The following is a 56,228-nucleotide window of genomic DNA, read 5'->3' as shown; positions in this document are numbered from 1 at the left end:
ACGATAGTTCGACTCCACCAGGTAGCCGAGTACCATAGCCAGAATGACGGGGGCGACTGGGAAGCGGAGCTTCTTCATGAGATAGCCGACGACGCCGAAGCCGAGCATCAGATAAACGTCGAACATCAGGTTGCGGATGGCGAAGGCGCCGAGAACGGCAAAGGCCATGATGCCGACGGCGATCACCGCATCGGGCAGCCGCATCACCCGGGCCATGAGCGGCAGGAAAAGTGAGCCGGCGGCATACTGCACCAGCGACGCGATGATCGTGCCGAAAAGAATCGCATAGACCAGCGATGGCGCCTCGTTGAAGAGCTGCGGACCGGGATGCAGACCGTGCATGATAAGTGCGCCGACCATGATCGCAGTCGTCGGGGAACCGGGGACACCGAGTGCAAGGAGCGGCACGAGTGCGCCGCCGACCGTGGCATTGTTGGCGGCTTCAGGTGCCGCGATGCCGTTCGCGGAGCCATTGCCGAACTCTTCGGGATGACGGTCCCGGGCTCGGGCATAATCACGGGCGACCCAACAGGCGATGTTGCCGCCGACGCCTGGAAGAATTCCGAGCAGCGTGCCGATGACCGAACCGGAGAGCATGGAGCGCCAGGTTTCCTTCCACAGCGCCGCCGACATGAAGACGTGGCCGACCTTGTCCTTGATGGACGGCGCCGATACCACGCGGCTCTCGACCATCGCGAGCGCTTCCGATACGGCGAAGAGGCCGATGAGCGCCGCCAGAAAGGGTACGCCTTCATAGAGCTGGAAAAGTCCGAAGGTGAAGCGCGGCGTGCCGGCGATCGGATCTATGCCGACCGTCGCGAGCGCAAGACCGAAGGCGGCACAGGCAAGTCCCTTCACCAGCGAACCGCCGGACAGTGCCGCGACCGAGCTCAGCCCGAATACGCCGACGGCGAAATATCCGGCCGGGCCGAACTTCAACGCCAGCGAGGCGAGCGGCATGGCCAGCAGCAGCAGCGCGAGCCCGCCGAGAACCCCGCCGACGGTGGAGGCCGTCAGTGAGATCGAGATCGCCTCGTTCGCCTTGCCCTGTCGAGCCATGGAATAGCCGTCGATCGCGGTTGCCGCAGCGGCGGCCGTGCCCGGCGTCGACAGGAGGATCGCGCTGATCGAGCCGCCATATTCGGCGGAGGTATAGAGCGAGATCATCAGCAGCATGCTGAGTTCGGGGCCGAGATTGTAGGTGAACGGGATGAGGAGGCTCAATCCGATCGACGGACCAAGCCCGGGCAGGGCGCCGATGACGATCCCGAGCAGGGCCCCGGTGACGAGTACGGCAACTCCGGAAAGGCTGAAGATGACGCCGAGCGACTGTAAGATACCGTCCATCTCAACTGTCCTTCGCCAGGCGCCGTGCGAGCACCGGCACGAAACCGCGATAGCCGTCATTCACGGAGAGCCCCTGATCCTTCATCGCCGCATGGGCGGCAGCGATCGTCTCGCAGGCAGCCCGCGACATGGGGGCATTCAAGCCGAAGGATTCGATCGTTTCGGCCGCTTCGGTCATCTCTGTCACGCGACGGGCGCCGTGCTCGAAGGTTCGGGAAAGGTAATAGTCGGCGACGTTACGCCAGTCGAGACCGGGAAAGGTCTCTTGGACCGAATCGAGAATGCGCTCGGTAACGCCGGCCCGTTCCGCCGAGGACAGAGCTTCGATCAGCAGGGCCTCGACGCCTTTGATCATCACCGAACGGATCATCTTCAGCGACGAAGCTTGGCCCGGGGTCTCACCGACCGCTTCGAGGTTCATGCCGAGCGCGTTTAGGCGCTCCGCCACCTCGACGGCGCGCCTGCCCGCGACGAGGATCGGAACCTTCTCCGCATAGGGTGGCACACGCGCCATGACGGCGCCTTCCACGAAGCTGCCCTTCCCGGTCGCGATGGCGCCGGCTGCGAGTGCCTTGGTGTCGGGCCCGACGGAGTTGAGGTCGATGAAGACTGCCTCGTCGGAAAGATGCGGCGCTGCCGAGGCGGCGACGGCCTTCGTCGCGGCACCCACGACGAGCGACAGCACGACATCCGCGCAAGCAATGCCGGCCACGTCGTCGAGCGGTTCGACTCCGAGTTCCGACGCTCGTGCCCGCAGGGCGCCGGAAGCAGCCGGGTCGTTGAAGCGCAAATCGTAAGCGGCGAGCCGCGCGGCGTTCCGGCCGCCAAGCCCGCCGGCGATGGACTGCGCTGCCTCGCCGAAGCCGATGAATGCAATCGTGGTCATTCGTCCTCCCTGCAGAAATGGCTCCTGCGCCATCTCCCGCTCAATCGATATATTTCAGTCCTTTGGCGGCGAGTGCGCCGCGCATGTCGTAGATGTCCAGTCCCAGTTCGCCGGCGGCCAGCCGCTCACGCGTCTTGCGCTCCTTCTCAAGCCGCGCGCGCGAGGCCGCCACTGCTTGTTCAGCCTGCGCTTTCGGCACGACCATGACCCCGTCGTCGTCGGCGATGACGACATCGCCGGGTGCCACGGTGGCGCCTGCGCAGACGATCGGCACGTTGACCGAACCAAGCGTCGCCTTCACCGTTCCCTGTGCCGAGACGAACCGCGACCAGACGGGAAAGCCGATTTCCTCCAATTCGCTGACGTCCCGTACCCCGGCCTCGATGATCAGTCCGCGCACGCCACGCACCATGAGGGAGGTCGCAAGCAATTCGCCGAAATAGCCGGCGTCGCAAAGTGAGGTCGGTGCGACAACGAGAATGTCGCCTTCGCGGCATTGCTCGACCGCCACATGGATCATCCAGTTGTCGGCAGGCGGTATCGAGACCGTTACCGCCGTACCCGCCACGCGCGCCCCGCGCCAGACGGGCCGCATATAGGACTGCATCAGGCCGGTACGGCCCATCGCCTCGTGCACGGTCGCAACGCCGCACTCCGCCAGGGCGTCGGCAAGGCTTCTATCGGTGCGCTCAATATTCCGGTGAACCACGCTCATGCCAGCGCTCCATGGCCGAGGGTACCGGTGACATGCGGGAAGACGGCCTCGTAGGCCTCTCCATAGGTGATCTTGTAGTCGGAATTGCGCGAGGCCTGGACGCCTCGCTGGAGGGCGACACGGGTATAATATTCCCAGAGATGCTCTTGTCCCTCCATGCACTTGATCGCGGCCAGTTTCTTCTCCCAGACGTCGGTGATGTCGAGCAGGAAGTTTGGCTTCCAGTTGCATTGTTCCGGCTGGTGCGGCTCGAAGAGATAAACCGGCGGGGCGCCGAGTACGGGCGTGCCGGGCTTGTGCCCATGCGCCTGGGCTATGACACGCGCATGCTGGGCGAATTCGGTCGCCATCGGATGATCGAAGTTGTACGGGTCCTGCCGCGAGTGCGTCAGCATGAACTCCGGGCGTATTTCGCGGTAGAGCTCCACCAGCCGATCGAAAGCTTCCGGCGTCACCTGCATGGGATAATCGCCAAGATCGTAGAACAGGATATCGTGAACGCCGAGCGCCTTCGCGGCGTTCTCCGCCTCGCGCCGACGGTCCGCCTTCACGGTCTCCAGGGTCATTCCCGACTTCTTCCAGAGCTTCGCCGACTCGCCGCGCTCGCCGAAGGACAGGCAAACGACGGTGACTGCATAACCCTGTCTTGCGTGGGCCGCGATCGCGCCGCCAGCCCTCCAGACGAAGTCGGCCGAATGGGCGCTGACGACGAGTCCGGTCTTTTGATGCATATCCATGCTCCTTCATTCTTCGGAGTGGACACTGGCACCCAACAGGGTCCGGGTGCTAATACGAAAGCCGAGCAGAGCTATAGTTTTTTTCGAATCTGCCTCTGGAGCAGAGATGATCGCAATGGATATCAACCTCCGGCATCTGCGGGTCTTCATGCAGGTCTGCGAGACGGGCAGCCTCAACCGGGCGGCCGCCGAGCTGCACATTTCACAACCCTCCGTCTCGGTTGCGCTGGCGGGTATCGAGCGCCGCTTCGGCGCGAAACTCCTGTCACGCTATGCTGCCGGCAGTCAGCCGACGGCGGCCGGCGAGGTTCTCTTGATGCGGCTTCGCCGCATGGAGAACCAGATCGCCTCGGCGCTGGCCGAACTCTTCGGCGTGAGTTCGCAGCGAGACCCGACGCTGGTCGCCAAATGTCTCGCCCGGATCGGCTTTCGGCAGATCGAGGCGCTGATCGCCCTTTCCGGCAGCGGTTCGATTACCGAGGCCGCGCGCAGCGGCGGCGGCTCGCCGGCAGCGCTGCACCGGGCCTTGCACGACCTGCAGACCAATATCGGCAGGGCCATCCTTATGCGCAGTCCGGCCGGCGTGGCGCCGAATGCGCTAGGCCGCCGCCTTGCGATCCGCTGGCAGGTCGCTCTCACCGAACTGGAGCAGGCTCTGGATGAAATCCGTGAAAACGAGGGGCGCATGGAGGGGCGGATCAAGATTGCAAGTCTTCCGCTTGCGCGCACCCTGTTGCTTGCGCGCGCCGTCAACCCGCTTATGGCGGCTCACCCGAATGCTCGGGTGGAAGTCATGGATGGCTCTTACGAGGCTCTGTCGCAGCAGTTGCGCACCGGCGCGAGCGACATTCTGATCGGAGCGCTGCGTTCGGGCAGCGACCTCGAGGGACTGCGGGCGGAGCCCCTTTTCGAGGACCCCTATGCGGTCGTCGGACGATCCGGGCACCCGCTTCTCAACAGCGACGGCAAGGGCGCATCGCTTGACCAGCTCGCCGCCCAGCAATGGGTCGCCCAGCGGCCCGGCACACCTATCCGGGCCGCATTCGACGCGCTCTTTGCTGGTTGCCGGGATGCGCCAAGGGCGAGCATCGAGACGAGCTCGCTCGTTCTCACGCGTGCCATCATTCTGGAAAGCGACCGGCTGTCGATGCTCTCTCGCCGCCAGATCGCCATCGAGGAAAGAGAAAACCTTCTTGGCTGCGTTCCGGTCGCCGACGAGGTGCGCAGCCGGCTCCGGACGCGAACCATCGGTATCACCGTTCGGGAGAACTGGTTGCCGAGCAGGCTTCAGAAAACTTTTCTGGAATGCCTGCGCGTCGCGGCAGCGGGTCTCGGCCAGGCGTGAGTTCCGGTGTCCAACACGGACGTGCCTTACGCCCGCAGGCGGCTCAGGAACTGGGCGAAGACCATCGAGCCTTCCGGCCAGGGGCCGTGGCCGGACTCCGTGTTGATGTGGCCGGCGTCGCCGGCATCGACGAGCAGCGATCCCCAGGCGTTGGCGATGTCGCCGGCGTGCTCGTAGGAGCCGAAGGAATCGTTGCGGCTGGCCACCATGACCGACGGGAAGGGCAGGGGATCGCGCGGATAGGGGCCGAAGGTCATCAGGTGTTTCGGCCGGATCTTCGGATTGGCGACGTCCGGCGGAGCAACCAGGAATGCGCCGGCAATCTGCCGCGTGCAGTGAGGCAGTGCGTGGATCGCCGTGGCAACGCCGAGCGAATGCGCGACGATGACGACAGGCTTCTCAGCGGCGTTGACCTCCTCGATCATGCGCGCCACCCAATCCTCCCGCACCGGCTTCGACCATTCTGCCTGCTCGACGCGGCGCGCGGTCGACAGTTTGCGCTCCCATCGGGTCTGCCAATGGTTCGGGCCCGAGTTGGTGTAGCCGGGAACGATGAGGATGTGCGTTTCGGAAACCTTCATGATCGTCGCGATTTGAAGTCGAAAAAGGCCGAAGTCAAGGCGGAGGCGACAGAGGCCGCATTTTCTGTATAATCGCACTCACAGCCGCGGTTCGACAGCGGCCCATCTTTTACCGCTGTCGCGGGTCCGTGGCTGCTCTGGTTCGTTGAGGAGTGTGAGCCATGACAACCTTCCATGTTCTGTCGGGGGCAGATCCGACCGTCACGCATCCCGGCATACGAAAGATTGGCATTGCGGATGTGTTCGACGCGTTGCGTCTCGGGCTGGATGACTTCCGGGAAAAGCCGTCGCATTATGTTTTTCTGTGCCTCATATATCCAATCGCCGGCGTCGTGCTGATGACGTGGAGTGCGGGAGCGAACATGCTGCCGCTGCTCTATCCGCTCGCTTCCGGCTTTGCCCTCATCGGGCCTGTTGCTGCCATCGCCCTCTACGAGGTCAGCAGGCGTCGCGAACTCGGCATGGACGCGCGATGGCCGCATGCAATGCGGCTGCATCGCCATCCGGCAATCCCGTCGATCCTCGCGGTTGCCGCTGTCCTCTTCGTGATCTTCGTCGTCTGGCTGCTCGTCGCCCAGGGTCTTTATATAACCATGTTCGGTCCGACGCCTCCGGCTTCTATCTCGGAGTTCTGGACCAGTGTGACGACCACCGAGCAGGGGTGGAACCTGATCCTCGTCGGCAATCTCGTCGGATTCGTCTTTGCCGTCGTCGTGCTGTCGATCAGCGTCGTGACCTTCCCGCTGCTGCTCGATCGCGACGTCGGTGCGCTGACGGCGATGGAAACTTCCGTCAGAGCGACGCTCGCCAACCCGGTGCCGGTGGCCCTGTGGGGTTTGATCATCGCAGCCGGACTGGTGATCGGCTCCATCCCGATCTTCGTCGGTCTTGCCGTCATCATGCCGATCTTCGGCCACGCGACGTGGCATCTCTACCGCAAGCTGGTGGAACCTGTCGGGGCGGCGCGATAGCGTCTCTCGAGCGGGGCGTTGGACGGCAGCAGCCCTCAACGCCCCGTGCCTCGATCCGGTCCTTCACTCAAGGTCAGCGAAAGAACTTGTAATAGGACGAGATCTGGGCCGCCGTGTTCGAGGACAGGTTCAGCTTGATGCCGATCCTGTCGCCGCGAGCCCAGCGCACCATGCCGGAGAGAAAGCCGAGCTCCTCGCTCCGGATCGTCACCTCTTGGCCTGTCCGTGCGCCGATATCGAAGAGCAGCCTGAAGCAGATGCCTTCGTCGGAAAGATCCACCACAATCCCGTTGGTCGAACCCGTCTTGCAGGTGACGGTTCCGGTTATCTTGGTCTCTTCGCGCGAAGAGGCACGCTGAACACTGTCCTTGTAAACCATGGTTTCCTCGAAACCTGATTGAGACAGCTGCAATCTTCACATGGAGCACCTAAAGGAACGCTAAAGACTTCGCCCGCATTTGAGCGAAGGACGTCAAATGCGGGCCATGGAAGGACGCGCGCCAACCAGGGATCGGCGGTTTCTGTTCTACAGCGCCGCGCGTCTTATCAGACGCGCAAAGGTCGCTGTAGCACTTTGATCTGCTGCATGTTTTTGTCCTTTAATCGTATACGATTAAAGGAAACATGCAGTAGCTAGACGGAACCGAAAACCCGCCGGAAGATCGTGTCGACATGCTTGGTATGGTAGCCGAGGTCGAATTTCTCCCGAATGTCCTCTTCGGAAAGAGCCGCACGGACTTCCGTGTCGGCGAGCAGTTCTTCGAGGAAGTCCTTGCCCTGTTCCCAGACCTTCATGGCGTTGCGTTGTACGAGGCGGTAGGCGTCCTCGCGCGACACTCCGGCCTGGGTGAGGGCGAGAAGGACACGCTGCGAATGAACAAGCCCGCGGAACTTGTTCATATTCTTCAGCATGTTGTCCGGGTAGACGAGAAGCTTGTCGATGACGCCGGTCAGGCGGGCGAGCGCGAAATCGAGCGTAACCGTCGCATCCGGACCGATCATCCGCTCGACCGACGAGTGCGAGATATCGCGTTCGTGCCACAGCGCGACGTTTTCCATGGCCGGAACGACGAAGGCGCGGACCATTCGGGAGAGGCCGGTCAGGTTTTCCGTCAGGACCGGATTGCGCTTGTGCGGCATGGCGGAAGAGCCCTTCTGGCCCGGAGAGAAATATTCCTCCGCTTCCAGAACCTCGGTGCGCTGCAAATGCCGGATCTCGGTCGCAAGGCGCTCGATCGAGGAGGCGACGACGCCGAGTGTGGCGAAATACATCGCGTGGCGATCGCGCGGGATCACCTGGGTCGAGACGGGTTCAGGCTTGAGGCCGAGCGCCTTTGCCACGTGTTCCTCGACGCGCGGATCGATATTGGCGAAGGTGCCGACCGCTCCGGAAATGGCACAGGTCGCAATCTCCTCGCGGGCAGCGAGAAGGCGTTGCTTGCAGCGGTCGAACTCCGCATAGGCGAGCGCGAGCTTGACGCCGAAGGTCGTCGGCTCGGCGTGGATGCCGTGCGAACGACCGATGGTCACCGTGTCCTTGTGCTCGAAGGCACGCCGCTTCAGCGCTTCGAGCAGCTTATCGAGATCGGCAAGCAGGAGATCGGTGGCGCGGACGAGCTGAATGTTGAAGCAGGTGTCCAGCACGTCGGAAGAGGTCATGCCCTGATGGATGAAGCGGCTGTCGGGGCCGACGAATTCCGCAAGATGGGTGAGGAAGGCGATGACATCGTGCTTGGTGACGGCTTCGATCTCATCGATGCGGGCGACGTCGAAGGTTGCCGCGCCGCCCTTTTCCCATATGGTCTTTGCAGCTTCCTTGGGGATCACGCCGATTTCGGCCAAGGCGTCGCAGGCATGCGCCTCGATCTCGAACCAGATGCGGAACTTGGTTTCCGGCGACCAGATGGCCACCATTTCCGGCCGGGAGTAACGGGAGATCATGGGCTTCAAGCTTTCGTCGAGAGTGGAGGATGGCTGTGCCTCTATCAAAGATGGCGGTGAAGCTCAACGCCGTTGCCGCGCGTCCGATCGCGCGAGCAGCAGACTCGTTGCTACGAGCGCGACTGCACCGAGGGGTAGGTAAAGGCGAACGCCGAGGACCAGAAACTGGTAGAAGGCGGCAAGCGACGTGAACGCGAACTGGAACAGCCAGGTGCGTGTTCCGGTCATCGCATGCCACTGCGCATAGAAAGTGCGGTAGTCGAGCGCGAACAGGAATGCCGTCGTTCCGATCGTGCCTGCGGCGAGGCACAGGAAAAAGGCCGAAAAGCGTGTCTCGGCCGGTCGGTTCTGCGACAAGCAGCGGGCGGCAAACAGCGAAAGCGGCCATGCGACGATGCCGCCCCATGCGTAAAGCCCGAGAATGCTTTTCAGGTGGAACGTGGCGTCATTTTCGCGGAACCAAAGTGCAAGCCACGCCGAGAGAGCCATCGCGAAGCCCCAGCAGAGCGCGCCGAGGATCGCTTCCCGCAGGCTCGGAACCGAATGCGCGAGACGGTAGCGCTTCGGCCGGTCCGGGTCTGCGATGAGCACCTTTGCCCGGACCGCGGCCTTCCCCTCCATCAACCGGGAATCCGCACCGGTACCGCGATCCAGCGGCCGTCGGTGGTGCCCTCGAAGCCGAGCGACTCGACCAGGATCATCACTGCATGGACCTCGGAGCCGTCGGCCTTGACATGGGTCACGACGCCGCCGATGCGGTAGCCTGTCGGGCAACGGCGGCTCAAGGGAATGCGCTGATCGTCTTCGAGTATGTCCGATGCGGGCTTCCCGGCCTTTTCGGTCATCGTCAGACGGAAGCCTTTGACCTCTTTCAGAAAGCCCTCGCAGATCCCTTCCGGTTCGAAGACCTTCTCTTCGAGCTTCAGCGCATAGGTCTTGCGGAAGGATGCATCGGCGGGAAATGAGGAATAGGTCAGTGTGCGCGGCTCTGCATCGAGCTCGGTCACGGGATTATATGCAGCGAGCACTCCCGGCGTGTCGTGGAGACGATAGGCATCGATGAGCGGCGCAGAGCGCCTGTGGGCTTCACCGCGCGCCCTGTGCAGATCGGCTCCGTCCTCCTCCGCAACGGCGCGCACGGGAGCGCCGGGCAGGAAGGCGTCGGTATTCGTGTCGAGAACGTAGATCGTCGAATAGGGAAAGCCGGAGCCGTCCTGGATACCGTATTCCTCGAAGGCGAAGACATCGCCGTCCGACGAAAAGCCGATCGGTTGGAAGGCGGCGTAGTCGCCGGCCGCAGCACCCGATGCGGCAAGCATCGCCAGAATGATGCCCGCAGTCGCTGCGCGCGCCGTCATCCGCGTGCCTTTTGCGCCTGCGTGCGGAGCACTTCGATGGCGCTGCGATACGCATCGACGGAACCGCCCTTGAAGATGGCGGATCCGGCGACCAGCACATTGGCGCCCGCTTTCGCCGCGACGCCGGCCGTATCGGGCGCGATACCGCCATCCACCTCGATCTCGATCGGGCGGCTGCCGATCATTGCCTTGATCCGCCGGATCTTCTCCTCCGTCGCGCCGACGAACTTCTGGCCGCCGAAGCCGGGATTGACCGTCATCACGAGAATGAGATCGACGGTGTCGAGGACATATTCGATTGCGCTTTCCGGCGTCGCCGGATTGATCGAGACGCCGGCCTTTTTTCCGAGCGACTTCACCGTCTGCAGCGACCGGTGCAGATGCGGGCCTGCTTCGGCATGGACGGTTATGATGTCGCATCCGGCCTTAGCAAAGGCTTCGAGGAAGGGATCGGCCGGCGCGATCATCAGGTGGCAGTCGAAGGTCGCCCGGGTGTGCGGGCGCAGCGACTTGATCACGTCGGGTCCGAAGGTGATGTTCGGTACGAAATGTCCGTCCATGACATCGAGATGGATCCAGTCGGCGCCGGCCTCGGCGACGTCGCGAACCTCCTGGCCGAGTTTGGAGAAGTCGGCCGCCAGGATCGACGGGGCAATGCGAATGGGGTGGGTCATCATCGTGCTCCGGCTCTTTCCCGCGCCATAGCATTCTCGGGCCTCCCGAACAACCGGCGCGAAGATCAGGAGCGTGAGGACCAGGCAGGCATCAGATCGTCTCCGGCATCTCGTGCGTCGTATACGCCGCGCGCGATCGCACGGGCCATGGTGGCGGCTGCCGCGGCGCTGAGATCGATGAAATCCTGAAGCAGTGGCGCCTTTCCGCTCGTGCCCGTCGAAAGCGCAAAGACCAGATCGCCGTCAAGCGGCGTATGAGAGGGCCACAGGGCACGCGAAAAGCCGTCATGGGCCGCTATCGCCAGACGCTTAGCCTCCGCCTTGGTGAGCAGCGCATCGGTGGCGATGACCGCGATGGTCGTGTTCGTCGCCGACGCTTGCCGCTCCCGAAACTTGAAGCGAGGGGCAGCGGCGTCCTGCGGCCAGGGCGTGGGCTGGCCCAGCCCGCCGAACTCATCGTCCATCTCGAAGGGTGCTGCCCAGAAATGACGTGTGTCGCCGACGGTCGCCGAGCCGACGGCATTCACTGCCACGAGCGCGCCGACGGTGATCCCGTTGGACAGCACCGTCGACGCGGAGCCGAGACCGCCCTTGAAGGTCGCAGTAAGCGCGCCCGTGCCTGCGCCGGCGCTGCCGGTCCCGAAATCCGCCGATACCGCACGCGCCGCTTGGTAGCCGAGATCGCGATACGGAGCGTAGCGTCCCCAATCCTTGTCGCCGCCATTTGCCAGATCGAAGAGGATCGCCGCGGGCACGATCGGCACACGGTGCGGGCCGACGGCAAAACCGCGCCCCATCTCGCGCAGCGCGGCCTGGACGCCCGACGCGGCATCGAGGCCGAAGGCCGAGCCACCGGAGAGCACGATCGCGTCGACCGCCCGGACCGTGTTGTGGGGAGCGAGCAGGTCGGTCTCACGCGTGCCGGGAGCGCCGCCCAGAACCTGGACGGCGGCCGTCGCCGGCGGATCGCAGAGCACGGCCGTAACCCCGGATTTCAGCCTGATATCCTCGGCATTGCCGACCAGCAATCCGGGCACGTCCGTGATGAGATTTCTGGCCCCTTTCCGCATCATTCCGTACTGCCCGTAGCGGCTGCATCGACGAAACGCCCGTCCTGCCATCGCATCAGCCTGTAAGGGGTTTCGGCCAGCTCGTGCGCACTATTGAATCCGATCGGGCCGAGCACTGTCGGATAGGTTCCTTTCGTCAGGGCGTCGGCAAGCGAGCTGCCGTCTTTTGCCGCCTGGTCCTTTGCCTGCTCGAGGAGCGACACTGCGGCAAAGGCGGGGAGAACATATCCCTCGGGCTCGATCTTGGCGGCGCGCATGGCCTTTGCCACCGCCGCAGCCTCCGACGATCGTGCGGGATCGGGGATCGTCATGGCAAGGACGCCGTTCTCAAGCGGGACGTCGAGATCGGCAGCGTTCAGCGTGTCGCCGCCAAAAAGGGTTATCGGCACGTTTTCCGCTTTCGCGTCACGCGCGATGACCGCCGTATCGTTGCGGTCGCCTCCGGTGAAGACATGCGTTGCGCCGCTCTTCGCCAGCCGCCGCACGAGGCTCACCTGCTGCTCCTGCGAGGGGCGGTAGGTGTCGGTGAAAACCGGTGTTATGCCGATCTCGGCCAACCCGTTGCGCACGCTCTCGACAAGCTCGCGGCTGTGGATCGTCCCGTCGTCGATCAGAGCGAGCGGCCGGCCTTTCCAGTTCGCGACGATGGCATCGGTGATCGCCGCCGCTTCGGCCTTGCCGCTTGGGGCCAGGCGATAGAACGGCCACTCTTTCTTGAGTGCGTCCTCCATGAGGATGTCGGAACGGACGCTGACGGTGATCGCCGGAATGCCGGCTTCGGCGAGCGCCGGCAGTGCGGCTTCAAGGCTCTCGGTGCACAGAAAACCGATTGCCGCTTCCGCGCCGCTTGCAAGCAGGGCTTTCGTCAGCGCCTCGCCGCCGGCAGGATCGCAGTTTTCGTTGATCGGGATCACCTGGCTTCCGCGGTCACCGGCCTGGAATGCTGCCCCGGCAGAAATCTGCCTTCCGAGAGAGGCGAAAGACCCTTCCTCTGGAGCCACGACCGCGACCTTCACGCCGGCAGCGAAAGCAGGACCGGTCAGCGCAAGCGCAGCGACGAAGAGGCTGGTGACGAGTGATTTAGGCATGTTTTTTCCCGCTATCGACCGCCATGTTTTAAGGATGTGGCCGCGCCCGTCAAAGGAAAAGATCGAGGCATAACGAGGCTTTGTCGCCGCATCGATTGCAAGCGCCGCTGATCCGCAAGATTCTCGCGCCGCCGGGTTTCATATTTTCCGCGAGAGTCTATGTATGTGCGAGATATCGTTCCGGAGCGAGATGTGTTGGAGAAGACCCGGCTGGACCCGATAACCTACCGTGATGCGATGAGCCGCATGTCGTCGCATGTGCAGCTGATCACGGCGGCCGATGGCAAGGAGCGGCGCGGCGTGACGATCACCGCGTCCTGCTCGGTATCCGACGATCCGCCGACCGTGCTCGCTTGCCTCAACGCAGCCAACCGGCGCAACGACATCTTTTCCCGTGGCGGCAGCTTCGCGCTCAACCTGCTTGGCGCCCAGCATCACGCCCTGGCTCACGCCTTTTCGGGCCGCGACCAGCTCGACATGGAACGGCGTTTTGCCCTGGGCCGGTGGACGCAGCGCACGACCGGTGCGCCCATCCTCGTCGAGGCGATCGCTGCCTTCGATTGCCGCCTGATCGAAGTCAAGGAAGTGGCCACGCATCTCATCCTTATCGGCGAAGTCGTGGACGTACAGCTCGGCCCGAAGCAGCCACCGCTCATTTATGTGGACCGCGGATATCACACGCTATAGGTTTTCGTCCACGCGGGAGGAAGCATGGCGAGACAGGTGACAGGAAAGCTGCCCCAGTCCATCGACGAGACGAGGGCGATGCTGGAGGCGCAGGATTATCTCGCCGGAACCGCGCTTGCGACCGTTCTCTTCCTGGCCCTCAGGATGAAGCGCCCGCTATTCCTCGAAGGCGAGGCCGGGGTCGGCAAGACCGAGATCGCCAAGGTACTGGCGCGCGCCCTCGACCGCCCCCTTATCCGGCTTCAGTGCTACGAGGGTCTTGATGTCGCCTCGGCCGTCTACGAATGGAACTATCCGGCTCAAATGCTGGAAATCCGCCTGTCGGAAGCGGCGGGCACCGTCGACCGCCAGAGAGTGGAAAGCGACATCTTCTCCGAGCGGTTCCTCATAAGACGGCCGGTGCTGCAGGCGATATCGACGACTGCCGGGAGGGCGCCGGTGTTCCTGATCGACGAGCTCGACCGCACCGACGAAGCCTTCGAAGCCTTTCTCCTGGAGGTGCTTTCCGATTTCCAGGTCACAATCCCCGAACTCGGGACGATCAAGGCCGACGAGCCGCCGATCGTCATCATCACCACCAACCGGACCCGCGAAATCCACGATGCCTTGAAGAGGCGCTGTCTCTATCACTGGGTCGACTACCCCAAGGCGGCGCAGGAACTGGAGATCATCCGCCGCAAGGTTCCGGGCTGCAACGCGGCGCTTTCACGCGAGATCGTTGCCTATGTTCAGAGGTTGAGGGCGCTCGACCTCTTCAAGAATCCCGGCGTCGCGGAAACGATCGACTGGGCCACGGCGCTCACCGAGCTCGACGCGCTGGCGCTCGATCCCGAAACGGTGGCCGACACGCTCGGTACGCTTCTCAAATATCAGGACGACATTGCCCGGATCGAAGGTGCCGAAGGCCGCCGCCTGCTTGCCGAGGTAAAGGCCGAATTGCTGGCGCAGGACTGAGCAGGATGACCGGCGGAGCCCATTCGGATGAAGGAAGGCTTGCCGACAACATCGTCTTCTTCGCCCGTGCCCTGAGGCGGGCGGGACTGCGGATCGGTCCCGCCGCCATCGCCGATGCCATCGGTGCCGTAAAGCTGATCGGCATCGGCTCCCGTGGCGAATTCTACGCAGCGCTCCAATGCATCTTCGTCAAGCGTCATGAAGACCAGGCCGTATTCGACGAGGCGTTCCGGCTCTTCTGGCGTTCGCCGGATCTGGTGAACAAGATGATCGCGCTCATGTCGCCCATTGCCATGCCCCGCTCCGGGGAGGATCGGCGTCGGCGCGCCGGCGAAGAACGCGTTCGTGATGCGCTTCTTGCCGGCCGGGACGGCGCGCAGCAGCCGAGCGAAGCGCCGGAGGTGGAGGTCGATGCACGCTACACCGTCTCGGGCCGGGAACTCTTCCGCAAGGCGGATTTCGGCCAGATGACGACCGCGGAGATCGCCGAGGCAAGAAAGGCATTGTCCGCAATCCTGCTGCCGCTCGACCGGGTACGAACGCGCCGCTATCGACGGTCCCATCGCCCGGTGCGGATCGATCCGCGCTCCACCATGCGCGATGCCATGCGGTTTGGCGGGGACTTCATCCTGCCGCGCTTTCGCGAGCCGCGGCTCGTCCATCCGCCATTGGTCGTGCTTGCGGACATTTCCGGATCGATGAGCAAGTATACCCGGATATTCCTGCATTTTCTGCACGCGCTGACCGAACAGCGCCATCGCGTCCATACTTTCCTTTTCGGGACGCGGTTGACGAATGTCACGAGGCAGATGCGCAACCGTGACCCCGACGAGGCGCTGGACGACTGCATCGCGGCGGTCAAGGACTGGTCGGGCGGCACGCGTATCGGAGAGACGCTGCACGATTTCAACCGCCGCTGGTCGCGGCGGGTGCTCGGGCAGGGGGCCGTCGTCCTCTTGATGACCGATGGGCTCGAGCGCGACGATACGGCCGAACTGGAGACCGAGATCGATCGTCTGCATCGTTCCTGCCGGCGTCTCGTCTGGCTCAACCCGTTGCTGCGTTTCGACGGTTTCGAGGCGCGCGCCCGAGGAGTGAGGGCCATGCTTCCGCATGTCGACGAGTTCCGCCCGATCCACAATCTCGAATCCGTCGCCGATCTGGTGAAATCGCTGTCCGGCCGCGGAGCTCGCGATGCCGATCCGCGGCGTTTCCTGAACCATGGACGGCTTGCCGTTGACCGTGCGCCGGCGAATGCGTCACAGTGATGTGACTTGATCCGAAGCAGGATCATTGCCTGAGTGCAGTTTTCGGAGTTGCAGCATGCAGAACGAGCCGAACGTCCTCGATCCTTTGGCTGTCGCCCAGACCTGGCATGGGCAAGGGCGTTCCGTGGCCCTTGCGACCGTGATCGAAACCTGGGGCTCGGCGCCACGCCCCGTCGGCAGCCACCTGGTGATCGACGGGGAAGGTAACTTCCAGGGTTCCGTTTCCGGCGGCTGCGTCGAGGGCGCGGTCATCGCGGAGGCTGCCGACGTGATTGCGTCCGGTACCCCGCGGGTTCTCGAATTCGGCGTCGCCGACGAGACTGCGTGGCGCGTCGGGCTTTCCTGCGGTGGCCGGATCCGCGTCTATGTCGAACGAATTGACGGCTGAACGATGGAACTGAGCACACTGCAGATACTCAATGACGCCCGCGCGTCACGCCGCGCCGCCGTCGTCGTCAGCGATCTTTCGGACGGCAGCAGTCAGGCTTTTGTCGAAGGCGATCGCATTCCCCCTGAATGGGCCGCACCCGTCTCCGAAGTGCTGCACTCGGGCCGGCCCCGCCTTCTGAACGTCGAGGAGAGGGCGCTTTTCTTCAACGTTCATCTGCCGCCCCCTCGTATCGTCGCGATCGGAGCGGTTCACATTTCGCAGGCATTGGCGCGTCTGGCGCCGGTCGCAGGTTTCGACATGGCGGTCATCGACCCGCGCACCGCCTTTGCAACGGCCGAGCGTTTCCATGGCGTCGAGCTTATTGCCGACTGGCCGGAAGACGTTCTGCCCGCTCGACCGCTCGATCGCTATACGGCACTCGCCGCCCTCACGCACGATCCGAAGATCGATGACTATCCGATCAGCGCGGCACTGGAGGCGGGATGCTTCTATGTCGGCGCGCTTGGCAGCCGCAAGACCCATGCGGCTCGGACCGAACGCCTGCAGACGCAAGGAGTGCCGGGGGAAGCGATCACACGTATCAAGGCCCCGATCGGCCTCGATATAGGTGCCGCGAGCCCGGCGGAGATTGCGGTTGCCGTGTTGGCAGAGATCATCGGGGCGCTGCGGCGTCGCGACGTGAACCTGCCGGCGGAGGGGGCCACGTGAGGTTCGGGCCCGTACGCCTTGCCGATGCCGAAGGCGCTCTCCTGGGCCATTCGGTAAAGATCGGCACGATGAAGCTGTCAAAAGGGCATCGCCTGAGCGCCGACGATGTCGCGGCGCTTGCCGAAGCGGATGTCACGGAGGTCATTGTCGCGAGGCTCGAGTCGGACGACCTGCCGGAGGACGAAGCCGCGGCGCGCATAGCTGCGGCGATCGCTCCGGATCACCTGCGGTTCTCGCGGGCCACGACCGGCCGGGTCAACGTCTATGCTACCGCTGCCGGCCTTTTCGTTGCCAATCGCGCCGTCGTCGATCGGCTGAACCGTATAGATCCGGCGATCACGCTCGCCTGCCTTGCCGATCATGTTGCCGTCGACGCCGGCGACATGGTGGCGACGATCAAGATCATCCCTCTTGCCGTGCCGCAAGCGCTCGTGGAGCGAGCGCAGGCACTGCTTCGGGCGGATCGGGCCTTCGAGGTCAAGCCGTTCACGCCGCGGCGCGCGGCCCTGGTGGCGACTGAGCTGCCTTCGTTGAAGAGCCAGGTTATGGACAAGACGCGCGCCGTCCTCACCGCAAGGCTCCTGCAATCGGGCAGCCGCCTCGATAGCGAGCAACGCGTGGCTCATACCACCGAAGCGGTCGCCGCCGCGATCTCGGACGCTGCCGATTCGCACGACCTGATCATCGTCTTCGGCGCTTCGGCCGTGGCCGATCCGGACGATGTGATCCCTGCCGCCATCCGGCGCGCGGGCGGCGTCGTAGAACACGTCGGAATGCCGGTCGATCCGGGCAACCTGCTCGTCCTCGGACGATTAGGGGAAATCCCGGTCCTCGGTGCTCCCGGATGTGCACGAAGCCCGAGGGAAAACGGTTTCGACTGGATTCTCGACCGGTTGATCGCAGGAGAGTGGCCGAGCAAAGCCGACATTACCGGGCTCGGCGTCGGCGGGTTGCTCAAAGAAATCCCGACGCGTCCGCAGCCGCGGGAAGGGAGCGCCGGCAAGCGGCCGGGTCCCGTCGGGATCGTGGTGCTCGCAGCCGGCCAGGCGAGCCGGATGGGGCCGGATGGCCGTCACAAGCTGCTCGCGGAGTTCGGAGGCATGCCGCTCGTGCGCCGGTCGGTGGAGACCGCCATCGCGGCGGCTCCGGGCAGAGTGATCGTGGTAACCGGCCACCGGGAAGCGGAGATCCGGGCGGCACTCGCGGGGCTGCAGACCACATTCGTCTCGAACCCCGACTACCGGAGCGGCATGGCCTCTTCGCTGATTGCCGGTCTCTCCGCCCTGGATGCCGGCGCCGGCGGGATGCTCGTCATGCTTGCCGACATGCCGGGCGTTACTTCGGCACACCTGGCAAAGTTGATCGCTGCCTTCGAAACCGAATCCGGCCGTGCTGTGGTGCGTGCCGTCGCCGGCGGTCAGCGCGGCAATCCGGTCATTCTGCCGAAGGAGACTTTCCATGCCGTCCGGCAGCTCGTCGGTGACGTCGGGGCGAGGCACATCGTCGAGCGCTGCGGCTTGCCGGTGATCGACGTCGAACTCGGTGCTGCGGCGCGTCTTGATCTCGACACGCCGGAGGCGATAGTGGCTGCCGGCGGGCTATTGAGGGATTGAGCGATGGACAATGCGGCAATCGAGGAGATTTTCGAAACACTCGGCCCGATCAAGATTCGCCGCATGTTCGGCGGCAAGGGCATCTATTTCGACGGCATCATTCTTGCGTTGGAAGTGAACGGAGAAATTCTTCTGAAGGGGGATGCCGAATCGGCGCCGGCGCTCGAGGAAGCAGGCGCCCGGCAGTGGGCCTATGAAGGCAAGGGCAAGCCGGTGAAAATGCCCTATTGGAGCATCCCTGAGCCGGCCTGGGACGATCCGGATGAAATGGCGCGCTGGGTTGGACTTGCCTACGAGGCCGCGCTCAGGTCGAAAAAGTAGAGATTATCGTCCCGGGTTTCAGGCGAGCGCCCGCACCGCATCTGCCGCAAAGCGGGATAGAGGCTGCGGCAGGGCGGTCAGGTCGAACCAGCGGATGTCGGAGAGCTTGTCCGGCTCGGTGAGACGCGGCTCGCCGGAAAAATTCTCCGTCACATAAATCAGCGAGATCCAATGTTGCCGATCGGCTTCGATCATCTGCTCGCTGACGCATAAAAAGCGGGTCGAATGGATGGAAAGGCCGCTTTCCTCCTCCGCCTCGCGTCGGGCCGCATCCTGCGCGAGTTCCATATGATCGACTTTGCCGCCGACGATGCTCCAGTGGCCGGCTTCCGGCGCCTTCAGGCGTCGGCAAAGGAGGATCTTTCCATCCCGCAGGATTGCCAGACCGCAGCCGAGACCGGGGAAATCGATACCGGGCAGTGCCATGAGCGAAGAATCAGGCCTTGCCGACGATCAGCATGAACGCCGGAATGTCGTCGCCGAAACCAACCGGCGTCGGGCCGTCGTCATGATCGCGGCGGTTGCGCTGGCGACGGTCGCGATTGTCGTCATTGGCTGCATTCTGCGCGCGGCCGGGACGGTCGCTGCGGCCGTTATGACGATCCTTGCTGTCGGCATTGCGTTCGATCTTCACCGCGTCGACCCTTTCCGGGACTGTTTCGAGTTCTTCTGTATTATTGCCTGAGGCCGTGACAGGTTTGCGATCGGCGTGAACCTTGCCGGGACGCTCCCTCTTCCGGTCCTTGCGCCCGTCGCTGCCGCGGTCGCGACGGCTGTCGTGGCTCTCCATCGGCTCGGGCAGTTCCGAAAGGTCGCCGCTGAACCATTCGACCTTCTGGCCGATCAGCTTCTCGATGGCATCGGAAAACTTCGTCTCGCGCTTTGTGACGATCGTGAAGGCGGCGCCGGAACGCCCAGCACGGCCGGTTCGGCCGATGCGGTGGACATAGTCTTCAGCGTGGATCGGCACGTCGAAATTGAAGACATGGCTGACGTCGGGAATGTCGAGTCCTCGCGCCGCGACGTCGGAGGCGACCAGCAGCTTGATGTTGCCGTCCTTGAAGTTGGCAAGCATGGCCATGCGTGAACGCTGATCCATGTCGCCGTGCAGCGCGCCGACCGAAAAGCCATGGCGATCGAGCGAACGGAAGAGCTCGGCGACATCCTTCTTGCGATTGCAGAAGATGATCGCGTTCTTCAGGTCCTCCTGGGACCGAATGAGTTCACGAAGCACGGCGCGCTTCTCGTAATCCTTGCCGTGTGCGGCGACAAAACGCTGCGTAACGGTTATAGCCGTCGAGGACCGGCGTGCCACCTCGAGCCGCTCCGGATTCTGCAGGAAGCGATCCGCAAGCTTCTGGATTTCGGGCGGCATCGTCGCGGAGAAGAACAAGGTCTGCCGCGTGAAGGGAATGAGCTTCGCGATGCGCTCGATGTCGGGAATGAAGCCCATGTCGAGCATGCGGTCGGCCTCGTCGATGACGAGGATCTCGACCCCTGTCATCAGGAGCTTGCCGCGCTCGCAATGGTCGAGCAGGCGGCCGGGCGTGCAGATCAGCACATCGGCGCCGCGCTCGAGCTTGCGGTCCTGCTCGTCGAAGGAAACGCCACCGATCAGAAGCGCGATGTTGAGCTTATGATTCTTGCCGTATTTGTCGAAGTTCTCGGCAACCTGCGCAGCGAGTTCGCGCGTCGGCTCGAGGATCAGCGTACGCGGCATGCGTGCGCGTGCGCGTCCCTTTTCCAGAAGGGTCAGCATCGGCAACACGAAGGATGCGGTCTTGCCGGTTCCGGTCTGGGCGATGCCGAGAATGTCGCGGCGCTGAAGCGCCGGCGGGATGGCACCAACCTGGATCGGTGTCGGTATCGTGTAGCCCGCATCGGTAACTGCGGAGAGAACTTTCTGGCTCAGGCCAAGGTCAGCGAAATTGGTCAAAGGGGAAACTGTTTCCGTTCCGGTTCTGATGAACTCTGATCGATCGTTGGAAAATGCAGCAGCATGTGGCGGCGCTCATACGACCAAAGGCGCCGAAAGTCAAGAAATCCAGCACGTTGAAACACTGGAAGTTGAATCCGCCCGATTCTCATGCTTTTCGCGTCAGGCGCGGGGAGAGGTAGCTGCCCGCAGGCCCATTGTCAATCGAGATAGCCGGCGAGCTCCGTTCCGGCCCTCAGGAAGCGCGCCGGATCGACGGCGTGCCCGTTCAGGCGAACCTCGTAATGAAGATGCGGACCCGTCGACCGTCCGGTGCTTCCCGACTTGGCAATGACCGCGTCTGCCTTCACCACATCGCCGACATTGACCAGGATGGCGGACAGATGTGCATAGCGGGTCGAGACGCCGCTGCCGTGATCGATCTCGATCATGTTTCCATAGCCGCCCGCAGGACCCGCGGCCGTGACGGTGCCACCCGCGGTCGCGCGCACTCGCGTGCCGGTCGGTGCGCGAAAGTCCGTTCCGGCGTGCAGCGCCGGACGGCCGAGAAATGGATCCAGCCGATTTCCGAAGCCGCTGGAGACATCGGCTGCCGGCGCCGGGCTGGCGAGAGGAAGTCTTTTTGCTGCGTCACGGGTCTGCTCAAGCTCCAGGAGAGCGCTGTCGAGACCGACCAGGAACCGATCGAATACGTCTCCGTCCTGCGGTTCGACGAAGGGGCCGCCGATTCCGGCTTCCGCGGCCGTATCCGCGTCGAGCGCTTCCCCGGCTTCCGGGAGCGTGAAGCCGGTATCTTCCACGATCGCCCTGATTGTCGCGGACGTCCTTAGCGCGCTGTCCGTCATCTGCCGGAGATGCGCCATCTGTTCGCGCTCCACGCCCTTGAGCGAAAGCGTGACGTTGGAAAACATACGGTCAGCCCGGTCGGAAGCGCTTTCGCCACCCACATTCCCGGAGGAGACGGGTGCATAGCCGAGTACGGCGGGGCGGGGAGGCCGGTCGTCATCCTTGCCGGCGATGCCCATGATCGTCTCGATGGCCTTGACGCCGCCCCGAGCTTCTTCGCGCCCGTCATAGGCCAGCGGTTCCGTCGCAGGAAAAGTGTCTTGCTGCCCGGTATGATTCAAGTCCGCACCGTCTTCCGGGAGTGCGCCGAACCGGCCGCTTCTCGAGGTCAGTGCCAGCTGCCGCTGCAGAAGTTTCTCGACCTTCTGTTCGACAACCTGCTGATCCAGCAATTGCCGGCTCGTGACACGGTCCACCTGCGCTCGCAGTGCAGTGATCCGGTCCTCGTATTCATGCTGCATCCGCGCCTGCCGTGCGATCGTTCCGCCGATCAGGTCGTCGCGAAGCACCAGATATGTGGTTGCGGCAAGATATCCTGTGCCGAACATGCCGACGAAACAGATGGCCAGGGTCGCCATCCATGGGCGGACCGTCATGTGCCGGACCCTGTCGCCGCTCGCCAGGATCAGGACGTGACTTTGCCTGCGCTTCCCGAAGGCGTTTACCGAACCAACAGACACCACACCACCCCCGCCGATGCGCCCCAGTTTGCGCGTCCGGAGGCGCGCTGCGCTGTAGTTCGCGTTGCTCGACGGCAATTACACTTTGTTAGGGTTAATAAAGCGTGTGTGGGAGGCGTTTTCTCAGATGTTGGTGGAGGCGGTCATCGATCGGTAGAAGGAGGGGGTCAATCCCGCCTCCGCCCGGGCAATGTCGTTGAACGGAGGCTTCAGCGGTCCGCGGAAATTCGCCCGCACGAGCGTTTGAAAGGTTGCGGCGGGATCTTTCTTCTGGCGGGCGCAGAGAAAGCGGAACCATTTCGCTCCGACCGCGACATGCCCCTTCTCGTCCTCGTAGATGACGTCGAGGACGGCAGCGCTCTCATCGTCGCCGGTCTCCCGCATCTTTGCGCGCAATGCCGGAGTCACATCAAGTCCACGGGCCTCGAGAATCAGCGGAACCACGGCCAGGCGGGCGGTCAGGTCGTTGCGCGTGTCGTGCGCCGCCTGCCATAGGCCGTCATGGGCGGGAAGATCGCCATAGTCGGCGCCGAGGTCGTTCAGCCTTTGCCTTACCATGCGAAAATGCTTGGCCTCTTCGAAGGCAACCTGCATCCAACCGTCAAAGAAGGAATTCGGCACCGGCTCGGATGCAAAGCGTGCGACGATGTCGAGGGCCAGATCTACGGCGTTCAGTTCGATGTGGGCGATAGCGTGCAGCAGAGCGACCCGCCCTTTCAGCGAGCCGAGCGAGCGCCGCTTGACCTGCGTCGGTGGCGTCAGAACGGGCTTGGCCGGCCGGCCGGGCCGTTCGGGCACGGTGCGGTCCAAAGGCGAGCGCAAGGACAGCGTTCGCGCCTGCCAGCGCCGCGCCGCCTCCTGCGCGACCTCTGTCTTGACGGCAAGATCGGCGGCACGGATCGCTTCGACGGCCGCCCCGCGCAGGCTATGGAATTGCGGAAGTCGCGTCATGGTCTTGCCGTATCTGCTCAAAGCGTCTTTGCGGCGGCCAGAACCTCGTCGGCGTGGCCGGGGACTTTGACCTTTTCCCAGACGCGGCTGATCACGCCCTGCCGGTCGATCAGGAAGGTGGTCCGCTCGACCCCCATGTATTTACGGCCGTACATGCTCTTCTCGACCCAGACGCCGTAGGCGTTTGCCGCGGCCTTGTCCTCGTCCGCGCCAAGGGCGACCGTGAGGCCGTGTTTTTTTGTGAAACGATCGTGGCTCTTGGCCGAATCGGGCGATATGCCGACGAGCGCAATCCCGGCTTCCTGGAATTCCTTCGCCAGAGCCGAGAAGGAAATAGCCTCCTCGGTGCAGGCTTTCGTATCGTCCTTCGGGTAGAAGAACAGAACTATCGGCTTTCCGCGCAGCGCAGCGAGCGAGATCGAACCGCCGCCATCACGAGGAAGTTCGAACTCCGGGGCGACATCGCCTTGTCCCAATCCTGCCATGATCAAACCTTTCTTACGTCACGTTTTGTGGGCATTCCGCGGTTAATGCATGTCCCCAAAATCGTGCATCGTCTTCGGGATCGAATGCAACGCGCTTGAGGGCATATCGGAGATCGCCGAAGCCCGTCCAGCAGAGTTGTGATAGATTTGACAGGTGCCGGACGGCTTCGTAGCTACTGTATGATCCTTTAACTCGGATTCGAGCGGAGGTGAAATCGTGCAGGCTCAATGCCATAAGCAATCTTGCGCAAAGGGGAAATGGCGAGTCTTCTCGCTCCCGCGAGAGGCGAAGCATGGTGATTTGGTGAGACGAGTATCGATCTAAATGGGGCGAATGAAAGATCCGGCCATCGCTTGCGTCGCGGCGGCCCGATGGGAAACATGCAATGGGGCAATCAGGTCGGACGCTCGTGCCGATGACTGAAATCCGCGGCGAAAAAGTCGACTTTCGCAGGGAAGACATCGTCGCGCTGCATGCGTTGCCCTCGGCTCAAGCGCATGATCCGGTCATTGTGCACACGCCGCGTCCGGGCGGTGCCTGGCGCTTATGCGCACGGCTTTTCCTGTGCTGCTCGCTCCTCGTCTTCATCGCCGTTGCTTCGCTCGTCGCCATCATAGAAAGCGGGATCGTCGACGGACCGTTGAACGCCCGGGCACGTACGGCACTCAATGCGGCGCTGGGTCAGGGATACAGCGCCGATGTCGAAAGCACGGTCATCCGCTGGACAGGCGGCGGCGCTCTTGCGCTCAAGGCGCGCGGCGTCACGCTGAAGGAGAGTGGCTCGGGCCGGCACCTCGCCAGGCTGGGTGCGATCTCGATCGCGCTCGATCCGTTCGCCCTGGCGACCGGCCGCATCGACGTGTCGAGGCTCGAAGCGGAAGGAGGCGAACTCGACACCGGCCTCTTGCCGCGCGGCGAGCCGATCGATCTCACCGCCATCCGCATCGCCGATGTGGGCAACGCGCTTGAAGAGCTGTTCGCGCAGGGCGACCGGATGTCACGGTTGACCGCCGGGCGAGCGACGCAGACCGTCGTGCTCTCGAATTTCAGCCTGAAAGTCAGCGGCGTCCGGGGGCGCGTTGTTCCCGTCGAAATCAAGACGCTGGAGTTCAGCCACGATCCGGACAGTTCGATGCGCGTTGACGGCACGATCGCAGTCGATGGGACAGAATCGCTGCTGACGGCAAAGGCCCTCGGCAACAATGGGCGCATTGCCGCCTTCGAGGCTCGCCTCGACGCGCTCTCGCTCTCGCCGTTCCTCTATCACGGCAAATCGGCCAAGGAGGAGGCCTTCGGCATCGAGGCCGCCGCCGATGTGACGCTCAACGCGGCTCGCGCGACGGACGGCAAGAAGCCGGCACTCACGGCAACCGTCAAGACTTCCAAGGGCGCCTTCCACGCCGGCGGACTCGTCTCGACTCTCAATTCCTCTGACCTCAACCTCTCTTACGATTTCGAGCGGGCCTCTGTCGAAATTTTGTCGTCGATGGTCAGGATCGGCCGTTCGAGCTTCCCCTTTACCGGTGCCCTGATCGACCTCGACAAGGTCGCCGGCGCGGACCGGAAGGGCTTTGCGGTCGACCTCCTGCTCAAGAACGCCAGCTCCGATCCCGAGGACCTGCAGGAGCGCCCGCTTGCCTTCGATGCCAAGGCGAGCGGCCGTTTCGAGTCGGACAGCCACCGGCTGATTTTCGATCAGCTGGCAATATCGAGTCCGCTCGGTTCCATGGCGGGGTCCCTCTCGGTCGCTTTCGGCAAGACATCGCCGCGGATCAGTTTCGCCGCACTCAGCGACAGGATGCATTCCAGGGTGGTCAAGCAGTTGTGGCCGTGGTGGCTTGCGAAGGGTGCTCGCCGTTGGGCCCTTGCCAACCTCTACGGCGGCACGGTCACCGATGCCCGCATAGAGGTCTCCATCCCTGAAGGGCGCATCGCCAGCAGCGGCGGTGAGTTGCGGCTGAACGAGCGGGAACTCAACATCAATTTCGCCATCGACGATACGCGCATCAACATCGCGGGCGAGATCCCGCCGTTGCGCGACACGGCCGGGCATTTCAGCCTCAGCGGCGAACGGATGTCCGTCGCGGTCAAGAAGGGTGCCGCGTTCTTCCCCTCCGGCCACTCCGTCGCCTTGAATGGCGGCGATTTCGTCATTGCCGACGTCTATAGCAAGCCGCTCATGGCGGAGATGAAGATCGAGGTCGCGGGCCAGGCGGATGCGATAGCGGAGCTCGTCCGCTACAAGCCGATCCAGGCGCTTCAGAAGACGCCCTTCACTCCGGAGGATTTCACCGGCCCGATGAAGGCGCTGGTCGGTGCGCGATTTGGGCTCATATCCGACCAGAAGCCGCCACCACCGCTGTGGCAGGTGGAAATGCAGCTCGAGAACGTCACGATAAAGCGGCCGATCGCCGGACGTTCGATCGCCAATCTCGACGGTACGATGCGGATCGACAATGAACGTGCCGTACTTCAGGCGAACGCCTTGATCGACGGCGCGAAGATGCGCATCGCGCTCACCGAGCCGGTGGATGCCTCCGCCAATGTGAAGAGAACGCGGGAAATTTCCGGAACGCTCGACGAGGCGGCGCGGGCGAAAATCGCTCCGACCCTATCCGGTATGGTCAGCGGGCCCGTCGGCATCGACGTATCGCTTGCGGAAGATGGCAGCCAGTCGGTGAAGGCCGATCTCGGTAAAGCCGTCCTCTCGCTGCCCTGGATCGGCTGGAGCAAGGGATCCGGCATCGCCGCAGAGGCGCATTTCACCATTCGGGCTACCGGCGGCATTACGGAAATAAACGACTTTCATCTCACCGGCGAAGGCTTTGGCGGCAATGGCGAATTGCGCGTCGATGAGTCCGGCCTCGCGTCGGCCCGCCTGGGGGGCGTGCGCCTGGCCAGCGGCGACGACTTCGCCGTTACGGTGGATCGCAGCAGGGGCGGCTATTCGATAGACCTCACAGGCACGGCAGCGGATATCCGACCGGCGCTTGCCCGGGTGAAGGGCGGGGCCGCTGCTAAGGATGGCGGCAATGTGAAGATCAATGCGCGGCTCGATCGGGTCACCGGTTTCAACGGCGAGGTTCTCTCGAATGTGAACCTGGCCTATTCGAGCCGCGGCCAGCAGATCGACGATGTCGACCTTTCGGCGGTAACGGCAAGCGGTCAGGCCGTCGTCGCCAGATTGGTGAAGGCCGGAGCGGACAATACGCTGGAACTGACAACGAGCGATGCCGGGGCATTTGCGCGCTTCATCGACATCTACCGCAATATGCGCGGCGGTCTCCTCAATCTGCGTCTGCGTGATCGGGGCGCCAATTCCTGGCGCGGAACCGTGGACATCCGCAAGTTCTCGCTCGTCGGCGAACAAAGGCTGCAATCGATGGTCTCGACGCCGGCGGGGCAGGACGGGCGTAGCCTCAATCAGGCGGTTCGGCGCGATATCGATGTGAGTACGGCTCAGTTCGAGCGTGGTTTCGCGCAACTCCTGCTGGATCAGGGCGCGATCCGCGTCGGCAGCGGGGTCGTCCGCGGCGTCGACGTCGGCGCGACGTTCCAGGGTACCGTCCGCGACTCCAATGGCCGCATGGACATGACGGGAACGTTCATGCCGGCCTATGGACTGAACCGCCTCTTCGGCGAGCTGCCGCTGATCGGCGTCCTGCTCGGAAACGGCCGCGACCGCGGTCTGCTCGGCATCACGTTCAAACTCACCGGTCCGTTCAGCCAGCCGAATCTGACGATCAACCCGCTGTCGATCATAGCGCCGGGCGTTTTCCGCAACATTTTCGAGTTTCAATGAAAAGGCCGGCGCTGCGGCCGGCCTCCGGTTACCGAATGTCTCGCCCGCTCACACTGGCCGAACGAGCAGGTGCTTCTTCTTGCCGAGCGAGAGCTTGATGACGCCGTCGCCGGTCACGTCGCCGCTTCCAATGACGCGGCGTTCGTCGCTGACCTGATCGTCATTGATCCGGACGGCGCCGCCCTGAACATGGCGGCGCGCCTCGCCGTTCGAAGCGGCGAGGCCGGCGCGGACCAGAAACGTCAGCAGGCCAAGCCCCGATTCGAGTTCGGGAGCCGGGACCTCGACCGAGGGCAGGTTCTCGGCAAGCGCACCTTCCTCGAAGGTCTTGCGCGCCGTTTCGGCTGCCTGTTCCGCCGCCGCCCGCCCGTGCAGCATGGCGGTAACCTCGGTTGCCAGAACCTTCTTGACCTCGTTGATCTCGGAACCGCCGAGCTTCGACAGCCGGTTGATTTCAGCCATCGGCAGGGTGGTGTAGAGCTTGAGGAAGCGTGCGACGTCGGCGTCCTCTGTGTTTCGCCAGTACTGCCAGAACTCGTAGGGGCCGAGCATATCCGGATTGAGCCAGACGGCACCGCTCAAGGATTTGCCCATCTTCGCGCCGGAGGCGGTGGTCAGCAGCGGCGAGGTGAGGGCGTAGAGCTGCGGCGTTCCCATCCGGTGGCCGAGATCGATGCCATTGACGATGTTGCCCCACTGGTCCGAACCGCCCATCTGGAGCCGGCATCCGGTGCGCTCGTAAAGCTCGACGAAGTCGTAGGCCTGCAGGATCATGTAGTTGAATTCGAGGAAGGACAGCGACTGTTCGCGCTCGAGCCGCATCTTCACGCTGTCGAACGACAGCATGCGGTTCACCGAGAAGTGGCGGCCGACGTCGCGCAGGAATTCGAGATAGTTGATGCCGAGCAGCCAGTCGGCATTGTTGATCATCAGCGCGTCCTTGGGGCCGTCGCCGTATCTCAGGTAGTTCGAAAAGACCGTCTTGATGCTCGCTATGTTGGCGGCGATCGTTTCGGGCGTCATCAGTTGCCGCGCCTCGTCCTTGAAGGACGGGTCGCCGACCATGCCCGTGCCGCCGCCCATCAGCGAAATGGGTCGGTGTCCGGTCGCCTGCAGCCAGTGCAGCATCATGATCTGAATGAGCCCGCCGGCGTGCAGGCTCGCAGCCGTGGGGTCGAAGCCGATATAGGCAGTCACGGTTTCCGTACGGAACAGCTGGTCGAGGCCGGCATCATCCGATGTCTGATGGATGAAACCGCGTTCGCTGAGAGTATGAAGGAAATCGGACTTGAACTCGGACATAACCTGTCTCTTTCGGCTGGGTAGAACGTGTGCGCCGGGCCTTTATCATTGTTTCTTCGAAAGTGCACGTTTTTGCTTGCCGGGTGTTTTGCTATGAACGCAGATGCGGGTCGGAGGCGGCGCGCGTTCGGCGGAGGATAATGCATGGGCAGAGTATTGACGGCGATCGGACTGATGAGCGGCACGAGCATGGACGGCATAGATATCGCAGTCGTGCGAACCGACGGCGACAGCATCGTCGATCGCGGCCCGTCTGCCGGATATGCCTATGATCCGCGGTTCCGGGAGCGCCTGAAACAGGGCCTCGAAGACGCCCGGTCGATTCTCAAACGAGAAGAGCGGCCGGGTACCCTCGCAGACCTCGAGCGCGACCTGACGCTGCGGCACGCACTCGCGGTTCGGATGTTTCTCCAGGAAAACAATATTTTGCCGGATAATGTTAATGTAATAGGTTTTCACGGACAAACCGTCCTGCATCGCCCTGATCAAGCGTTGACGGTACAGCTTGGCGATGGCGAGCTGCTGGCGCGGGAAACCGGGATCGACGTGGTCTACGACATGCGGGCCAATGACATGACCCATGGAGGCCAGGGCGCACCCCTCATTCCCGCCTATCACGCCGCCCTGGCGCGCGGTCTCTCCAAAGTCGGGGAGATTGCCACTCCCGTCGTCTTCGTCAATATCGGCGGCATTTCCAATCTCACCTACATAGGCGCAGGCGAAGAAATCGTCGCCTATGACAGCGGACCCGGCAATACGCTGATCGATCAATGGGTGGAGGCTCACGCCGGTATTCCCTACGACCAGGGCGGCATGATCGCGAGCGAGGGCGGCGTCCTGCGGGAACTCGCCGACCGTTATCTTTCTCACCCGTTTTTCAGCGCCGAGAAACGCCGCTCGCTCGACCGTAACGATTTCGCGCCGCCGGCGGCAGGCGATGCCAGCCTCGAGGATGGGGCGCGTACCCTCGCTCATGTAACGGCCGCCGGCATCGTCCGGTCCGCGCGCCATCTTCCGGCAAATCCGGCAACCTACATTGTCTGCGGCGGCGGCCGCCTGAATTCCGTCATCATGAGCGACCTTCACGCGCTTGCCGAAGCGGAGGGCGCGCGCGTGCTTGCCGCAGAAGCGCTGGATCTGAACGGCGATTCGATGGAAGCCGAGGCCTGGGCCTATCTCGCCGTGAGATCGCGATACTGCCTGCCTTTGACCTATCCTGGAACGACGGGCGTCAGCTGTCCGGTAAGCGGGGGTAGGCTCGCGGCAAAGCCGGGGCGGATTGCGGCCGTTTCATGAGTTCTTCGTGCGCGTTCGTCGTCACAGACGTTCACGGCTGCCGCGCCTCAATTGCGTCATGCCGCCGCCGGACCTCGGCCAAACGGCCGCCTCCATATCGTCCAGCGATTTCGGCTCGCCGCTGAAGGACAGCAACCCGAACACGTCCTTCGGCTCGGATGGCTCAAATAACGGTGCGTGTTTCAGCAGGACACCGTCCGGGGTCTCTTCCACGATCAGGCGGGTGCCGGCGTCCCATTCCAGCCGCTGGCGGATGACCTTGGGCAGGATGACCTGCCCTTGTCGAAACCGGCGTCTCGAGATGCTCGGCTTTCGGCACCGGATAGTCCTCCGCAAGACAGAAGTAAGTCAGGCCTTGAGCACCTCTGCAGCAACGGGCGGCGCCGTTCAGCGAATGCGCTTCGCTGCCGGCTCAGGTACCAGTTCGCCGTTGAGACGGCGGTCGAGATAGTCTTCGCATTCGGCCATGAGGGTTTCGACCTGGCCATTGAAGAAGTGGTTGGCGCCTGGGACCGTCTTATGGGTGATCAGTATGCCCTTCTGCGCCTTGAGCTTCTCGACGAGCCCATTGACGTCCTTCTCCGGCGCGACCTTGTCGGAATCGCCGTTGATGATCAGGCCGGAGGAGGGGCAGGGCGCCAGGAAGGAGAAGTCGTAGATGTTCGGCTGCGGTGCCACCGCCATGAAGCCCTCGATTTCCGGACGCCGCATCAGCAGCTGCATGCCGATCCAGGCGCCGAACGAGTAGCCGGCGACCCAGCAGCTCTTGGAATCCGGGTGCAGGCTCTGCACCCAGTCGAGCGCGGACGCCGCGTCGGAAAGCTCGCCGGCACCATGGTCGAATTCGCCCTGGCTGCGACCGATGCCCCGGAAGTTGAAGCGCAAGGTGGTAAAGCCGCGCTTCTGAAACATGTAGAAGAGCTGGTATACGATCTGGTTGTTCATCGTGCCGCCGAACTGCGGGTGCGGATGCAGGATGATCGCAATCGGTGCGCTCTTCTGCTTCGAAGGCTGATAGCGGCCCTCGAGGCGACCGGCCGGTCCGTTGAAGATGATTTCGGGCATTGGCTCTCCGGGAGTGCTTTGGTTCAATTCCGTCGTTCTTGGTGCCGATCTGTCTTGACTAAACCAGTCAGCTTTTCTAGAACCTACTTTAGAACCGTTCAAAACTTTGGTGCGGGCGTCCGCATGAGCTTCGTCTCTTAAGGCAAGCCGCGCGGAAAATTCAAGGAAAATGCAACGGGCCGCTCGAAGCGGTCGCAGCAGGCCTAGCGAAGGAATCGATGTCGGGATCGCGCATCTACATGGACTGGAACGCCACGGCGCCGCTTCTGCCGGAAGCGCGCGAGGCGCTCCTGTTCGCGCTCGATCAACTCGGCAATCCCTCTTCGGTCCACGGCGAAGGGCGTGCGGTGCGCGCCCTTGTCGAGAGCGCCCGACGCGATGTTGCCACTCTCTGCGGCGCGCAACCCGCAGCGGTCGTCTTTACCAGCGGCGCGACGGAAGCGGCGAACCTGGTGCTGACGTCTGAGTTCCGCATGGGGCGCACGCCGCTGAAGGCAGGCAAGCTCTATGTTTCGGCCATCGAGCATCCGGCAGTGCGCGAGGGCGGGCGTTTCGCGCGCGAGGATGTTTGCGAGATAGCGGTGACAAACGCCGGGATCGTCGACTGCGCAGCGCTCGAAGATCTGCTTCGGGCCCATGACCGTGAGACCGGTCTGCCGATGGTGGCCGTGATGCTTGCCAATAATGAAACGGGCATCATTCAGCCGGTCGCCGAGGTTGCGGCGCTCGTGCGCGCACATGGCGGCATCCTGGTCGTCGATGCGGTTCAGGCTGCCGGCCGGCTGCCGCTTTCGATCTCATCGCTCGGTGCGGACTTTCTGATCCTGTCGTCGCACAAGATCGGCGGCCCCAAGGGAGCGGGCGCACTCGTCGCCCGCGGCGAGATCATGATGCCTTCTCCGCTGATCCGCGGCGGCGGACAGGAAAAGGGACACCGTTCGGGGACCGAGAATGCGGCGGCGCTTGCGGGCTTTGCGGCTGCGGCCCGAGCCGCGGCCGGGGATATCGACGGGCGCATGGCCGCCATAGCCGCGCTGCGCGACGGCCTCGAGGCGGAAATGCAGTCCTGCGCGCCCGATGTGGTGATCCACGGGCGCGACCAGTCCCGCCTGGCAAATACATGCTTCTTCACGCTCCCGGGGCTGAAAGCCGAGACCGGACAGATCGCTTTCGATCTCGAGGGCGTCGCCTTGTCGGCAGGCTCGGCCTGCTCGTCCGGCAAGGTCGGGCAAAGCCATGTTCTGACCGCCATGGGCTATGATCCGCGCCAGGGTGCGCTGAGGATTTCGATCGGTGAGGCGACCACGCAAGCGGAAATCGAGCGTTGCGCGGCGGTATTCGCGAAAGTGGCGGCGCGGCGACGCTCGGCCGGACAGGCGGCGTGAAGCGGAGAGCATTGAATGAAATTGCGGAAAAGCAATTTTCCGCTTGGCAAATGGGGTGAAAAACGCCTTTTAGCCATTACATAAGCGGTGCGCGAATACTTGCATCGTATTGACAAGCTGCCGGACCTTGGATCCGGCGAGATTGGAGAACGACATGCCTGCCGTGCAGGAAACCATTGATCAGGTCCGCCAGATCGACGTGGACCAGTATAAATACGGCTTCGAGACGACGATCGAGATGGACCTGGCTCCGAAGGGGCTGTCCGAGGATATTATCCGTCTGATCTCGTCCAAGAAGAACGAACCGGAATGGATGCTCGAATGGCGCCTCGAGGCTTATCGCCGCTGGCAGACCATGGAGGAGCCGACCTGGGCGCGCGTCCGCTATCCGAAGATCGACTTCAACGACATCCATTATTACGCGGCGCCGAAGGGCACGACCGGGCCGAAATCGCTCGACGAGGTCGATCCGGAGCTCCTCAAGGTCTATGAGAAGCTCGGCATTCCGCTGAAGGAACAGGAGATTCTCGCCGGCGTCGAGAAGTCGAAGATCGCCGTCGATGCGGTGTTCGATTCGGTCTCCGTCGTCACCACCTTCAAGGAAGAGCTGAAGAAGGCCGGCGTCATCTTCATGTCGATCTCCGAGGCGATGCGGGAACATCCGGACCTCGTGCGGAAGTATCTCGGTACGGTCGTACCGCAGTCGGACAACTTTTATGCGACGCTGAACTCCGCGGTCTTTACCGACGGCTCCTTCGTCTATGTGCCGAAGGGCGTTCGGTGCCCGATGGAGCTTTCGACCTATTTCCGCATCAATGAGAAGAACACGGGCCAGTTCGAGCGTACGCTCATCATCGCCGACGAAGGCGCCTATGTCTCCTATCTCGAAGGCTGCACGGCGCCGCAACGCGACGAGAACCAGCTTCATGCGGCAGTGGTCGAACTGATTGCGCTGGACGATGCCGAGATCAAGTATTCGACGGTGCAGAACTGGTATCCGGGCGACAAGCAGGGCAAGGGCGGCATCTATAATTTCGTGACCAAGCGTGGCGATTGCCGCGGCAAGAACTCGAAGATCTCCTGGACCCAGGTCGAGACCGGATCGGCGATCACCTGGAAGTATCCGTCCTGCATCCTGCGCGGCGACGGTTCGCGCGGCGAGTTCTACTCGATCGCGGTTTCCAATGGTCACCAGCAGATCGACTCGGGCACGAAGATGATCCACCTCGGCAAGAACACGTCGAGCCGCATCATCTCCAAGGGCATTGCGGCCGGTGTTTCGGAAAACACCTATCGCGGTCAGGTCTCGGCGCACCGCAAGGCCGAGAACGCCCGCAACTTCACGCAGTGCGATTCGCTTCTGATCGGCGACCGGTGCGGTGCGCACACGGTGCCCTATATCGAGGCGAAGAATTCGACTGCGCAGTTCGAGCACGAGGCGACGACGTCCAAGATTTCCGAGGACCAGCTTTTCTACTGCCTGCAGCGCGGCATTCCGGAAGAGGCGGCGATCGCTCTGATCGTCAACGGCTTCGTCAAGGAAGTCATCCAGGAACTGCCGATGGAATTCGCCGTCGAGGCGCAGAAGCTGATCGGCATCTCGCTCGAAGGCTCCGTGGGCTAAGGCCCGCCCGAATACCGAACCGGCGCACGGAATTCGTGCGCGATAGACGATTTCGTTTCCCAAGAGGACGAACACACATGCTTGAAATCAAGAACCTGCACGCACGCATCGCCGAGGACGGCACCGAGATCATCCGCGGCCTGAACCTGACGGTGAAGGCTGGCGAAGTCGCGGCCATCATGGGGCCGAACGGCTCCGGCAAGTCGACGCTCTCCTACATCCTGTCCGGGCGCGAAGATTATGAAGTGACCGAGGGCGACATTCTTTACAACGGCGAAAGCATCCTGGAGCTCGACGCATCGGAGCGAGCTGCGAAGGGCATCTTCCTCGCCTTCCAGTATCCGGTCGAGATTCCGGGCGTCGCCACCATGCAGTTCCTGAAGGTGGCGATGAACGAACAGCGCAAGTACCGCGGCGAAGAGGAATTGACGACGCCGGAATTCATGCGCCGCGTCAAGGAAGCTGCCGCCGAGCTGAAGATCGCGCCTGAAATGCTGCGTCGTCCGCTCAATGTCGGCTTCTCGGGCGGCGAGAAGAAGCGCGCGGAAATCCTGCAGATGGCTCTGCTCGAGCCGAAGCTCTGCGTTCTCGACGAAACCGACTCGGGCCTCGACATCGACGCGCTGAAGATCGTTGCCGATGGCGTCAACGCGCTGCGCTCGCCCGATCGCGCGGTCGTCGTCATCACCCACTACCAGCGCCTGCTCAACTACATCGTTCCGGACACTGTCCACGTCCTCTACAAGGGCCAGGTCATCAAGTCCGGCGACAAGACGCTGGCGCACGAACTCGAGGCCAACGGCTACGCGGATATCATCGAGGCGGCAGCCTGACGCCTGTCGAAGGAGTGTTCGAATGAATATGCAACAGGCCATCAAGATGACGGCGGCCGAAACGGCGCTCGTCGATGCCTATACGGCGCAGATCGGTGATCTGCCGGGCGACGGGGCCGTGCTGTCGCTTCGCGACACGCTGGTTCACGAGTTGAAGACGGCAGGTCTGCCGACGCGCCGCGTCGAAGCCTGGCACTATACCGACCTGCGCACGCTGCTGCGAGCGGTGCCGGCGGCCGATCCGACCGCCTTCGCCGATCGCGTAGAGCCGGTCGTTCCGGGCTCGTCTGTTCTGTCCGTGCGCAACGGCCAGGCGGATATCAAGAGCGTTCCCGAGCATTTGACGGCGCGCTCCTATACCGAGAGCCTGCTCGATGGTTCGGCGGTAGCCGGGCTCTCCGTCCTCGGCTCGGACGATGCGATCGGCCGGATCAATGGCGGCCTCGTGCGCGGCGGACTGGAAATCACCGTCGCCGCCGGCGCGCAGATCGAAGCTCCGATCGAAATCCAGGTGGTTCAGAGTCATGGTCAGGCGCATACGCGCTTTCCGGTTTCCTTCGGCGCCGGCGCGAAAGCGACCGTGATCGAGCGCCATCTGTCGACGAATGCCGAGCCGAGCTTCGTTTCCTCGGTAAGCGACGTGACGCTCGCCGACGGCGCCGACGTGATCTGGATCATCCTGCAGCAGCAGGGTCCGGCCGATACGCATCTCGGCCAGATCCGCTTCGATCTCGGCAAGGACGCGAAACTGCACCTCTTCGTCATCAATGCCGGCGGTAAGCTGGTCCGTCAGGAGCTGCATGGCCGTGCGAGCGGCGAGGGCTCCGACCTCACCCTGCGCGGGATCAACCTGCTCGGCGGCGACAGCCACACGGATCTGACGTTCACGCTGAGCCATGACGTGCCGCACACGACATCGAGCGAGATCATCCGCAACGTCGTCTTCGATCGGGCGAAGGGCGTGTTCCAGGGTAAGATCCTGGTCGCGCAGGACGCACAGAAGACCGACGCGAAAATGTCGTGCAACACGCTGCTCCTTTCCGACGACGCCGACTTCTCTGCGAAGCCGGAACTCGAAATCTTTGCAGATGACGTGCAGTGCGGTCACGGTGCAACGGTCATCGATATCGATCACACGCAGCTCTTCTACCTTCTCGCTCGCGGCATTCCGGAAAACAAGGCGCGCGCGATGCTCGTCAATGCTTTCGTCGCCGAGATCGTCGAGGAATTGGAAGACGACGAGGCGCTGGTCGAGGCGCTGGAAGATATAGTCGCGGCCTGGCTCGAAAAGCACGCCTGATTGGATAAAGACATGGAACATCCTGCGCCGCCGGTAGCGGCATACGACGTCGAAGCGGTCAGGAAGGATTTCCCGATCCTTTCACGGACGGTCTATGGCAAGCCGCTTGTCTATCTGGACAACGGCGCGTCGGCGCAGAAGCCGCAACTCGTCATCGACGCCGTTGCCCATGCCTATTCCAACGAATACGCCAACGTCCATCGCGGTCTGCATTTCCTGTCGAATGCCGCGACGGAGGCCTATGAACAGGCGCGCGAAAAGGTTCGCCGTTTCCTGAATGCCCCGTCGGTCGACAACATCATCTTCACCAAGTCCTCGACCGAGGCGATCAACACGGTCGCCTACGGCTATGGAATGCCGAAACTCGGCGAGGGGGACGAGATCGTCATCTCGATCATGGAGCATCACTCCAACATCGTTCCCTGGCACTTTATTCGTGAGCGGCAGGGCGCGAAGCTCGTCTGGGCGCCGGTCGACGACGACGGCGCATTCCACATCGAGGACTTCGTCAAGTGCCTGACGGAGTGGACGAAGCTGATCGCCATCACGCACATGTCGAACGCGCTGGGCACGGTGGTTCCGGTCAAGGAGATCTGCCGCATTGCCCGCGAGCGCGGCATTCCGGTGCTTGTCGACGGCAGCCAGGGTGCGGTGCATATGCCCGTCGACGTCCAGGACATCGATTGCGACTGGTATGTGATGACCGGTCACAAGCTCTACGGTCCTTCCGGCATCGGCGTGCTCTATGGCAAGACCGGAAGGCTGAAGGAAATGCGTCCCTTCATGGGTGGCGGCGAGATGATCGAGGAAGTGACCGAGGACCGCGTCACCTACAACGATCCTCCGCATCGCTTCGAGGCCGGCACGCCGCCGATCGTCCAGGCGATCGGGCTCGGCTATGCGCTCGACTACATGGAGAAGGTCGGCCGCGAGGCGATCAGGGCACACGAGGCAAGCCTGACGGCCTATGCCCGCGAACGCCTGTCCTCGGTCAATTCGCTGAGGGTCTTCGGCGACGCGCCCGGCAAGGGGAGTATCTTTTCCTTCGAGATCGCCGGCATACACGCCCATGACGTATCGATGGTCATCGACCGTGCCGGCATTGCGGTGCGCGCCGGAACGCATTGTGCGCAGCCGCTCTTGAAACGGTTCGGCGTCACCTCCACATGCCGGGCGTCCTTCGGTCTTTACAATACCCGGGCCGAGGTCGATGCGCTGGCGGACGCGCTGGAACACGCACGCAAGTTTTTCGCTTAGGGAGACGGACATGGGTCTCGAGCAAACACAAGAAAAAGTTGACGTCCGCGAAGGCATCGTTCATTCGGCCATTCCGCCGGAGGAACTGGCGCGCCTCAGCGACGACATCATCGCGGCGCTCAAAACCGTCTATGACCCGGAAATACCGGCGGACATCTTCGAACTCGGTCTCATCTACAAGATCGATATCGAAGACGACCGGATGGTGAAGATCGACATGACGCTGACCGCGCCGGGCTGCCCCGTGGCTGGTGAGATGCCGGGTTGGGTCGAAAATGCCGTCGGCACCGTCGAGGGCGTTTCGGGCGTCGAAGTGTCGATGACCTTCGATCCGCCGTGGACGCCTGACCGGATGTCGGAAGAGGCGCAGGTTGCGCTCGGCTGGTATTGAGCACCTGCCGATATTGATCCGTTGGCAAGCGGGCATTACATTCAGTCTGGAAAGCGCCGGGCCTTTAACCCGGCGATACGAAGGAGATGGAGCCTATGGGCTTTGCCGTAATGAGCCTGACCGATGCCGCCGCCAGCCGGGTCCGGTCGATCGTGGAAAATGCCGGAGGCGAGGCCAAGGGCATCCGTATCAGCATCAAGAAGGGCGGTTGCGCCGGCATGGAATATGCCGTCGATCTCGTGAGCGAACCCAATTCGAAGGACGACCTGATCGAGCACCAGGGTGCGAAGGTCTGGGTGGCCCCCGAGGCCGTGCTTTACCTTCTGGGCACGCAGATGGATTTCGAGACCACCACGCTGCGCTCTGGCTTCACCTTCAACAACCCGAATCAAACGTCGGCCTGCGGCTGCGGCGAGTCGGTGGAACTGAAGCCTGCGGATCTCGCAGCACTTGCCGAGCGCGGCGACGCGGTGGTCCGCGCCAGCTGATTTCGTAGCCGCTGCGTTTCGAAACGCCCCTCATCCGGCCTGCCAGCCACCTTCTCCCCGTTTTAACGGGGAGAAGGGACAAGCCGCGAGCGCTCGCCCTACATCAAATCGGAGCAAGACAGCAGCCGCGATTCCCCTTCGCCCCGCTTGCGGGGAGAAGGTCCCGGCAGGGGGATGAGGGGCTATCCGGCTCCCGCCGTCACTCCGCCTTGATCTCTCCCATGCGGTTCCAAGCGTCCAGGCCGGCAATCTTGTAGGCCTCGGCGAGGGTCGGGTAGTTGAAGGTGTTCTCGACGAAATATTCGACGGTGCCCTTCAGGTTCAGGACGGCCTGGCCGATATGGACGAGTTCGGTCGCACCTTCGCCGATGATATGGACGCCGAGCAGCCGCCGCGTCCTGAGCGAGAAGATCATCTTCAAGAGTCCCGAATCCAGGCCCATGATGTGCCCGCGCGAAGTCTCGCGGAATCGGGCGATGCCGCATTCGTAGGGAATCCCGCGCTCTTTGACCTCTTCCTCGGACAGGCCGCAGGTGGATATTTCCGGCACGGCATAGATGCCGTAGGGGAAATATTTCTGCGGCTCCTTGGCGATTGCGCCGACCGCAACGCGGGCTGCGACGCGGCCCTGTTCCATAGAGGTCGAGGCGAGGCTCGGAAAGCCGACGACATCGCCGGCGGCGTAGATATTCGGAACCGTCGTCTGGAACGTTTCCGGATTGACCTTCAGCCGACCGCGGGCATCGGCCTCGAGACCTGCCGCGGGAAGGTTGAGCGCATCCGTCGCGCCCATCCGGCCGGCGGCGAAAAGCACCATTTCCGTCGTGATCTTGCGGCCGTTGTCGAGGGTAAGCAGAACCTTGCCATTGTCGAGCCGCTCCACTTTCTCCGCCTTTTGGCCCAGGTTCAGTTTCATCGCGCGGTCGCGCAACTGATAGGTGAAGTCCTCGACGATCTCCCGGTCGATGAAATCGAGCATGGTGGTCTTCGGGTCGATGACCGTCACCTGGATGTCGAGGGCGCTGAAGATGGTGGCGTATTCAATGCCGATGACGCCGGCGCCGATCACCACAAGCGAGCGGGGCAGTTCACGGATATCGAGCAGTTCGTCACTGTCGACGACCGTCCTGCCGTCGAAAGGCATGTAGTCGGGCCGAAAGGGCTTCGTTCCCACGGCAAGCAGGATGCTGGTGCCGGAAACGAGCATGCTCTCGTCGTCGTCTTTGGAGATCTCGAGCGTCGTCGGCCCGACGAAGCTCGCCCTGCCACGGATGTGCTGCACGCGGTTTCGGGCGAACTGGTGCTCGAGCACCTCCACCTCATGGTTGAGCGTGATGATGAGACGACGGCGCAGATCTTCGGCGCTGATTTCCTGCTTGACCCGGTAGGAGCGGCCGTAGAAGCCGCGCTCGCGCCAGCCGGTGAGGTTGAGCGCCGTTTCACGCAGCGTTTTCGACGGAATGGTGCCGGTGTGGACGGAAACGCCACCGACCCGTTTTCCCTGTTCGATGACGAGCACCTTCTTGCCAAGCTTCGCGGCCTGGATGGCTCCCCTGCGCCCGGCCGGACCACTGCCGACGACGATGAGATCGTACTGGTTCATGAACGCTTCCCCTGCTCGCGTGAGAATCGTTGTGCGATGCGGCATCTTTCGCGCAGGCACAGCTATATCGTCAATCGCACCGTTTGATGACGTGCAATGCCGTAGCGCCCTGTTCTGGATGCGTCTGCTGCATATTTTCCATCAGAACAATCGAAGCCCTTTGAGGCTGACATGGCCGTCCTTGCCGATGATGACGTGATCGTGAAGCGCAATGCCGAGCGGCTTGGCGGCCTCGGCGATGAGCTTGGTCATGTCAATGTCCGCGCGTGACGGCGTCGGGTCGCCGGAGGGATGGTTGTGCACTAAAATCAAGGCGGTAGCGGAAAGCTCCAAGGCGCGCTTGACCACCTCGCGAGGATATACGGGCGTGTGGTCGATCGTTCCTTGCTGCTGCACCTCGTCGGCGATCAGCGTGTTGCGCTTGTCGAGGAAAAGGATGCGGAACTGCTCCTTCGTCTCATGCGCCATCGCTGCGTGGCAATAGTCGATCACGGCGCTCCAGGAGGACAGAACCTGCTTGTTGCGCAATTCGCTCCTGAGCATGCGGTGGCTGGCGGTGGCGACGAGCTTGAGATCGAGCGCAACGGACTCTCCGACGCCTTTGACTTCCTGAAGGAGGTGCAGGGGAGCGCCGAAGACGGCCGCAAGCGTGCCGAAGCGGCGAGCAGCGCCTTGGCGATCGGCTTGGTGTCGCGGCGGGGGATGAGGCGGAAGAGGATGAGCTCGAGGATTTCGTAATCCGCCAGCGCCGCATCCCCGTGTTCGCGGTAGCGGGCTCTCAGGCGATCCCGATGGCCGTGATAGTGCGTATCGGTTGCCGGCGCCGGCGCGGTTGCGGGGCTGTTGCGGGTCCGCTTCTCAGGGAAAAACCCGCGTTCGTCCGCGGCGTCGAAAAGCTCGTCGGGTTCGCCGGGCGGGATCTTCGTCACGCGTCGCCCGCGACGTGAATGCCGGGCTTGAAGAGACCGGCCGGTGAGAGCGTGAATATTTCACAGCCGTCCGCCGTGACGCCCACCGTGTGCTCGTATTGGGCCGACAGGGATCGATCGCGTGTAACCGCCGTCCAGCCGTCCGAGAGGACCTTCACATGCGGGCGGCCAAGATTGATCATCGGTTCGATCGTGAAGATCATGCCTTCCTTGAGCTCCGGCCCGTCATTGGCGCTGCCATAGTGAAGGATGTTGGGCGCGTCGTGAAAGAGCCGGCCGACGCCGTGACCGCAGAAGTCGCGAACCACCGAACAACGCTCGGCTTCGGCATAGGCCTGGATCGCCTCGCCGATTGCCCCCGTGCGCGCGCCGGGGCGAACCGCCGCTATGCCGCGCATCAGGCATTCATGCGTCACGTCCAGCAGGCGCTCGGCGGCACGCTTTATCTCTCCGACGGGATACATCCGGCTTGAATCACCGTGCCAGCCATCGACCACATAGGTCACGTCGATATTGACGATGTCCCCTTCGCGCAGCGGCTTGTCGTTGGGGATGCCGTGACAGACCACGTGATTGATCGAGGTGCAGGAAGATTTCGTGTAGCCGCGATAATTGAGGGTTGCAGGGAGCGCGCCGTGGTCCATGCCGAACTCGAAGACGAAGCGGTCGATCTCGTCCGTCGTCACGCCCGGGCTCACGCGCGCCACGAGCTCGTCCAGGCAGCGTGCCGTCACCTGACAGGCCTTGCGCATGCCTTCAAATCCCTCCGGCCCGTAAAGTCGAATGACACCGGTGTTCTTGTAGGGAGCCGCGTCGGCCTCGATGTAAGTTACCATTCCAGACTTCCGTTGTTTCAGGCGATTTTCATAAAACAGCAGGGACCGGTTCGTCCACTACGATCGGTCCTGCCGCCACGATTTGCGCCGGCGATACCGCGCACTTGACCGCATAGGCCTCGACCCCGCGGGCGCTCGCCCTTTCGAAAGCACGAGCATAAACCGGGTCGAGCTCACGGCATATGCGGAAGCGACTGCAATCGCCTCTCTGGATAAGATAGAGCATGATCGCGCGGTGTCCCGCCTCGACCATATCGCCCAGTTCCTCTAGATGTTTCGCGCCGCGTTGTGTCGGGCTGTCCGGGAATTCAGCGAGACCGCGGACGCGGCTGAAATGGACGTTCTTCACCTCGACATAGGCGAGGCCCTTTTCCGCATCGCTGAGCAGAATGTCGATCCTCGAATTGCGGCCGTATCTCTGCTCGCGCCGGAGCGTGCCGTAGGTGTGGAGATTGCCCACCTGTCCGGCCATGATCGCCTCTTCGGCGATCCGGTTCGGCAATCCGGTGTTGATGCCGACCAGCGTGCCGTCCGCCTCGACGATCTCCAGCATGTGGCGATACTTGCGTGTTGGGCTGTCGTGTTCCGAGAGCCAGACCGGCGAGCCCGGTATGGTCAGGCCACGCATCGAGCCGGTATTCGGGCATGAACCGGTGATTGCCGTTCCATCGGCCAGAATAGCGTCGAACAGGAAGCGCTTGTAACGCTGCACAAGCGTCGCAGGTACGAGCGGGCGAGGGAAATTCAAGGGGATTGCACTCTCTGCGGTCAGTCGTTGCGGTCAGGCGCGCACGCGCACGTAGGAGCCGGGCGCTTCCTCGATGGAATTGAGCGGACCTCCGGCCTTCCGCGCCGGAACCCTGCGTTTGTCGAGCCGTTCGACCCAACCCTGCCAATGCGGCCACCAGGACCCGGCCGTCTCCTTCGCTTTACCCATCCAGGTCTCGATGTCGCCCTTCGGCGCCCCTCCCGTCCAGTATTGATACTTGCTTCGGGCCGGAGGGTTGACGACACCGGCGATGTGCCCGGAGCCGGAGAGCACGAAGGTCACCTTGCCGCCGAAGCTGCTGCTGCCGAGGAAAACCGACTTTGCCGGCGCGATGTGGTCCTCCTTCGTCGCGAGATTGTAGATGGGAATCTTTACGTCGCCGAGGGATACGCGGCGGCCGGCCAGCACCATCTCGCCCCTGGAGAGCCTGTTCTCCAGATAGCAGTTGCGCAGGTAGAAAGAGTGGTTGGCCGCGGGCATCCGCGTCGAATCGGAGTTCCAGTAAAGCAGGTCGAAGGGCAGGGGGTCCTGGCCCTTGAGGTAGTTGTTGACGAAATAGGGCCAGATCAGTTCCGAAGCCCGGAGCATGTTGAAGGCCGACGCCATCTTCGAGCCTTCGAGGTAGCCGGTGGCGCTCATATTCGCCTCGATGTGGCGGATCTGGTCGTCGTCCACGAAAACCTTGAGATCGCCGGCGTGGGTGAAATCCACCTGCGTGGTGAAAAGCGTCGCGGAGCGAATGCGGTCGTCCCCTTCGGCGGCATGGAGCGCCAGGGTGGCGGCGAGCAGCGTCCCGCCGACGCAATAGCCGATGGAATTGACTTCGCGCTCGCCGGTTGCCTGCTCGATGATATCAAGCGCGAAGCCTATGCCTTCGCGTGCATAGGCTTCCCAGTCCTTGGAGGCATGGCGTTCGTCCGGGTTTACCCAGGAGATGACGAAGACCGTCTGACCCTGGTCGACAGCCCATTTGATGAAGGACTTCTCCGGATTGAGGTCCAGCACGTAGAATTTGTTGATCCAGGGCGGGCAGATGAGCAACGGCCGCTTCAGCACGGTCTCGGTGCTCGCCTCGTATTGCAGCACCTGGCAGACATCGTTCTGGGCGATCACCTTGCCCGGAGTGATCGCGATGTTCTCTCCGATGGCGAACTTGCTGGTGTCCGTCTGGCGGAGCCGAAGCTCGCCGCGCCCGGCGGCTATGTCTTCCGCCAGCATCTGCATGCCTTTCACGAGATTGGCGCCGCTCGACGCCACGGTCTCGCGATAGAGCTGCGGATTCGTCGTGATGAAGTTGGTCGGGGAAAGAGCGCTGGCAATCTGGCGAACGTAGAAGGCCGCCTTGTGGCGGGTATGATCGTCAAGGCCCTCGGCGTCCTTCACCATTCGCTCTGCCCAGTCGGAGGTGACGAAATAGGCCTGGCGGATGAAATCGAAAAACGGATTCTTCACCCAGTCTTCGTCGGCGAAGCGCTTGTCGTTGCGCTGAAGGCTGGCCGGGTCCTCCAGGGCGTCGCCTGCCATGCGCTGGAGTGTCCGCGACCACATATCGAAGAAGCTGCCGAGAAGATGGGTCTGGGCTTCGAGTGTCCGCCGGGGGTCGGAGAGCCAGTATTCCGAGACCTTGGAGAGGGTCTTGACCATGTCGGAGACCGGCTCGGCGAAACTATCCGTCTTCTCGCCCGCTTCGCGGGGGGCGAGCCATGCGGAAGCGGCTTTTCCGAGCTGCTCTGCCGCGCGAGCCATGTTGATGGCCAGGCTTTCGGGATCCTTGACGATGTAAGGCTCGACCGATTTCGGGTCGAAGCCGGCAAAGCCCGTAGCGCCCTCAGCCTTCTCTGCTGTCACCCGGCGTCCTCCACAGCATCTTGTTTGTTTTGTATTTTTACATTCTGCCCGAAAATGATTACAAGGGCTACTGCATGTTCCCTTGATCGTAGCCGGTCGAAGGACAAAAACATGCAGCAGATCAAAGTGCTACAGCGACCTTTGCGCGTCCCGGGAGACGCGCGGCGCTGTAGCGCATCGTCGCGCCGCAGAAACAGAGGTCATCGCCAGCATGCTTGCCGTCGGAAAACAGCGTTCGCTTTCTTGGATGTCCGCACTGATTCTCGCAGGCGTGCTCGCGGGCTGCAACTCGACGGCTGACCTTGCCACCTATCCCTCTGTTTACGGTCAGAAGCCCGCCGCCATGCAGCAGATGACCAGTGAGGAGGCGCTGAACATGCAGGGCCAGTTGACCGCACTTGCCGGGCAGCGCCGGTCCGGCGCGATCTCCGAAGCCGAGTATCAGCGTCGCCTGAAGGAGTTGCAGCTCCTGGCCGAGCAGCACGGTGCCGACACGCTGAAACAGATCGAGAATTAGCGCTTGCCTTTCTCGTGATTTGGCCGCAAAGCGTTGAATGGCCGCGATGGCGGCCGTTCACCCCGCGCATGTCGAGCGAAGAGCCCAAGGGCTGGCAAAGACGCGCGCCAAATGAGGTCTGGAGATGGAAGAGTTTCATAAAGTCCGGCGTTTGCCGCCCTACGTTTTCGAACAGGTCAACCGTTTGAAAGCTAGCGCGCGAGCGGCCGGTGCTGACATCATCGACCTCGGCATGGGCAATCCGGATCTTCCGACCCCGCAGTCCATCGTGGACAAGCTGTGCGAAGTCGTCCAGGACCCGCGGACGCATCGTTATTCGTCATCGAAGGGCATTCCCGGGCTGCGCCGTGCGCAGGCCGCCTATTACGCACGCCGCTTCGGCGTCAAGCTCAATCCCGAGACGCAGGTCGTCGCGACCCTCGGCTCCAAGGAAGGCTTCGCCAACATGGCGCAGGCCATCACCGCACCCGGCGACGTGGTCCTTTGCCCGAACCCGACCTATCCGATCCACGCCTTCGGATTCCTGATGGCAGGCGGCGTCATCCGCTCGATTTCGGTCGAGCCGGACGAGACCTTTTTCCCGCCGCTCGAGCGTGCGGTCCGGCACTCGATCCCGAAGCCGCTGGCGCTGATCCTCAATTACCCGTCCAATCCGACGGCGCAGGTCGCCACGCTCGATTTCTACAAGGATGTCATCGCCTTTGCGAAGAAGCACGACATCATCGTGCTGTCGGATCTCGCCTATTCGGAGATCTACTTCGACGACGCACCGCCGCCTTCGGTTCTGGAAGTGCCGGGTGCGACCGATGTGACCGTCGAATTCACGTCGATGTCGAAGACCTTCTCCATGCCCGGCTGGCGCATGGGCTTCGCCGTCGGCAACGAACGACTGATCGCGGCGCTGACGCGCGTGAAGTCCTATCTGGACTACGGCGCATTCACCCCGATCCAGGTGGCGGCGACGCAGGCACTGAACGGTGACGGCAGCGACATCGCCGAGGTGCGCGCCATCTACAAGCGGCGCCGCGACGTCATGGTGGAAAGCTTCGGCAAGGCCGGTTTCGAGGTGCCGCCGCCGCCGGCGACGATGTTCGCCTGGGCGAAGATCCCCGAGAAGTTCCGCCATCTCGGCTCGCTGGAATTCTCCAAGCTTCTCGTCGAGAAAGCGGATGTCGCCGTTGCTCCGGGTATCGGCTTCGGCGAGCAGGGGGACGACTATGTTCGTCTCGCGCTGGTGGAGAACGAACACCGCATCCGCCAGGCCGCGCGTAATATCAAGCGCTTCCTTTCTTCGGCGGACGAGACGATGCACAACGTCATCTCGCTCAACGCACATCGGTAAGGAGCCGGGCTGTGCCCGTTTCCGCACCCAATTTGCCCCGCCCGGTCTGGCGGGGCGCCTCTACGTGTTAGGAACTTGCTATGGCAGATGCCCTCAAAATCGGCATTGCGGGCTTGGGGACCGTCGGTGCCTCGCTCGTGCGGATTCTCCAGGATCGTCATGAGACGATGGCGACCACATGCGGCAGGGCGATCGAAATTACGGCCGTAGCGGCAAGGGAGCGGTCGAAAGATCGCGGAGTGAAGCTTGCGGGAATTGCCTGGTTCGAGGACGCAGTTTCGCTGGCGTCGGAAGCAGACATCGACGTCTTTGTCGAACTGATGGGCGGTGCCGGAGATCCGGCCTATTCCTGCGTGAAGGCGGCGCTCATGCGCGGCGTTCATGTGGTGACCGCCAATAAGGCGCTTCTGGCAGCACATGGTATCGAGCTGGCGGAAATTGCCGAGCAGCATGGCGCGCTTCTGAATTACGAAGCTGCGGTCGCCGGCGGCATTCCCGTCATCAAGGCGCTTCGCGAGTCGATGACCGGCAACACGATCTCGCGCGTCTACGGGATCATGAACGGCACGTGCAACTACATCCTGACGAAGATGGAGAAGGAGGGGCTCTCCTTCGAGGAGTGCCTCAAGGAGGCTCAGCGTCTCGGCTATGCCGAGGCCGATCCGGCCTTCGACATCGAGGGCAACGACACCGCGCACAAGCTCTCGATCCTGACGAGTCTTGCCTTCGGCACCGCGATTGCTGCCGACGACATCTATCTCGAGGGCATCACCAACATCTCGATCGAAGATATTCAGGCGGCTTCCGACCTCGGTTACCGCATCAAGCTTCTCGGAGTGGCTCAGCGAACCGATAGCGGCATAGAGCAGCGCGTCCATCCGACCATGGTACCCCACGACACCGTCATCGCGCAGGTCGACGGGGTGACCAATGCGGTTGCGATCGAATCCGACATTCTTGGCGAGCTCCTGATGGTGGGCCCGGGCGCCGGCGGGGACGCGACCGCATCGGCCGTGCTTGGCGATATCGCCGACATTGCCAAGAGCCGGCCCGGCGCGCAGCACGTGCCGGCATTCGGCCGTCCGGCGAAGGCGCTGCTGCCCTACAAGCGCGCCCGTATGCAGAGCCACGAGGGCGGCTACTTCATCCGGTTGAAAGTGGTCGACCGCACCGGCGTCTTCGCCAATGTGGCGAAGCACATGGCGGAGAACGACATCTCGCTGGAATCCATCATGCAGCATTCCAAGCACTATGCCGACCCGGCCGAGCCGAAGACGATCATCCTCGTCACGCATGCGACATCAGAGGCTTCCGTGCGCAAGGCGATCGTCTCGATCAAGGGCGAGGGCTATCTCGTCGGCGAGCCGCAGGTCATCCGGATCGAGCGTCCGAAGGCCTGGTGACCGCGCGTCCCCATCAAATCTGTTGAGAAGCCGCTTCGACTCGCGACTTGCAGGCCGAACTGCGCCCCCGCCGGTTTTTCAGTGCCGAAATCTTCGTTAAGAACGGAGGGACTTCGGGCGGGTAGACAGATGGACGTTTTGGCGGATCCGATCCAGCGGGCATTTCTCGGCGTTGAACGCTCAGTCAGCGGTCAGCGCTGGGTGTCGCGCCTCGATCAGGCGGGCCAGAACCGTGCGCTGGCCATCAGTCAGGTCCACGGCTATTCCGAACTCATCGCCCGCGTGCTTGCCGGACGCGGCGTCGGACTGGACGACGCGGCGGCATTCCTCGAGCCGACGTTGCGCGCACTGATGCCCGATCCCGACACCCTGACCGACGGCCGCAAGGCGGCCGAGCGGCTCGCGGATGCTATTCGTCGCCGCGAGAAGGTTGTGATCTTCGGGGACTACGATGTCGATGGTGCGGCCTCATCCGCGCTCATGGCGCGTTTCCTGCGGCATTTCGATATCACGGCCGAGATCTATATTCCCGACCGCATTTTCGAGGGCTACGGACCGAACCCGCAGGCGATCGATCAATTGATCGATCGGGGCTCCGAACTGATCGTCACGGTCGACTGCGGCTCGACGAGCCATGAAGCGCTGGCGGTGGCGGCTGAGCGCAGGACCGATGTCGTGGTCATCGACCACCATCAGGTAGGCTCAGTGCTGCCGCCGTGTCACGCCCTGGTGAATCCGAACCGGGAGGACGATCTGTCGGGGCAGGGGCATCTCTGCGCCGCGGGCGTCGTCTATCTGGTACTCGTCAATACATTGCGCGTGCTCCGCCTCAGGGGCGACCCGCGCGCGGCATCCTTCGACCTTCTGTCGCTGCTCGATCTGGTGGCGCTTGCGACCGTCTGCGACGTGGTGCCGCTCAAGGGTCTCAACCGGGCCTATGTCGTCAAGGGACTGCTTGCCGCACGGCATATGGGCAATGCGGGTCTTGCCGCACTCTTGCGCAAGGCGGCGATCGGCGGACCCGTGACCCCCTATCATCTCGGCTTCCTGCTTGGCCCGCGGATCAATGCCGGCGGGCGTATCGGCGACGCTGCGCTCGGCAGCCGTCTGCTGACCCTCGACGATGCGGCGGCGGCGGAAGCCATCGCCAGCCAGCTCGATGAACTCAATCGCGATCGCCAGGCGATGGAGGCGGCGATGCTTGCGGAGGCGGAAGCCGAGGTGCTGGCGGAATACGGAACGGGCGAGGGCGCGTCGGTGATCGTCACAGCCAGGCAGAACTGGCACCCCGGCATCGTCGGTCTCATAGCGGCACGCATAAAGGAGAAATTCCGCCGGCCGGCCTTTGCAATTGCGTTCGATCCGAACGGCCGTGGAACCGGATCCGGCCGTTCGATCAACGGTTTCGACATGGGGCGGCTCGTCCGTGCGGCCGTCGACAACGGCCTGCTGGTCAAAGGCGGTGGGCACGCAATGGCTGCCGGGCTGACGGTCGAGCGCGGTAAGCTCGGCCAGCTTCGGCAATTCTTCGAAGAGCGCGCGGAAACTGCCATTCGCGATCTCGTCGCCGTCCAAACGCTCAAGGTCGATGGCGCGCTGGCCGCCGCCGGGGCGACGCTCGACCTCGTCGACCTTCTCGACCAGGCGGGCCCTTATGGCTCCGGCCATCCGCAACCGCTCTTTGCCTTCCCGCAACATCGGCTGCGGGATAGCCGCCAAGTCGGGGCCAACCACGTGAAGGTGACGCTCGAGGGGCAGGACGGCAGCCGCATGGAAGGCATCGCCTTCCGCGCGATGGACACGCCGCTCGGCGATTTCCTGCTCGGCAACCGCGGCGCCACCGTTCATGTTGCGGGTTCCGTGTCAGCGGATCTGTGGCAGGGGACACGCAAGGTTCAACTGCGTGTGACGGACGCGGCGAAGGCTAACTGAGGCGTGATCCGACGCGGCGGTTCCCAGCCGAATCAGCGTCTTATGAAATTTTCTTAAAGACTTTGAAGAGGAATGGCACGCCCAACGGGAATCGAACCCGTGTTTCCGCCGTGAAAGGGCGGCGTCCTAGACCGCTAGACGATGGGCGCCTGCTGCAGCGTTTTGTGCTCCGAAAGGCGCACGCGCTGTAAGACAAAGCGGCTTATAGAGAGCGCTTCGGATTCTCGCAAGAGACCCCGAGCGGTAAATTTCGATTTTCCTCGGAAAAGATCGGGAGCAAATGCAGGCGCTATTCGGAAGCGAAATGGTGCGCTTGCAGGGTAAGAAATTGGTACGCCCAACGGGACTCGAACCCGTGTTACCGCCGTGAGAGGGCGGCGTCCTGACCGCTAGACGATGGGCGCCTGCTGGTGACGATCAGCACCATACTATGAAAAACATGAAATGGAAAAGAGGTGGAATGGCACGCCCAACGGGAATCGAACCCGTGTTTCCGCCGTGAAAGGGCGGCGTCCTAGACCGCTAGACGATGGGCGCCTGCTGCAGCAACCTTTGTACCTCTGAAAAGGCGCAAGCCGCTGTAAGACAAGGCGGCTTATAGAGAGGGCATCGGGTTCATGCAAGTGATGAGAGGCGATTATTTTGTTTTTTCGGCAAGAGATTCGCGCAGGTCACCTCGTTCCTATGGTGACGGAAAGCATAGGCGTCTCATTCGCGCGCAAGGCGAAGTATCCACAAGTATAAGAGGGGGAAGTGGCACGCCCAACGGGAATCGAACCCGTGTTTCCGCCGTGAAAGGGCGGCGTCCTAGACCGCTAGACGATGGGCGCCTGCTGCAGCAACCTTTGTGCCTCCGATAAGACGCAAGTCGCTGTAAGACGAGGCGGCTTATAGAGAGGGCTTCGGATTCCCGCAAGTGGCAGTTTTCATTTTTTCTCGGAAAAATCGCCTCTGATCACGACGGGCCTTGTTTGAATGTAGCGATCGCCGATCAGCCTTTGCGACGGCGACAGCGCCAGTTCCAGTCGCGCTGGGGGCCGATGTCGATATGGACGGAGTTGGTATGGCAGTAGGTGCCGACGCCGCCGCGGCCGGGAACGTTGCGCAGGAAATTCGCGAGCTCCCATTTGCTGACGCCCGCCACCTGGATATCCGCCGCCTCGCAGCGTGTGTGGAGAGACTGGCGCTTGCGGTTGACCTTGATGGCGCGCAGGCCCGAGGTGACCATGACTTTGCGGCCGTAGTGACCCTCCACCGTCTTCAGGATGTCGAGAAGCGCCGGTTTGAAACAGCCTGTTTCCACCTTCTCCGTTTGCAGGATGAGGCCGCTCGGCGTGAGTCGGGCAAGGCCGGAGAGGTTCGCCACTTCTACGGGCGCGTCGTCCTCGTCAGCCTCGTGCGCTTCGTGTTCCATGCTGAAAAGCGGGTTCATATTGACGCCGGGCAGTGAGGTATAGGCGAGGGAAGCCACCTGCGGCTGTCCCGCATTGTTTGCGGTAATCGTTTTCTTCTCGCCTGCCGGCACAGCGCGTATCGGGTCGGCCCGCGGCTTTTCCCTGCGTTTCGGCGCAAACAGGCTTGCGAGGGTCCAGGTCTTCTTCGTCTCTTGAGTCTCTTTCTCGCCTTGGGTGGGGCCCGCCGGTTGGGTGGCATCCGCCGGCGTCCCCGAGGCGACTTCGACCGGCTGCAGGGCTGCCGCCGTCGCGCCTGATAATGCGGCCTGCGCGCTCAAAGGCAACGGAACGGCCGCGGGCGTATCGCTTTCGCCGGTGGCTGCCGGAGTTGCAGCAGAAATCGCCTCGTTTGCCGCTGGAACGTCGCCTGCCGCGCCCTGTTGCGGTTGAATAACCGGTTGGGCCTCGGATTGCCCGTTGCTGAAGAGGCTATTGGCCTTGGCATTCATCGTCGGTGATGCGCCGGCCGGCGGCGTTGCCGTCGGCTGGCTGCTTGGGTCCGGCTGCGCTGCCCCGGACGGGCCTGCTGGCGATTGCCCGTAGATGCTCGATGATGTCGCGCGCAGCGCAGTGCCCTGCATGGCCAGGCCGGGCTGCATGGCGGCGCTGCTTTGGCCCGGTGCGCCGTCGGACGCCTGCGCCGTCGTGCCGGCGCCAGGCGCAGCCTCTTGCCCGTCTTGCATCGTCTCCTGGGATGCCGCCGGCGCTGCTTCCGCCACCTGTTGGGATTTGAGCTGGCCGATTGTCTCGTTGTCGGCGACTGCCGACACACAGCCGGCCAGTGCCAGCAGCGATACGGATAGTGCCGCGGCGCGTCCGATCGTCAGGAGCCTGTATCCTGGTTCCAGATGTTGCAACGCCTTTTCCCCGCTCTCCGTGCATGCGGGTGGCCTTGTACCGCGCACACAACACGTCCCGGTTCCGAATACTGTCCGGAACGGCACAACAATTTCACGCGGAGGGCGCTAGGCTCCCCACGGGAAAGGTCAGGCAAGTATAGGGCTATCCCCGCAAGTGACGACGAAGCAGAGCCCCGTTTCAACGTCTGCGCGGCAAGGTAATGAACGCCGCGTGTTTTGTAAACCTGCACCAACCTATTTCAGCTTCGCAAAATATAAGCGAAGGCCCGGCAATAGCCGGGCCTGAAGATCATCCGCTGTTCTATCGATCCTCTTGCGCCGGCCGGTGCCGCGCCGCTCGGCAGAGCCGGCGACGGCTGACGATTAGCCGGTGGCAGTTGTGCGAGGCTTACCAGACCCCCGTATTGGCCATCGAAGCCCAGGGTTCCTGGGCCGCCAGGTGTTCGCCTTTCTGCAGGATCTCGATCGAGATGCCGTCCGGCGAGCGGACGAAGGCCATGTGGCCGTCGCGCGGCGGACGATTGATCGTCACGCCGTTGTCCATCAGATGCTTGCAGAATGCGTAGATATCGTCGACCTCGTAGGCGAGGTGGCCGAAGTTCCGCCCGCCGGCATATTCCTCGGGATCCCAATTATAGGTGAGTTCCAGGCAGGGCGCGGCTTCATCCTTGGCGCGGTCGACATCGCCGGGGGCAGCGAGAAAGACGAGCGTGAAGCGGCCTTTCTCGTTCTCGTACCGGCGAATCTCTTGGAGCCCGAAAAGCTTGCAATAGAAATGAAGAGCCTGGTCGAGGTCTTTGACGCGAACCATTGTATGCAGATACCGCATTGGAGAATGTCCCTGTTTCGTGGAAGATGGCGTATAGTGAGGCGACGGCAAGCCAGACGCAAGGCTGCGTGCCTATAAACGTCTCAGGCCAAAATATGTCGAGGGGCTTGCACACGCGCAGCGGGACAATGTTATTCTGGCCCATAAGAATCAGTTAACCGTATCGAAGTGTTGCGCGTAACGAGGGGCTGCGAGAATGGCTGACAGGACATCTTCGAAAGACGTCATCCATAATGGCGAATTTGGCAACGACGCCCTTGATCTCATCGAAATTACCGGCGTTATCAAGTGGTTCGACGTTGCCAAGGGTTTCGGCTTCATCGTTCCGGACAACGGCATGCAGGACGTTTTGCTGCATGTGACTTGCCTCCGGCGCGACGGATATCAGACCGTTCTGGAAGGTGCCCGGGTCGTCGCTCTCATTCAGAAGCGGGATCGTGGCTACCAGGCCTTCCGCATACTCTCGATGGACCAATCGACGGCCGTTCACCCCTCCCAGCTGCCACCGGTCAGAACACATGTTCAAGTCACCCCGACGAGCGGCCTCGAGCGCGTGCTCGTGAAGTGGTTCAACCGAACCAAGGGATTCGGCTTCCTGACGCGCGGGGAGGGCACCGAAGACATTTTCGTGCATATGGAAACGCTGCGCCGCTTCGGCCTGACGGAGCTGAGGCCCGGCCAGGTGGTGCTCTGCCGTTTCGGGGACGGAGAGAAGGGTCTGATGGCTGCGGAGATTCATCCCGACGGACCGACGCCGACCACGCGGTCGCACTGATGTCCGGAGTCGTCGGCATAGCTGCAAGAAGCGCCCTGACGGCGCTTTTTTTGTTGTTACTGCTCGTTGCCTCAGCCATGGCCGAGGTTTCCTTTGCGAAGGAGCGGGTGCGGCTGATAACGGCGAGCGGACGCACGCATGATCTGACGGTGGAGCTCGCGGTCGACCCGAGTCAGCGCGAGCAGGGGCTGATGTATCGCCGGCAGATGGCGCCGGATCATGGCATGCTGTTCGATTTCGGCGAGACGCGGCCGGTGATGATGTGGATGAAGAACACCTATCTGCCGCTCGACATGCTTTTCATCGCAAGTGACGGCACGATCCGCACCATCCACGAGAACGCGGTTCCGCATTCCGAAGCGATTATCGATTCCAGGGAACCCGTGGCCTATGTGCTCGAGCTTAACGCCGGAACCGTGAAGCGGCTCGGCGTCAGCCCCGGGGACAGGCTCGAAGGCGCGGGACTTCCGGCGACGAAGCGGGCGAACTGAAGCATCCGCCGGCTCCGCGCTAGCCGCGAAATTTGCTGTTGCAGCAGCAGGGCGAAGCGTGTATCTCCGCCTTCGTGGTGCGGAGTGTAGCGCAGTCTGGTAGCGCATCTGGTTTGGGACCAGAGGGTCGGGAGTTCGAATCTCTCCACTCCGACCATCCAATCACGTGAAAACATTGATCTCTTGGTCAACGGGAGCCGTTCGAAACAATGTCCGCGAAGATCTATCGTCCCGCAAAGACAGCAATGCAGTCCGGCAAGGCCAAGACGCATCTGTGGGTGCTGGAGTTCGATCAGGAGAGACCGCGCACGATCGACCCGATCATGGGCTATACGAGTTCCGCCGACACGCGGCAGCAGGTTCGCCTGACCTTCGAGAGTGCTGAGCAGGCGATCGCCTATGCCGAGCGCAACGGCATCGAGTATCGCGTGATCGCGCCCAAGGATGCGGCTCGCAAGAATGTTTCCTATTCGGACAATTTCCGTTTCAACCGGATGCAGCCCTGGACCCATTGAGGCTCATGTGCTGAGACGGCCCCTTAGCTCAGCTGGATAGAGCACCTGCCTTCTAAGCAGGTTGTCGCAGGTTCGAGTCCTGCAGGGGTCGCCATCTAACACTTTGTTAATGCTGTCGAATATTAAAATAAAAGCGAAACGGCTCCTGCGTTCCTGCGGGAGCCGTGATCCGACAAAATCCCTTTGGCAGAGCGTAGATTCCCGAAAAATTCCCGAACATGGCCGGTTCGTTCGCTGGAAATTTTTAGTGCGTGCTGATGAGATGATACCTTCCGCTTTGCCAACATCGTTTCGAAGATCGGCCTCCGCTTTTTTGAAGGCGGGCAGTCTCGTTGCGAGTGTGAATACTCCCACCACCCCACGCTCAATATAATTGAGGCTCAAGTAAACCGCCCAGCCCAACTGCAACATCACAATTTCCGATTCGACTACCTGACAAGATAATTCTTTTTTATCGCGTAAGCCTCTGAGAAGGCTATCGAATCCTTGGTAGTCGATCTGATGGTTGCACAGGGGAGGTGGCGCAGTCGGGAGAATCGGTTGATGATTTCACAGGTCCAGGCGAGAGCCGGGATGGACGTGCCATCGCCTTCCGTGGGCGGCGCGGATCAACTGATCCTGACACCATCAGCCCTCCATGCTCTTTCAAGAGGACGACCATGCTTGCCCAAAAGCAACCTTCCACCGACGAGTTCGATCCCATCGATGCAGCTTTGCCGTATCACGATGGTGATGTACGCGCGACAATCGCCACTCTTCTGGCTGACTGCGGGCATCTCCGAGAGCAGCTTGTGATAGCGAAAGGTTGCATCAGCAGGGGGCTGACGCGTGGATGGACGCCGGAGCTTGAACGGCAAGATTGATCGGATAAGCGCCTCCCCTGAAGTCTCGCCGAATGGAGGAGGGGGCAAGATTACGTCGCACCTGTCGGGAAATACCAAAAGTTGGTCGCCACCGTCTCGTGGATGGGCGTCACTCGTTCGTCTACGAGATCATTGACGAGCATCGAGCCATCGCGCCGGGACGTTTTCCGGAAGTTTTACAAGCCACCATGTGGCACTTGGAAACCATTCTGGTATCCGCAGCGCGAACGAATTCGCCCGTCTCAGTTCGACGGGGCGTTAGAAAGCTGGCTTGGTGATAACCGAAAGGATCGAGATCGAGACCCTGGACATTCGAATTTCCGACGACGGGTAGAACGGAGTTCCCTTGGCCAAGAGCATTTCAGCGACGTCCGATGATCTTCCCCCCTTCCGGCTGCAATGCTGGGTTTATTCCTGAAGGGCTTATTGATCCTGTTGCGAGTTGTGGCAAACAACATAGAGGGATGTCAGGGAAGTGAGTCGTGGCGGCAGAAAATCGATCAAAACTGGTTAAGATGACGATTAGAAACCTCGGGTGCGTTGGCAACGACGGCTTGGAGATCGAACTCGACAATATCGTCTGCATTGTGGGCCGAAACAACTCGGGGAAGTCGACACTGTTGAGGGCATACGAGCTTGCAAAAGGTGTTGTGTCCTTCGTAGCCTCAGAGGACCGTTTCCAGCACGCGACCTTAGACCAGCCCTCTGAAATCTTGCTCGAAGTTCACATTCCTGACGGGATTGGCAACGTCGATCCACGTTGGAAGACGGACCGTGACGGCCTGCGCATCGTTAAAAGCCGGTGGCAGTGGAGCGCTCCGGATTTTACCCGCATCAGAACGACCTGGGACCCGACCGGTGGAGAAAACGGGCAGGGAGACTGGGCGGCAGATGGGAAAGCTGGCGGAGCAGACCCTGTATTCAGTTCCCGGCTACCCAGACCGTTGCGGATCGGCTCGCTTGAT

52 protein-coding genes, 6 tRNA genes and 1 pseudogene (2 of these 59 cut by a window edge) are annotated in these 56,228 nt (G+C 62.5%); 28 read left to right on the top strand and 31 right to left on the bottom strand.

Annotated elements, in window-relative coordinates; all coding sequences use genetic code 11:
• The 4 genes in view from PZL22_RS10080 to PZL22_RS10065 are tightly spaced (at most 40 nt apart) and all read right to left on the bottom strand, a layout consistent with a single transcriptional unit that may run on beyond the window.
• Positions 1 to 1,347, bottom strand: partial view of a tripartite tricarboxylate transporter permease gene (locus tag PZL22_RS10080; protein WP_003531415.1) — the 5' portion only. It extends 171 nt beyond the left edge of the window; 1,347 of the gene's 1,518 nt are visible here — the first part of the coding sequence; its start codon is at positions 1,345 to 1,347; the stop codon falls past the left edge of the window.
• A 1-nt stretch (position 1,348) separates the two neighbouring features.
• Positions 1,349 to 2,233, bottom strand: coding sequence for an NAD(P)-dependent oxidoreductase (locus tag PZL22_RS10075; RefSeq protein WP_003531416.1), 885 nt, complete (start codon positions 2,231 to 2,233; stop codon positions 1,349 to 1,351).
• A gap of 40 nt (positions 2,234 to 2,273) precedes the next feature.
• Complete coding sequence (locus PZL22_RS10070; protein ID WP_003531418.1) at positions 2,274 to 2,948, bottom strand: 4-carboxy-4-hydroxy-2-oxoadipate aldolase/oxaloacetate decarboxylase; 675 nt, start codon at positions 2,946 to 2,948, stop codon at positions 2,274 to 2,276.
• Positions 2,945 to 3,679: a PIG-L deacetylase family protein gene (locus tag PZL22_RS10065; RefSeq protein WP_027990662.1), complete on the bottom strand. Its 735-nt coding sequence runs from the start codon at positions 3,677 to 3,679 to the stop codon at positions 2,945 to 2,947. Before PZL22_RS10065 ends, PZL22_RS10070 begins: the two co-directional genes overlap by 4 nt.
• A gap of 112 nt (positions 3,680 to 3,791) precedes the next feature.
• Between PZL22_RS10065 and PZL22_RS10060 the strand changes: the two genes are divergently transcribed.
• Positions 3,792 to 5,030 (top strand): LysR substrate-binding domain-containing protein, encoded by a 1,239-nt coding sequence (locus PZL22_RS10060; RefSeq protein ID WP_003531422.1) that lies wholly within the window; start codon positions 3,792 to 3,794, stop codon positions 5,028 to 5,030.
• A gap of 26 nt (positions 5,031 to 5,056) precedes the next feature.
• Here the strand turns inward: PZL22_RS10060 and PZL22_RS10055 are convergent, their stop codons facing one another.
• A complete protein-coding gene (locus PZL22_RS10055; protein ID WP_003531424.1) occupies positions 5,057 to 5,611 on the bottom strand; it encodes an RBBP9/YdeN family alpha/beta hydrolase in 555 nt (184 codons plus the stop codon).
• Between the two features lie 161 nt (positions 5,612 to 5,772).
• Here PZL22_RS10055 and PZL22_RS10050 point away from each other — a divergent pair, with 161 nt between their 5' ends.
• A complete protein-coding gene (locus PZL22_RS10050) occupies positions 5,773 to 6,582 on the top strand; it encodes a DUF2189 domain-containing protein (protein WP_003531425.1) in 810 nt (269 codons plus the stop codon).
• Positions 6,583 to 6,655: 73 nt separating this feature from the next.
• Here the strand turns inward: PZL22_RS10050 and PZL22_RS10045 are convergent, their stop codons facing one another.
• The 7 genes from PZL22_RS10045 to PZL22_RS10015 form a co-directional block, all read right to left on the bottom strand.
• Positions 6,656 to 6,961 carry a PilZ domain-containing protein gene (locus PZL22_RS10045; protein ID WP_003531426.1) on the bottom strand — a complete coding sequence of 102 codons (306 nt, stop codon included), beginning with the start codon at positions 6,959 to 6,961 and terminating at the stop codon, positions 6,656 to 6,658.
• A 254-nt stretch (positions 6,962 to 7,215) separates the two neighbouring features.
• Positions 7,216 to 8,523 (bottom strand): adenylosuccinate lyase, encoded by a 1,308-nt coding sequence (purB, locus tag PZL22_RS10040; RefSeq protein ID WP_003531428.1) that lies wholly within the window; start codon positions 8,521 to 8,523, stop codon positions 7,216 to 7,218.
• A gap of 63 nt (positions 8,524 to 8,586) precedes the next feature.
• The gene (locus PZL22_RS10035; protein WP_003531430.1) at positions 8,587 to 9,144 is read right to left on the bottom strand and encodes a hypothetical protein; all 558 of its coding nucleotides are present in this window, start codon (positions 9,142 to 9,144) and stop codon (positions 8,587 to 8,589) included.
• Positions 9,144 to 9,881 (bottom strand): DUF2259 domain-containing protein, encoded by a 738-nt coding sequence (locus tag PZL22_RS10030; RefSeq protein WP_003531432.1) that lies wholly within the window; start codon positions 9,879 to 9,881, stop codon positions 9,144 to 9,146. Before PZL22_RS10030 ends, PZL22_RS10035 begins: the two co-directional genes overlap by 1 nt.
• Positions 9,878 to 10,558, bottom strand: coding sequence for a ribulose-phosphate 3-epimerase (rpe, locus tag PZL22_RS10025; RefSeq protein WP_080573457.1), 681 nt, complete (start codon positions 10,556 to 10,558; stop codon positions 9,878 to 9,880). Before rpe ends, PZL22_RS10030 begins: the two co-directional genes overlap by 4 nt.
• Positions 10,559 to 10,620: 62 nt before the next feature.
• Positions 10,621 to 11,628, bottom strand: a complete 1,008-nt coding sequence (locus PZL22_RS10020) for a P1 family peptidase (protein ID WP_003531436.1) — start codon at positions 11,626 to 11,628, stop codon at positions 10,621 to 10,623.
• On the bottom strand, positions 11,625 to 12,713 hold the full coding sequence (locus PZL22_RS10015) for a branched-chain amino acid ABC transporter substrate-binding protein (protein ID WP_003531438.1): 1,089 nt from the start codon (positions 12,711 to 12,713) through the stop codon (positions 11,625 to 11,627). The genes PZL22_RS10020 and PZL22_RS10015 overlap by 4 nt, the downstream gene beginning before the upstream one ends.
• A gap of 159 nt (positions 12,714 to 12,872) precedes the next feature.
• On the opposite strand from PZL22_RS10015, the gene PZL22_RS10010 reads away from it, so the two are divergent.
• From PZL22_RS10010 to PZL22_RS09980, 7 genes are read left to right on the top strand one after another with little or no spacing between them, the layout of a single operon-like run.
• Positions 12,873 to 13,400 carry a flavin reductase family protein gene (locus PZL22_RS10010; RefSeq protein ID WP_003531440.1) on the top strand — a complete coding sequence of 176 codons (528 nt, stop codon included), beginning with the start codon at positions 12,873 to 12,875 and terminating at the stop codon, positions 13,398 to 13,400.
• Between the two features lie 24 nt (positions 13,401 to 13,424).
• A complete protein-coding gene (locus PZL22_RS10005; protein ID WP_003531441.1) occupies positions 13,425 to 14,354 on the top strand; it encodes an AAA family ATPase in 930 nt (309 codons plus the stop codon).
• Positions 14,355 to 14,359: 5 nt separating this feature from the next.
• Positions 14,360 to 15,622 (top strand): vWA domain-containing protein, encoded by a 1,263-nt coding sequence (locus PZL22_RS10000; protein WP_003531444.1) that lies wholly within the window; start codon positions 14,360 to 14,362, stop codon positions 15,620 to 15,622.
• Between the two features lie 55 nt (positions 15,623 to 15,677).
• Entirely contained in the window at positions 15,678 to 16,010 is a 333-nt protein-coding gene (locus tag PZL22_RS09995) for an XdhC family protein (protein ID WP_003531447.1), read from the top strand.
• Between the two features lie 3 nt (positions 16,011 to 16,013).
• Complete coding sequence (locus PZL22_RS09990) at positions 16,014 to 16,721, top strand: XdhC family protein (protein WP_284718636.1); 708 nt, start codon at positions 16,014 to 16,016, stop codon at positions 16,719 to 16,721.
• Positions 16,718 to 18,334: an NTP transferase domain-containing protein gene (locus tag PZL22_RS09985; protein ID WP_003531451.1), complete on the top strand. Its 1,617-nt coding sequence runs from the start codon at positions 16,718 to 16,720 to the stop codon at positions 18,332 to 18,334. The genes PZL22_RS09990 and PZL22_RS09985 overlap by 4 nt, the downstream gene beginning before the upstream one ends.
• Before the next feature lie 3 nt (positions 18,335 to 18,337).
• Positions 18,338 to 18,655: a TfoX/Sxy family protein gene (locus tag PZL22_RS09980; RefSeq protein WP_003531453.1), complete on the top strand. Its 318-nt coding sequence runs from the start codon at positions 18,338 to 18,340 to the stop codon at positions 18,653 to 18,655.
• Between the two features lie 18 nt (positions 18,656 to 18,673).
• Here the strand turns inward: PZL22_RS09980 and PZL22_RS09975 are convergent, their stop codons facing one another.
• From PZL22_RS09975 to PZL22_RS09955, 5 genes are all read right to left on the bottom strand, one after another.
• Positions 18,674 to 19,081, bottom strand: a complete 408-nt coding sequence (locus PZL22_RS09975; protein WP_003531455.1) for an NUDIX hydrolase — start codon at positions 19,079 to 19,081, stop codon at positions 18,674 to 18,676.
• 10 nt (positions 19,082 to 19,091) lie between these two features.
• A complete protein-coding gene (locus PZL22_RS09970) occupies positions 19,092 to 20,591 on the bottom strand; it encodes a DEAD/DEAH box helicase (RefSeq protein WP_003531457.1) in 1,500 nt (499 codons plus the stop codon).
• A 200-nt stretch (positions 20,592 to 20,791) separates the two neighbouring features.
• On the bottom strand, positions 20,792 to 22,195 hold the full coding sequence (locus PZL22_RS09965) for a M23 family metallopeptidase (RefSeq protein ID WP_033048892.1): 1,404 nt from the start codon (positions 22,193 to 22,195) through the stop codon (positions 20,792 to 20,794).
• 45 nt (positions 22,196 to 22,240) lie between these two features.
• Entirely contained in the window at positions 22,241 to 23,068 is an 828-nt protein-coding gene (locus tag PZL22_RS09960) for a ferritin-like domain-containing protein (protein WP_003531461.1), read from the bottom strand.
• Positions 23,069 to 23,085: 17 nt separating this feature from the next.
• Entirely contained in the window at positions 23,086 to 23,553 is a 468-nt protein-coding gene (locus tag PZL22_RS09955; RefSeq protein ID WP_003531471.1) for a peroxiredoxin, read from the bottom strand.
• 386 nt (positions 23,554 to 23,939) lie between these two features.
• On the opposite strand from PZL22_RS09955, the gene PZL22_RS09950 reads away from it, so the two are divergent.
• Positions 23,940 to 27,356: a YhdP family protein gene (locus PZL22_RS09950; RefSeq protein WP_284718635.1), complete on the top strand. Its 3,417-nt coding sequence runs from the start codon at positions 23,940 to 23,942 to the stop codon at positions 27,354 to 27,356.
• 48 nt (positions 27,357 to 27,404) lie between these two features.
• Here PZL22_RS09950 and tyrS read toward each other — a convergent pair whose 3' ends face one another.
• Entirely contained in the window at positions 27,405 to 28,658 is a 1,254-nt protein-coding gene (tyrS, locus tag PZL22_RS09945; RefSeq protein WP_284718634.1) for a tyrosine--tRNA ligase, read from the bottom strand.
• 144 nt (positions 28,659 to 28,802) lie between these two features.
• Here tyrS and PZL22_RS09940 point away from each other — a divergent pair, with 144 nt between their 5' ends.
• Complete coding sequence (locus PZL22_RS09940; protein ID WP_003531474.1) at positions 28,803 to 29,954, top strand: anhydro-N-acetylmuramic acid kinase; 1,152 nt, start codon at positions 28,803 to 28,805, stop codon at positions 29,952 to 29,954.
• 21 nt (positions 29,955 to 29,975) lie between these two features.
• On the opposite strand, the gene PZL22_RS09935 is transcribed toward PZL22_RS09940, so the two are convergent.
• Both PZL22_RS09935 and PZL22_RS09930 read right to left on the bottom strand, forming a co-directional pair.
• Positions 29,976 to 30,290, bottom strand: a complete 315-nt coding sequence (locus PZL22_RS09935; protein ID WP_003531476.1) for an AbrB/MazE/SpoVT family DNA-binding domain-containing protein — start codon at positions 30,288 to 30,290, stop codon at positions 29,976 to 29,978.
• A gap of 51 nt (positions 30,291 to 30,341) precedes the next feature.
• The gene (locus tag PZL22_RS09930) at positions 30,342 to 31,019 is read right to left on the bottom strand and encodes an alpha/beta hydrolase (protein WP_003531477.1); all 678 of its coding nucleotides are present in this window, start codon (positions 31,017 to 31,019) and stop codon (positions 30,342 to 30,344) included.
• A 218-nt stretch (positions 31,020 to 31,237) separates the two neighbouring features.
• Between PZL22_RS09930 and PZL22_RS09925 the strand changes: the two genes are divergently transcribed.
• From PZL22_RS09925 to sufA, 7 genes are all read left to right on the top strand, one after another.
• On the top strand, positions 31,238 to 32,404 hold the full coding sequence (locus PZL22_RS09925; protein ID WP_003531480.1) for a cysteine desulfurase family protein: 1,167 nt from the start codon (positions 31,238 to 31,240) through the stop codon (positions 32,402 to 32,404).
• 154 nt (positions 32,405 to 32,558) lie between these two features.
• Complete coding sequence (gene sufB / locus PZL22_RS09920; RefSeq protein ID WP_003531481.1) at positions 32,559 to 34,028, top strand: Fe-S cluster assembly protein SufB; 1,470 nt, start codon at positions 32,559 to 32,561, stop codon at positions 34,026 to 34,028.
• A gap of 77 nt (positions 34,029 to 34,105) precedes the next feature.
• Complete coding sequence (gene sufC, locus PZL22_RS09915; RefSeq protein WP_003531483.1) at positions 34,106 to 34,861, top strand: Fe-S cluster assembly ATPase SufC; 756 nt, start codon at positions 34,106 to 34,108, stop codon at positions 34,859 to 34,861.
• Positions 34,862 to 34,883: 22 nt separating this feature from the next.
• Complete coding sequence (gene sufD / locus PZL22_RS09910; RefSeq protein WP_003531484.1) at positions 34,884 to 36,161, top strand: Fe-S cluster assembly protein SufD; 1,278 nt, start codon at positions 34,884 to 34,886, stop codon at positions 36,159 to 36,161.
• Between the two features lie 12 nt (positions 36,162 to 36,173).
• The gene (locus tag PZL22_RS09905; protein ID WP_003531486.1) at positions 36,174 to 37,418 is read left to right on the top strand and encodes a cysteine desulfurase; all 1,245 of its coding nucleotides are present in this window, start codon (positions 36,174 to 36,176) and stop codon (positions 37,416 to 37,418) included.
• Between the two features lie 10 nt (positions 37,419 to 37,428).
• Entirely contained in the window at positions 37,429 to 37,809 is a 381-nt protein-coding gene (locus PZL22_RS09900; RefSeq protein ID WP_003531488.1) for an SUF system Fe-S cluster assembly protein, read from the top strand.
• Between the two features lie 95 nt (positions 37,810 to 37,904).
• The gene (gene sufA / locus PZL22_RS09895) at positions 37,905 to 38,297 is read left to right on the top strand and encodes a Fe-S cluster assembly scaffold SufA (protein WP_003531489.1); all 393 of its coding nucleotides are present in this window, start codon (positions 37,905 to 37,907) and stop codon (positions 38,295 to 38,297) included.
• A 199-nt stretch (positions 38,298 to 38,496) separates the two neighbouring features.
• Here sufA and sthA read toward each other — a convergent pair whose 3' ends face one another.
• From sthA to phaC, 5 genes and pseudogenes are all read right to left on the bottom strand, one after another.
• A complete protein-coding gene (sthA, locus tag PZL22_RS09890) occupies positions 38,497 to 39,900 on the bottom strand; it encodes a Si-specific NAD(P)(+) transhydrogenase (RefSeq protein WP_003537057.1) in 1,404 nt (467 codons plus the stop codon).
• 141 nt (positions 39,901 to 40,041) lie between these two features.
• Positions 40,042 to 40,829: pseudogene (gene radC / locus PZL22_RS09885) on the bottom strand (RadC family protein).
• The gene (map, locus tag PZL22_RS09880; RefSeq protein WP_003537051.1) at positions 40,826 to 41,665 is read right to left on the bottom strand and encodes a type I methionyl aminopeptidase; all 840 of its coding nucleotides are present in this window, start codon (positions 41,663 to 41,665) and stop codon (positions 40,826 to 40,828) included. The pseudogene radC and the gene map overlap by 4 nt, the downstream one beginning before the upstream one ends.
• A gap of 28 nt (positions 41,666 to 41,693) precedes the next feature.
• On the bottom strand, positions 41,694 to 42,413 hold the full coding sequence (gene sfsA, locus PZL22_RS09875; RefSeq protein ID WP_003537048.1) for a DNA/RNA nuclease SfsA: 720 nt from the start codon (positions 42,411 to 42,413) through the stop codon (positions 41,694 to 41,696).
• Positions 42,414 to 42,446: 33 nt separating this feature from the next.
• On the bottom strand, positions 42,447 to 44,282 hold the full coding sequence (phaC, locus tag PZL22_RS09870; protein ID WP_003537046.1) for a poly(3-hydroxyalkanoate) polymerase subunit PhaC: 1,836 nt from the start codon (positions 44,280 to 44,282) through the stop codon (positions 42,447 to 42,449).
• Between the two features lie 211 nt (positions 44,283 to 44,493).
• Here phaC and PZL22_RS09865 point away from each other — a divergent pair, with 211 nt between their 5' ends.
• The 4 genes from PZL22_RS09865 to recJ all read left to right on the top strand — a co-directional run bounded on the left by PZL22_RS09865 (position 44,494) and on the right by recJ (position 49,476).
• Complete coding sequence (locus PZL22_RS09865) at positions 44,494 to 44,799, top strand: hypothetical protein (RefSeq protein ID WP_003537044.1); 306 nt, start codon at positions 44,494 to 44,496, stop codon at positions 44,797 to 44,799.
• 124 nt (positions 44,800 to 44,923) lie between these two features.
• A complete protein-coding gene (locus PZL22_RS09860; protein WP_003537042.1) occupies positions 44,924 to 46,141 on the top strand; it encodes an LL-diaminopimelate aminotransferase in 1,218 nt (405 codons plus the stop codon).
• A gap of 80 nt (positions 46,142 to 46,221) precedes the next feature.
• Positions 46,222 to 47,544, top strand: a complete 1,323-nt coding sequence (locus PZL22_RS09855; protein WP_003537040.1) for a homoserine dehydrogenase — start codon at positions 46,222 to 46,224, stop codon at positions 47,542 to 47,544.
• A 129-nt stretch (positions 47,545 to 47,673) separates the two neighbouring features.
• Positions 47,674 to 49,476 carry a single-stranded-DNA-specific exonuclease RecJ gene (gene recJ / locus PZL22_RS09850; protein WP_003537038.1) on the top strand — a complete coding sequence of 601 codons (1,803 nt, stop codon included), beginning with the start codon at positions 47,674 to 47,676 and terminating at the stop codon, positions 49,474 to 49,476.
• 73 nt (positions 49,477 to 49,549) lie between these two features.
• Here recJ and PZL22_RS09845 read toward each other — a convergent pair.
• The 6 genes from PZL22_RS09845 to PZL22_RS09820 form a co-directional block, all read right to left on the bottom strand.
• Positions 49,550 to 49,625, bottom strand: a tRNA-Glu gene (locus PZL22_RS09845).
• A gap of 180 nt (positions 49,626 to 49,805) precedes the next feature.
• Positions 49,806 to 49,880: transfer RNA gene (locus tag PZL22_RS09840), tRNA-Glu, on the bottom strand.
• Between the two features lie 57 nt (positions 49,881 to 49,937).
• Positions 49,938 to 50,013: transfer RNA gene (locus tag PZL22_RS09835), tRNA-Glu, on the bottom strand.
• Positions 50,014 to 50,230: 217 nt separating this feature from the next.
• Positions 50,231 to 50,306 (bottom strand) — tRNA-Glu (locus tag PZL22_RS09830).
• 161 nt (positions 50,307 to 50,467) lie between these two features.
• Positions 50,468 to 51,787: a YcbK family protein gene (locus PZL22_RS09825; protein WP_003530916.1), complete on the bottom strand. Its 1,320-nt coding sequence runs from the start codon at positions 51,785 to 51,787 to the stop codon at positions 50,468 to 50,470.
• Positions 51,788 to 52,178: 391 nt separating this feature from the next.
• Entirely contained in the window at positions 52,179 to 52,619 is a 441-nt protein-coding gene (locus PZL22_RS09820) for a VOC family protein (protein WP_003530919.1), read from the bottom strand.
• 196 nt (positions 52,620 to 52,815) lie between these two features.
• On the opposite strand from PZL22_RS09820, the gene PZL22_RS09815 reads away from it, so the two are divergent.
• The 6 genes from PZL22_RS09815 to PZL22_RS09785 form a co-directional block, all read left to right on the top strand.
• Entirely contained in the window at positions 52,816 to 53,394 is a 579-nt protein-coding gene (locus PZL22_RS09815; protein ID WP_003530922.1) for a cold-shock protein, read from the top strand.
• On the top strand, positions 53,394 to 53,885 hold the full coding sequence (locus PZL22_RS09810) for a DUF192 domain-containing protein (protein ID WP_003530923.1): 492 nt from the start codon (positions 53,394 to 53,396) through the stop codon (positions 53,883 to 53,885). The genes PZL22_RS09815 and PZL22_RS09810 overlap by 1 nt, the downstream gene beginning before the upstream one ends.
• Before the next feature lie 80 nt (positions 53,886 to 53,965).
• A tRNA-Pro gene (locus PZL22_RS09805) sits at positions 53,966 to 54,042 on the top strand.
• A gap of 52 nt (positions 54,043 to 54,094) precedes the next feature.
• Entirely contained in the window at positions 54,095 to 54,400 is a 306-nt protein-coding gene (locus tag PZL22_RS09800) for an ETC complex I subunit (protein WP_003530925.1), read from the top strand.
• A 17-nt stretch (positions 54,401 to 54,417) separates the two neighbouring features.
• Positions 54,418 to 54,494, top strand: a tRNA-Arg gene (locus tag PZL22_RS09795).
• Between the two features lie 1,251 nt (positions 54,495 to 55,745).
• A protein-coding gene (locus PZL22_RS09785; protein WP_284718632.1) for an ATP-dependent nuclease crosses the window boundary here: on the top strand, positions 55,746 to 56,228 show its beginning. The gene runs 1,482 nt beyond the window's last position; the window shows 483 of its 1,965 coding nt (coding positions 1-483); the start codon lies at positions 55,746 to 55,748; its stop codon lies beyond the right edge, outside the window.

Source organism: Ensifer meliloti, assembly GCF_030064585.1.
In the GTDB taxonomy this organism is placed as follows: domain Bacteria; phylum Pseudomonadota; class Alphaproteobacteria; order Rhizobiales; family Rhizobiaceae; genus Sinorhizobium; species Sinorhizobium meliloti.
This window is presented reverse-complemented; position numbering and strand designations above follow the sequence as displayed.

Excerpts from the sequence above, each read along its gene's own strand:
- PZL22_RS09855 (WP_003537040.1), top strand. The coding sequence starts at position 46,222 with ATGGCAGATGCCCTCAAAATCGGCATTGCGGGCTTGGGGACCGTCGGT.
- recJ (WP_003537038.1), top strand. The coding sequence starts at position 47,674 with ATGGACGTTTTGGCGGATCCGATCCAGCGGGCATTTCTCGGCGTTGAA.
- sufD (WP_003531484.1), top strand. The coding sequence starts at position 34,884 with ATGAATATGCAACAGGCCATCAAGATGACGGCGGCCGAAACGGCGCTC.
- PZL22_RS10050 (WP_003531425.1), top strand. The coding sequence starts at position 5,773 with ATGACAACCTTCCATGTTCTGTCGGGGGCAGATCCGACCGTCACGCAT.
- PZL22_RS09905 (WP_003531486.1), top strand. The coding sequence starts at position 36,174 with ATGGAACATCCTGCGCCGCCGGTAGCGGCATACGACGTCGAAGCGGTC.
- PZL22_RS10055 (WP_003531424.1), bottom strand. The coding sequence starts at position 5,611 with ATGAAGGTTTCCGAAACGCACATCCTCATCGTTCCCGGCTACACCAAC.
- tyrS (WP_284718634.1), bottom strand. The coding sequence starts at position 28,658 with ATGTCCGAGTTCAAGTCCGATTTCCTTCATACTCTCAGCGAACGCGGT.
- purB (WP_003531428.1), bottom strand. The coding sequence starts at position 8,523 with ATGATCTCCCGTTACTCCCGGCCGGAAATGGTGGCCATCTGGTCGCCG.
- PZL22_RS09995 (WP_003531447.1), top strand. The coding sequence starts at position 15,678 with ATGCAGAACGAGCCGAACGTCCTCGATCCTTTGGCTGTCGCCCAGACC.
- sufA (WP_003531489.1), top strand. The coding sequence starts at position 37,905 with ATGGGCTTTGCCGTAATGAGCCTGACCGATGCCGCCGCCAGCCGGGTC.
- PZL22_RS09975 (WP_003531455.1), bottom strand. The coding sequence starts at position 19,081 with ATGGCACTGCCCGGTATCGATTTCCCCGGTCTCGGCTGCGGTCTGGCA.
- PZL22_RS10000 (WP_003531444.1), top strand. The coding sequence starts at position 14,360 with ATGACCGGCGGAGCCCATTCGGATGAAGGAAGGCTTGCCGACAACATC.
- PZL22_RS09820 (WP_003530919.1), bottom strand. The coding sequence starts at position 52,619 with ATGCGGTATCTGCATACAATGGTTCGCGTCAAAGACCTCGACCAGGCT.
- sufC (WP_003531483.1), top strand. The coding sequence starts at position 34,106 with ATGCTTGAAATCAAGAACCTGCACGCACGCATCGCCGAGGACGGCACC.
- rpe (WP_080573457.1), bottom strand. The coding sequence starts at position 10,558 with ATGATGACCCACCCCATTCGCATTGCCCCGTCGATCCTGGCGGCCGAC.
- sthA (WP_003537057.1), bottom strand. The coding sequence starts at position 39,900 with ATGAACCAGTACGATCTCATCGTCGTCGGCAGTGGTCCGGCCGGGCGC.
- PZL22_RS09950 (WP_284718635.1), top strand. The coding sequence starts at position 23,940 with ATGGGGCAATCAGGTCGGACGCTCGTGCCGATGACTGAAATCCGCGGC.
- PZL22_RS09925 (WP_003531480.1), top strand. The coding sequence starts at position 31,238 with ATGTCGGGATCGCGCATCTACATGGACTGGAACGCCACGGCGCCGCTT.
- PZL22_RS10065 (WP_027990662.1), bottom strand. The coding sequence starts at position 3,679 with ATGCATCAAAAGACCGGACTCGTCGTCAGCGCCCATTCGGCCGACTTC.
- PZL22_RS09930 (WP_003531477.1), bottom strand. The coding sequence starts at position 31,019 with ATGCCCGAAATCATCTTCAACGGACCGGCCGGTCGCCTCGAGGGCCGC.
- PZL22_RS10030 (WP_003531432.1), bottom strand. The coding sequence starts at position 9,881 with ATGACGGCGCGCGCAGCGACTGCGGGCATCATTCTGGCGATGCTTGCC.
- PZL22_RS09980 (WP_003531453.1), top strand. The coding sequence starts at position 18,338 with ATGGACAATGCGGCAATCGAGGAGATTTTCGAAACACTCGGCCCGATC.
- PZL22_RS09955 (WP_003531471.1), bottom strand. The coding sequence starts at position 23,553 with ATGGCAGGATTGGGACAAGGCGATGTCGCCCCGGAGTTCGAACTTCCT.
- map (WP_003537051.1), bottom strand. The coding sequence starts at position 41,665 with ATGGTAACTTACATCGAGGCCGACGCGGCTCCCTACAAGAACACCGGT.
- PZL22_RS09800 (WP_003530925.1), top strand. The coding sequence starts at position 54,095 with ATGTCCGCGAAGATCTATCGTCCCGCAAAGACAGCAATGCAGTCCGGC.
- PZL22_RS09990 (WP_284718636.1), top strand. The coding sequence starts at position 16,014 with ATGGAACTGAGCACACTGCAGATACTCAATGACGCCCGCGCGTCACGC.
- PZL22_RS10035 (WP_003531430.1), bottom strand. The coding sequence starts at position 9,144 with ATGGAGGGGAAGGCCGCGGTCCGGGCAAAGGTGCTCATCGCAGACCCG.
- PZL22_RS10045 (WP_003531426.1), bottom strand. The coding sequence starts at position 6,961 with ATGGTTTACAAGGACAGTGTTCAGCGTGCCTCTTCGCGCGAAGAGACC.
- PZL22_RS10060 (WP_003531422.1), top strand. The coding sequence starts at position 3,792 with ATGATCGCAATGGATATCAACCTCCGGCATCTGCGGGTCTTCATGCAG.
- PZL22_RS09940 (WP_003531474.1), top strand. The coding sequence starts at position 28,803 with ATGGGCAGAGTATTGACGGCGATCGGACTGATGAGCGGCACGAGCATG.
- PZL22_RS09810 (WP_003530923.1), top strand. The coding sequence starts at position 53,394 with ATGTCCGGAGTCGTCGGCATAGCTGCAAGAAGCGCCCTGACGGCGCTT.
- PZL22_RS09865 (WP_003537044.1), top strand. The coding sequence starts at position 44,494 with ATGCTTGCCGTCGGAAAACAGCGTTCGCTTTCTTGGATGTCCGCACTG.
- sufB (WP_003531481.1), top strand. The coding sequence starts at position 32,559 with ATGCCTGCCGTGCAGGAAACCATTGATCAGGTCCGCCAGATCGACGTG.
- PZL22_RS10070 (WP_003531418.1), bottom strand. The coding sequence starts at position 2,948 with ATGAGCGTGGTTCACCGGAATATTGAGCGCACCGATAGAAGCCTTGCC.
- PZL22_RS10020 (WP_003531436.1), bottom strand. The coding sequence starts at position 11,628 with ATGATGCGGAAAGGGGCCAGAAATCTCATCACGGACGTGCCCGGATTG.
- PZL22_RS09900 (WP_003531488.1), top strand. The coding sequence starts at position 37,429 with ATGGGTCTCGAGCAAACACAAGAAAAAGTTGACGTCCGCGAAGGCATC.
- PZL22_RS10005 (WP_003531441.1), top strand. The coding sequence starts at position 13,425 with ATGGCGAGACAGGTGACAGGAAAGCTGCCCCAGTCCATCGACGAGACG.
- PZL22_RS10015 (WP_003531438.1), bottom strand. The coding sequence starts at position 12,713 with ATGCCTAAATCACTCGTCACCAGCCTCTTCGTCGCTGCGCTTGCGCTG.
- PZL22_RS10075 (WP_003531416.1), bottom strand. The coding sequence starts at position 2,233 with ATGACCACGATTGCATTCATCGGCTTCGGCGAGGCAGCGCAGTCCATC.
- PZL22_RS09815 (WP_003530922.1), top strand. The coding sequence starts at position 52,816 with ATGGCTGACAGGACATCTTCGAAAGACGTCATCCATAATGGCGAATTT.
- PZL22_RS09860 (WP_003537042.1), top strand. The coding sequence starts at position 44,924 with ATGGAAGAGTTTCATAAAGTCCGGCGTTTGCCGCCCTACGTTTTCGAA.
- PZL22_RS09960 (WP_003531461.1), bottom strand. The coding sequence starts at position 23,068 with ATGACGCGACTTCCGCAATTCCATAGCCTGCGCGGGGCGGCCGTCGAA.
- PZL22_RS10010 (WP_003531440.1), top strand. The coding sequence starts at position 12,873 with ATGTATGTGCGAGATATCGTTCCGGAGCGAGATGTGTTGGAGAAGACC.